51 protein-coding genes, 1 tRNA gene, 3 pseudogenes and 2 riboswitches (1 of these 57 only partly in view) are annotated in these 57,671 nt (G+C 49.7%); of the genes and pseudogenes, 13 read left to right on the forward strand and 42 right to left on the reverse strand.

What is annotated here, in order from left to right:
• The first annotated feature begins 8 nt into the window (after nt 1-8).
• Nucleotides 9-242 carry a DUF1657 domain-containing protein gene (locus tag BR83_RS0106185; RefSeq protein WP_027356345.1) on the forward strand — a complete coding sequence of 78 codons (234 nt, stop codon included), beginning with the start codon at nt 9-11 and terminating at the stop codon, nt 240-242.
• 95 nt (nt 243-337) lie between these two features.
• Nucleotides 338-784: a PPC domain-containing DNA-binding protein gene (locus BR83_RS0106190; protein ID WP_027356346.1), complete on the forward strand. Its 447-nt coding sequence runs from the start codon at nt 338-340 to the stop codon at nt 782-784.
• A gap of 49 nt (nt 785-833) precedes the next feature.
• Here the strand turns inward: BR83_RS0106190 and selB are convergent, their stop codons facing one another.
• The 15 genes from selB to BR83_RS0106265 form a co-directional block, all read right to left on the reverse strand.
• Nucleotides 834-2,762: a selenocysteine-specific translation elongation factor gene (gene selB, locus BR83_RS0106195; protein WP_027356347.1), complete on the reverse strand. Its 1,929-nt coding sequence runs from the start codon at nt 2,760-2,762 to the stop codon at nt 834-836.
• Nucleotides 2,759-4,186: an L-seryl-tRNA(Sec) selenium transferase gene (gene selA, locus BR83_RS0106200; protein ID WP_027356348.1), complete on the reverse strand. Its 1,428-nt coding sequence runs from the start codon at nt 4,184-4,186 to the stop codon at nt 2,759-2,761. Before selA ends, selB begins: the two co-directional genes overlap by 4 nt.
• Before the next feature lie 79 nt (nt 4,187-4,265).
• Nucleotides 4,266-5,315, reverse strand: a complete 1,050-nt coding sequence (gene mqnC, locus BR83_RS0106205) for a cyclic dehypoxanthinyl futalosine synthase (RefSeq protein ID WP_407637322.1) — start codon at nt 5,313-5,315, stop codon at nt 4,266-4,268.
• Nucleotides 5,316-5,320: 5 nt separating this feature from the next.
• A complete protein-coding gene (locus BR83_RS0106210; RefSeq protein WP_027356350.1) occupies nt 5,321-6,175 on the reverse strand; it encodes a menaquinone biosynthetic enzyme MqnA/MqnD family protein in 855 nt (284 codons plus the stop codon).
• Nucleotides 6,172-7,278, reverse strand: coding sequence for an aminofutalosine synthase MqnE (mqnE, locus tag BR83_RS0106215; RefSeq protein ID WP_027356351.1), 1,107 nt, complete (start codon nt 7,276-7,278; stop codon nt 6,172-6,174). Before mqnE ends, BR83_RS0106210 begins: the two co-directional genes overlap by 4 nt.
• Nucleotides 7,279-7,321: 43 nt before the next feature.
• On the reverse strand, nt 7,322-8,200 hold the full coding sequence (locus BR83_RS0106220; RefSeq protein ID WP_027356352.1) for a UbiA-like polyprenyltransferase: 879 nt from the start codon (nt 8,198-8,200) through the stop codon (nt 7,322-7,324).
• The gene (locus tag BR83_RS0106225) at nt 8,190-9,626 is read right to left on the reverse strand and encodes a menaquinone biosynthesis decarboxylase (protein WP_027356353.1); all 1,437 of its coding nucleotides are present in this window, start codon (nt 9,624-9,626) and stop codon (nt 8,190-8,192) included. The genes BR83_RS0106220 and BR83_RS0106225 overlap by 11 nt, the downstream gene beginning before the upstream one ends.
• Nucleotides 9,627-9,641: 15 nt before the next feature.
• A complete protein-coding gene (locus tag BR83_RS0106230) occupies nt 9,642-10,364 on the reverse strand; it encodes a demethylmenaquinone methyltransferase (RefSeq protein ID WP_034634632.1) in 723 nt (240 codons plus the stop codon).
• A gap of 20 nt (nt 10,365-10,384) precedes the next feature.
• A complete protein-coding gene (locus BR83_RS15210) occupies nt 10,385-11,137 on the reverse strand; it encodes a heptaprenyl diphosphate synthase component 1 (protein WP_051617967.1) in 753 nt (250 codons plus the stop codon).
• Between the two features lie 173 nt (nt 11,138-11,310).
• Entirely contained in the window at nt 11,311-11,706 is a 396-nt protein-coding gene (gene speD, locus BR83_RS0106240; RefSeq protein WP_027356355.1) for an adenosylmethionine decarboxylase, read from the reverse strand.
• Nucleotides 11,707-11,874: 168 nt separating this feature from the next.
• Nucleotides 11,875-13,968 carry an alkaline phosphatase family protein gene (locus tag BR83_RS15215; RefSeq protein ID WP_157832972.1) on the reverse strand — a complete coding sequence of 698 codons (2,094 nt, stop codon included), beginning with the start codon at nt 13,966-13,968 and terminating at the stop codon, nt 11,875-11,877.
• A gap of 228 nt (nt 13,969-14,196) precedes the next feature.
• Nucleotides 14,197-15,348, reverse strand: a complete 1,152-nt coding sequence (locus BR83_RS15220; protein WP_034634634.1) for a glycosyltransferase family 4 protein — start codon at nt 15,346-15,348, stop codon at nt 14,197-14,199.
• A 207-nt stretch (nt 15,349-15,555) separates the two neighbouring features.
• Nucleotides 15,556-15,744: a ferredoxin gene (locus BR83_RS0106255; RefSeq protein WP_027356356.1), complete on the reverse strand. Its 189-nt coding sequence runs from the start codon at nt 15,742-15,744 to the stop codon at nt 15,556-15,558.
• 89 nt (nt 15,745-15,833) lie between these two features.
• Complete coding sequence (locus tag BR83_RS16930) at nt 15,834-16,991, reverse strand: LysM peptidoglycan-binding domain-containing protein (RefSeq protein ID WP_034634636.1); 1,158 nt, start codon at nt 16,989-16,991, stop codon at nt 15,834-15,836.
• A gap of 289 nt (nt 16,992-17,280) precedes the next feature.
• Nucleotides 17,281-18,309 (reverse strand): uroporphyrinogen decarboxylase/cobalamine-independent methonine synthase family protein, encoded by a 1,029-nt coding sequence (locus BR83_RS0106265; RefSeq protein ID WP_027356358.1) that lies wholly within the window; start codon nt 18,307-18,309, stop codon nt 17,281-17,283.
• A 153-nt stretch (nt 18,310-18,462) separates the two neighbouring features.
• Between BR83_RS0106265 and BR83_RS15230 the strand changes: the two are divergent.
• Nucleotides 18,463-19,599: pseudogene (locus tag BR83_RS15230) on the forward strand (IS110 family RNA-guided transposase); the annotation flags it as partial.
• A gap of 361 nt (nt 19,600-19,960) precedes the next feature.
• Here BR83_RS15230 and BR83_RS0106280 read toward each other — a convergent pair.
• Nucleotides 19,961-20,038: transfer RNA gene (locus BR83_RS0106280), tRNA-Pro, on the reverse strand.
• Nucleotides 20,039-20,212: 174 nt separating this feature from the next.
• Here BR83_RS0106280 and BR83_RS0106285 point away from each other — a divergent pair.
• On the forward strand, nt 20,213-20,500 hold the full coding sequence (locus tag BR83_RS0106285; RefSeq protein WP_027356360.1) for a DUF3795 domain-containing protein: 288 nt from the start codon (nt 20,213-20,215) through the stop codon (nt 20,498-20,500).
• Nucleotides 20,501-20,550: 50 nt separating this feature from the next.
• Here the strand turns inward: BR83_RS0106285 and BR83_RS17855 are convergent.
• Both BR83_RS17855 and BR83_RS17860 read right to left on the reverse strand, forming a co-directional pair.
• Nucleotides 20,551-21,117: pseudogene (locus tag BR83_RS17855) on the reverse strand (anaerobic carbon-monoxide dehydrogenase catalytic subunit); the annotation flags it as partial.
• On the reverse strand, nt 21,060-21,503 hold the full coding sequence (locus BR83_RS17860; protein ID WP_027356362.1) for a hypothetical protein: 444 nt from the start codon (nt 21,501-21,503) through the stop codon (nt 21,060-21,062). The gene BR83_RS17860 and the pseudogene BR83_RS17855, both read right to left, overlap by 58 nt.
• Before the next feature lie 95 nt (nt 21,504-21,598).
• Here BR83_RS17860 and BR83_RS0106300 point away from each other — a divergent pair, with 95 nt between their 5' ends.
• The 5 genes from BR83_RS0106300 to BR83_RS16675 all read left to right on the forward strand — a co-directional run bounded on the left by BR83_RS0106300 (nt 21,599) and on the right by BR83_RS16675 (nt 25,395).
• Nucleotides 21,599-21,817 (forward strand): UxaA family hydrolase, encoded by a 219-nt coding sequence (locus BR83_RS0106300; protein ID WP_027356363.1) that lies wholly within the window; start codon nt 21,599-21,601, stop codon nt 21,815-21,817.
• Nucleotides 21,818-21,948: 131 nt separating this feature from the next.
• Nucleotides 21,949-22,656 (forward strand): RNA polymerase sporulation sigma factor SigK, encoded by a 708-nt coding sequence (sigK, locus tag BR83_RS0106305; RefSeq protein WP_034634637.1) that lies wholly within the window; start codon nt 21,949-21,951, stop codon nt 22,654-22,656.
• A gap of 87 nt (nt 22,657-22,743) precedes the next feature.
• Nucleotides 22,744-22,891: riboswitch (SAM riboswitch) on the forward strand.
• An 84-nt stretch (nt 22,892-22,975) separates the two neighbouring features.
• On the forward strand, nt 22,976-24,172 hold the full coding sequence (locus tag BR83_RS0106310) for a homocysteine biosynthesis protein (protein ID WP_027356365.1): 1,197 nt from the start codon (nt 22,976-22,978) through the stop codon (nt 24,170-24,172).
• A gap of 21 nt (nt 24,173-24,193) precedes the next feature.
• Nucleotides 24,194-24,595 carry an NIL domain-containing protein gene (locus tag BR83_RS0106315; RefSeq protein ID WP_027356366.1) on the forward strand — a complete coding sequence of 134 codons (402 nt, stop codon included), beginning with the start codon at nt 24,194-24,196 and terminating at the stop codon, nt 24,593-24,595.
• A 68-nt stretch (nt 24,596-24,663) separates the two neighbouring features.
• Nucleotides 24,664-25,395, forward strand: a complete 732-nt coding sequence (locus BR83_RS16675; RefSeq protein WP_084327083.1) for a UPF0280 family protein — start codon at nt 24,664-24,666, stop codon at nt 25,393-25,395.
• A 72-nt stretch (nt 25,396-25,467) separates the two neighbouring features.
• Here BR83_RS16675 and BR83_RS15235 read toward each other — a convergent pair.
• The 16 genes and pseudogenes from BR83_RS15235 to trmL form a co-directional block, all read right to left on the reverse strand.
• Nucleotides 25,468-27,003, reverse strand: a pseudogene (locus BR83_RS15235) (AMP-binding protein); the annotation flags it as partial.
• Between the two features lie 170 nt (nt 27,004-27,173).
• Nucleotides 27,174-28,289, reverse strand: a complete 1,116-nt coding sequence (locus BR83_RS0106330; RefSeq protein ID WP_027356368.1) for an HD-GYP domain-containing protein — start codon at nt 28,287-28,289, stop codon at nt 27,174-27,176.
• Nucleotides 28,290-28,387: 98 nt separating this feature from the next.
• Nucleotides 28,388-28,996: a DedA family protein gene (locus BR83_RS0106335; RefSeq protein ID WP_027356369.1), complete on the reverse strand. Its 609-nt coding sequence runs from the start codon at nt 28,994-28,996 to the stop codon at nt 28,388-28,390.
• A gap of 105 nt (nt 28,997-29,101) precedes the next feature.
• Nucleotides 29,102-30,853 (reverse strand): pyruvate kinase, encoded by a 1,752-nt coding sequence (pyk, locus tag BR83_RS0106340; RefSeq protein WP_027356370.1) that lies wholly within the window; start codon nt 30,851-30,853, stop codon nt 29,102-29,104.
• Between the two features lie 13 nt (nt 30,854-30,866).
• Nucleotides 30,867-31,829: a 6-phosphofructokinase gene (gene pfkA / locus BR83_RS0106345; protein ID WP_027356371.1), complete on the reverse strand. Its 963-nt coding sequence runs from the start codon at nt 31,827-31,829 to the stop codon at nt 30,867-30,869.
• Nucleotides 31,830-31,868: 39 nt separating this feature from the next.
• Nucleotides 31,869-32,834, reverse strand: a complete 966-nt coding sequence (locus tag BR83_RS0106350) for an acetyl-CoA carboxylase carboxyltransferase subunit alpha (RefSeq protein ID WP_027356372.1) — start codon at nt 32,832-32,834, stop codon at nt 31,869-31,871.
• Nucleotide 32,835: 1 nt separating this feature from the next.
• Nucleotides 32,836-33,675, reverse strand: coding sequence for an acetyl-CoA carboxylase, carboxyltransferase subunit beta (gene accD / locus BR83_RS0106355; RefSeq protein WP_456072964.1), 840 nt, complete (start codon nt 33,673-33,675; stop codon nt 32,836-32,838).
• Between the two features lie 23 nt (nt 33,676-33,698).
• Entirely contained in the window at nt 33,699-33,890 is a 192-nt protein-coding gene (locus tag BR83_RS0106360; protein WP_027356374.1) for a putative signal transducing protein, read from the reverse strand.
• Between the two features lie 92 nt (nt 33,891-33,982).
• Nucleotides 33,983-34,219, reverse strand: coding sequence for a trp RNA-binding attenuation protein MtrB (mtrB, locus tag BR83_RS0106365; RefSeq protein WP_027356375.1), 237 nt, complete (start codon nt 34,217-34,219; stop codon nt 33,983-33,985).
• Between the two features lie 74 nt (nt 34,220-34,293).
• Entirely contained in the window at nt 34,294-37,692 is a 3,399-nt protein-coding gene (locus BR83_RS0106370) for a DNA polymerase III subunit alpha (RefSeq protein ID WP_027356376.1), read from the reverse strand.
• Nucleotides 37,693-37,827: 135 nt separating this feature from the next.
• Nucleotides 37,828-38,253: a Fur family transcriptional regulator gene (locus BR83_RS0106375; protein WP_027356377.1), complete on the reverse strand. Its 426-nt coding sequence runs from the start codon at nt 38,251-38,253 to the stop codon at nt 37,828-37,830.
• Between the two features lie 71 nt (nt 38,254-38,324).
• Complete coding sequence (locus tag BR83_RS0106380) at nt 38,325-39,107, reverse strand: sulfide-dependent adenosine diphosphate thiazole synthase (RefSeq protein ID WP_242839637.1); 783 nt, start codon at nt 39,105-39,107, stop codon at nt 38,325-38,327.
• A 91-nt stretch (nt 39,108-39,198) separates the two neighbouring features.
• A riboswitch (TPP riboswitch) is annotated at nt 39,199-39,310 on the reverse strand.
• A gap of 74 nt (nt 39,311-39,384) precedes the next feature.
• Complete coding sequence (locus tag BR83_RS0106385) at nt 39,385-41,124, reverse strand: sigma-54-dependent Fis family transcriptional regulator (RefSeq protein ID WP_051617972.1); 1,740 nt, start codon at nt 41,122-41,124, stop codon at nt 39,385-39,387.
• A gap of 88 nt (nt 41,125-41,212) precedes the next feature.
• The gene (locus tag BR83_RS0106390) at nt 41,213-42,616 is read right to left on the reverse strand and encodes a vWA domain-containing protein (RefSeq protein WP_027356380.1); all 1,404 of its coding nucleotides are present in this window, start codon (nt 42,614-42,616) and stop codon (nt 41,213-41,215) included.
• A 13-nt stretch (nt 42,617-42,629) separates the two neighbouring features.
• Nucleotides 42,630-43,559 (reverse strand): AAA family ATPase, encoded by a 930-nt coding sequence (locus tag BR83_RS0106395; protein ID WP_027356381.1) that lies wholly within the window; start codon nt 43,557-43,559, stop codon nt 42,630-42,632.
• A gap of 119 nt (nt 43,560-43,678) precedes the next feature.
• Nucleotides 43,679-44,140 carry a tRNA (uridine(34)/cytosine(34)/5-carboxymethylaminomethyluridine(34)-2'-O)-methyltransferase TrmL gene (gene trmL / locus BR83_RS0106400; RefSeq protein WP_027356382.1) on the reverse strand — a complete coding sequence of 154 codons (462 nt, stop codon included), beginning with the start codon at nt 44,138-44,140 and terminating at the stop codon, nt 43,679-43,681.
• 382 nt (nt 44,141-44,522) lie between these two features.
• On the opposite strand from trmL, the gene BR83_RS0106410 reads away from it, so the two are divergent.
• Nucleotides 44,523-45,149, forward strand: a complete 627-nt coding sequence (locus BR83_RS0106410; RefSeq protein WP_027356383.1) for an acetate uptake transporter family protein — start codon at nt 44,523-44,525, stop codon at nt 45,147-45,149.
• 75 nt (nt 45,150-45,224) lie between these two features.
• Here the strand turns inward: BR83_RS0106410 and nth are convergent, their stop codons facing one another.
• Together nth and BR83_RS0106420 are read right to left on the reverse strand one after the other, a co-directional pair.
• Nucleotides 45,225-45,914, reverse strand: coding sequence for an endonuclease III (nth, locus tag BR83_RS0106415; protein ID WP_051617974.1), 690 nt, complete (start codon nt 45,912-45,914; stop codon nt 45,225-45,227).
• The gene (locus BR83_RS0106420) at nt 45,911-46,339 is read right to left on the reverse strand and encodes a CoA-binding protein (protein WP_027356385.1); all 429 of its coding nucleotides are present in this window, start codon (nt 46,337-46,339) and stop codon (nt 45,911-45,913) included. Before BR83_RS0106420 ends, nth begins: the two co-directional genes overlap by 4 nt.
• 249 nt (nt 46,340-46,588) lie before the next feature.
• Between BR83_RS0106420 and BR83_RS0106430 the strand changes: the two genes are divergently transcribed.
• Both BR83_RS0106430 and BR83_RS0106435 read left to right on the forward strand, forming a co-directional pair.
• Nucleotides 46,589-47,344 (forward strand): DUF4912 domain-containing protein, encoded by a 756-nt coding sequence (locus BR83_RS0106430; protein ID WP_027356386.1) that lies wholly within the window; start codon nt 46,589-46,591, stop codon nt 47,342-47,344.
• An 18-nt stretch (nt 47,345-47,362) separates the two neighbouring features.
• Nucleotides 47,363-48,970, forward strand: coding sequence for a glycoside hydrolase family 57 protein (locus BR83_RS0106435; protein ID WP_027356387.1), 1,608 nt, complete (start codon nt 47,363-47,365; stop codon nt 48,968-48,970).
• A gap of 29 nt (nt 48,971-48,999) precedes the next feature.
• Here BR83_RS0106435 and BR83_RS0106440 read toward each other — a convergent pair whose 3' ends face one another.
• The 5 genes from BR83_RS0106440 to nifV all read right to left on the reverse strand — a co-directional run bounded on the left by BR83_RS0106440 (nt 49,000) and on the right by nifV (nt 55,686).
• The gene (locus tag BR83_RS0106440; protein WP_027356388.1) at nt 49,000-51,465 is read right to left on the reverse strand and encodes a sugar phosphate nucleotidyltransferase; all 2,466 of its coding nucleotides are present in this window, start codon (nt 51,463-51,465) and stop codon (nt 49,000-49,002) included.
• Nucleotides 51,466-51,513: 48 nt separating this feature from the next.
• Nucleotides 51,514-52,761, reverse strand: coding sequence for a glycosyltransferase family 4 protein (locus tag BR83_RS0106445; RefSeq protein WP_027356389.1), 1,248 nt, complete (start codon nt 52,759-52,761; stop codon nt 51,514-51,516).
• Between the two features lie 126 nt (nt 52,762-52,887).
• Nucleotides 52,888-53,262, reverse strand: coding sequence for a carbohydrate-binding protein (locus BR83_RS0106450; RefSeq protein ID WP_027356390.1), 375 nt, complete (start codon nt 53,260-53,262; stop codon nt 52,888-52,890).
• Between the two features lie 146 nt (nt 53,263-53,408).
• Nucleotides 53,409-54,410, reverse strand: coding sequence for an isocitrate dehydrogenase (NAD(+)) (locus BR83_RS0106455; RefSeq protein ID WP_027356391.1), 1,002 nt, complete (start codon nt 54,408-54,410; stop codon nt 53,409-53,411).
• A gap of 109 nt (nt 54,411-54,519) precedes the next feature.
• Nucleotides 54,520-55,686 carry a homocitrate synthase gene (nifV, locus tag BR83_RS0106460; protein WP_051617977.1) on the reverse strand — a complete coding sequence of 389 codons (1,167 nt, stop codon included), beginning with the start codon at nt 55,684-55,686 and terminating at the stop codon, nt 54,520-54,522.
• A 412-nt stretch (nt 55,687-56,098) separates the two neighbouring features.
• Here nifV and BR83_RS0106470 point away from each other — a divergent pair, with 412 nt between their 5' ends.
• On the forward strand, nt 56,099-57,349 hold the full coding sequence (locus BR83_RS0106470) for an L-lactate MFS transporter (RefSeq protein WP_027356394.1): 1,251 nt from the start codon (nt 56,099-56,101) through the stop codon (nt 57,347-57,349).
• 29 nt (nt 57,350-57,378) lie between these two features.
• Here BR83_RS0106470 and gatB read toward each other — a convergent pair whose 3' ends face one another.
• Nucleotides 57,379-57,671, reverse strand: the 3' end of a protein-coding gene (gene gatB, locus BR83_RS0106475; protein WP_027356395.1) for an Asp-tRNA(Asn)/Glu-tRNA(Gln) amidotransferase subunit GatB. 1,156 nt of this gene lie beyond the right edge of the window; only the last 293 of its 1,449 coding nucleotides appear in the window; its start codon lies beyond the right edge, outside the window; it ends in the stop codon at nt 57,379-57,381.

The following is a 57,671-nucleotide window of genomic DNA, read 5'->3' on the forward strand; positions in this document are numbered from 1 at the left end:
GTAAAATTATGACTATTGGCGAAAAGATGCATCAAACCCTGGCCTCTTTGGAAAGTGCAGCTGCTAACTTAAAGTCCTTCTCCCTGGACACCCAGGATCAGACGGCCAAACAAATGTTTGCCAGTTATTCCCAGCAGCTGGAGGACATTTGTAAAGGCCTGCGCGGAAGGGTTAATTACATTGAACAGCAGGAGCCACAGTATAAAGTATTGCAACAACAGCAGCAACAAAACCAGCAATAGCCGTACAGCAAGTAAACTGGGTGGAGGACACGGGTTTTTCCGGGTCCTCCATGTTCTTTAAGTTAAATTAATTCAAGGTGGGAGGATAAGTACCTGTGCTTATACAACCGGTGGGCCGTGGACGCATGCTAATGGGAAGACTGAGTAAAGGAACAGATTTGCTGTTATCTCTAACCGAGCTTTGTGTACATGAAAATATCCGGCTGGGGGTGATACGGGCCATCGGGGCAGTTACCCGTGCCCGGCTGGGATTTTACAATCAAGAACAAAGAACTTATAAATATCTGGAGTTCAACAACCCACATGAAATAATCAGCCTGGAAGGTAATATTTCCCTAAAAGATGGGCAGCCTTTCGTTCATGCTCACATCGCGCTGATGTCCGCGGATGGGAGTATGATTGGGGGCCATCTGGCAGAAGGTACGGAGGTCTTCGCCTGTGAATATGTGATTACCGAACTCCTTCATGAACAGGAACGGGATTTTGAACGGGTCTTTGATGAAGCAACGGGGCTGTACCTGTGGCCTATGGACAACCAGTAAAATATTTTTTTCTGGAGGCCAGGGGGAATGGCCGGTTGTAACCATGTGGTTATAACCGGATTTTTTGTTTTTCCACTTTGGTAAGAACCCTCTTATCACCTACCCGTTTGGTGGTTTTTTCACGGTCGAAATACTCTAGAAGGGGTAAGGCATATTTTCTCGACGTTTGCAGCAAGTCCCGGGTTTCCCCCACCGTTATTTCCCCTTTTTCCCGCAAGTAATTAATCAGCTCTTGCCGGGCTTTATCCAAACACTCTGCATGAAAATAAAGATCATCGGCTACCCGTACCAGCAGGCCTTTCTTGAGCAGGTACTGTAGAATTTCTTGAGCCATCGGGCCATCTAACCCGGCCTGGCGGGTTGCTTCAATCCACGCAGGCGGCTGGTAATTCGCCTCTTTGTATATCTCAAGTAAATGCCTTATCTTTTGTTCCAGTTTACGTTCTGGTTGAGGGGTAAATTCAGGAAGGGCTATCTCCTGGGCATGTAGCTTCACCAGGTTATCTTCTTCCATGACCTGAAGAAGGGCTTGGAAATGCTTATTATTCATGCGGGTAAAGAACCGGGAGCGCATCTCTTCCCTGGGGAAGCCCTCCCGTAATGGAAATTCCCGGTGGTATTCCTGGACTACGGAGCGAATTTTTTCCGCCCACTGCCGGTAAACTTCCTCAGGAAGATAGGATACCTGGTTCTCCAATGGTATGGTACGAATCCGGTTTTGCTTTACCAGATTTTGCATGGTCTCCGTTACGACTTGCTCATCAAACCCGCTCGCCCTGGCCAGCTCTTCAGCCGTTAAAATATTCTGCTGGCTGTTAAGCTGCTGAAGTAAGATTTCTTCCGGTGTACCCTTTTCCCTGGTTAAAAGTTTTTCTATTACTTCCGTGCGCATCCGCCGGTGTTTAGGTGCTACCGGGTCAATAATTTTACCGCCACCAATGGTGCGTACCGGCGAGTAGGAACGGATTACAAACCGGTCTCCCTGTAAGGCCACCGCAGGTTCCTCCAGTTCCAGCTGAGCTGGAGCCGTATCCCCGGGAACCAGTTCCTCCCGATCCAGAAGAATTACCCGGCACATAATCTCTGCTGTACCCAGATGCAAGCGTACCCGTGCCCGGTTCTTCAATGGCCTGGCTGATTCCAGCAGGATCAGACGAACATCCATGCGGTAGGATGGGGTCAGGATGCCGGGAGTGGCTACAACGCTACCGCGGGGTACTGCTTCCACTTCCACACCGGTCAGGTTTATTGCTACCCGTTGCCCGGCACGGGCTTTTTCCACCTTTCGCCCATGCACCTGGAGCATGCGCGCCCGGGAAGCAATTCTGCGGGGCATGATTTCCAGGGCATCGCCGGTATGCAGAACGCCGCTCCATAAAGTACCGGTGACAACGGTACCAAAGCCAGTTACCGAAAAAACCCGGTCAACGGGCAGGCGTACGTGTCCGGTAGCCGGTTTTTCTTTAACTTTTTGTGCAACCAGATCAATGGCGCGTAGAAGTTCATCCAACCCCCGGCCGGTGATGCTGGAAACCTCTACCATAGGCGCATCTTCCAGAGTGGTACCCTTGAGAAAATCCTTAATTTCTTCCCGTACCAGATCCAGCCATTCCCGATCCACCAGATCCACCTTAGTTATTACCACTACCCCTCGTGGTATTTGCAGAAGCTGAATTATATCCATATGTTCTTTCGTCTGAGGCATAATCCCTTCATCGGCAGCGATTATCAAAAGCACCAGGTCAATTCCGCCTACACCGGCCAGCATATTCTTGATAAACCGCTCATGACCCGGAACATCCACAATACCTGCTTGCAGGCCACTGGGCAGGGTTAGGGAAGCAAAACCCAATTCAATAGAAATTCCCCGTTCCTTTTCCTCCTTCAAGCGATCCGTATCCACCCCGGTAAGAGCCTTGACCAGCATTGTTTTGCCGTGATCCACATGACCGGCGGTTCCAATAATTAAATGGGTCACTTTTCGACCTCCTCTACGGCTTGAAGTGCTGCCGTAATAGCTTGAATCAAGATTTCCTCTTCCCCGGGTAAAATGGTCCGGATATCCAGGAGTAACCGTTCATCCTGCACACGCCCCATAACTGCTGGTTCACCGTTCCGCAAGATACTGGCCAGATTTTCGCTATCAATTTGCCCCGGCCGTATACTCACAGCCATGGAGGGTAACTCAGCCGTGGGCATGGCTCCTCCTCCCACCCGGGATATTACAGGTAATAACTCGATAGAAGCTTTATCCCCCACCTTCTGGCGCATCTGTTCTGCCAGTTTTCTTGCCCGATCCTCCAGTTCGGCCACCCCTGCGGTGAGCATCCGCAGGGTGGGTATTTGTTCCAGGGCTTTTGCCGGTTCGAGGTACAGGCGAAGGGTAGCCTCAAGGCTCGCAGCAGTAAATTTATCGATACGTATGGCCCTGGTTAAAGGATTTTTCTTCATTTTTTCGATATACTGGCGCCGGCCAACAATAATACCTGCCTGGGGACCTCCTAAAAGTTTATCACCGGAAAAGGTAACTACGTCCACACCCGAGCTCACAATTTCCTGTACCGTTGGTTCTGCGGGGAGCCCCAGCTGACCAAGGTCTACCAAAAAGCCGCTGCCCAGGTCGCTCATCACCGGCAGCCCATATTCCTTACCCAGCGCAACCAGTTCTTTAACGGTAATTTCCCGGACAAATCCCACCAGACGATAATTGCTGGTGTGAACATGCAGGAGAAGAGCAGTCCGTTCAGTAATAGCCCGGCGATAATCATCGGGATAAGTCTTATTGGTTGCTCCAACTTCTACTAAACTGGCCCCGCTTTGAGCCATTACCTCAGGGATACGGAAGGAGCCACCGATTTCCACTAATTGACCGCGGGAGACAATAACCTCCCGGCCCCTGGCCAGCGTGCTCAAAGCCAGCAAAACGGCTGCAGCATTATTGTTCACCACCATCGCCGCTTCTGCACCGGTCAGATTGGTAAGCAGCGTTTCCAGGTGAGCATAACGGGAGCCCCGGCGACCGCTCTGGAGATCCAGTTCAAGGTTACAATAACCGGAAGCGACCATTTCCACTGCAGCCCGGGCAGCTTGGGCCAGTACAGCCCGGCCCAGGTTGGTGTGTAATACCACTCCGGTAGCATTGATCACCCGGCGTAGACTTGGCCGGGAGCGGCGAGCGGTTTCCCGGATTACTTCTTTTGCTACAAGCGAGGTAATTTCTGCACGCCCAATCTCCTCTTTTACTTCACCTGTCAGGAGAACCTGGCGCCAGCGATCCAAAACATCCCTGATTATTTCCACCACCAGGTTGCGCGGGTTCTCAACCAGCAGGTCTGCAATTTCCTGCCGGCGCAATATTTCGTCTACGGCCGGCAATTTGCGCAAAACTTCTTTATTTTCCATGGGCCTGTTTTCCTCCGCTCATGTTATCCCTAAAATTATAGGGTAAACGGTTCCTTTAAGGCAAGCCGGGAGTTATAACTCAGTATTCCCGTATAACCTCGTATAAAGTAGTCCGCTGGGCCGGGATAAAACCAGCTTCTTTGATACACCTGATTATTTCGTGCAGCGGCACGCGGTAATTTGCTCCCGCTGCCCGGACAACATTTTCTTCCAGCATGGTGCTCCCGAAATCATTGGCCCCAAAGAAAAGCGATATCTGAGCTATTTTAGCCCCCTGTGTGACCCAGGATGTCTGTATACTGGGTATATTATCCAGCATTAATCTGGCTGCAGCCAGGGTACGCAGGTATTCAACCCCTGTTACCGTTTCCCCTCCCAGTTCTGTATTCAGGGGCTGAAAACTCCAGGGGATAAAGGCAGTGAACCCGTGAGTTTCATCCTGAAGCTCGCGAATTCGTACCATATGGAGTACCCGCTCCTCAAGGGTTTCCACATGGCCAAACATCATGGTGGCGGTGCTTTTCATGCCCAGATTATGAGCGCAGCGCATCACTTCCATCCATTCGGCCCAGGAAATTTTATTTGGGCTTATAATCTGGCGAACACGGTCCACCAGTATTTCTGCCCCCCCACCAGGCAGGGAGTCCAGGCCTGAATCCCTTAATCTAACCAGCACTTCTTTCACCGGCAGACCGGACTTCCTGGCCATGTGCACTACTTCTGGCGGTGAAAAAGAGTGAATATGGATGTCGAAGCGTTCTTTAATTGAATGCAGCATGTCCAGGTAGTATTCCAGATCCAAATCGGGATGCAGACCTCCCTGGATGAGCAGCTCCGTACCTCCCACCTGGATGGTTTCTTCAATCTTTTGAAAAAGTTCCTCCTGAGTAATAACGTAAGCATCGGGGTCCTGTGGCCGGCGGTAGAATGCACAAAACCGGCACCGGCACTGGCATATATTGGTATAATTAATGTTCCGGTCAATAATGAAAGTCACCCGGTTATCCGGGTGCAACCTGCGGCGTACCTGATCTGCTGCCCTGGCCAGAGCCAGAAGGTCGGCCTTTTTAAGAATTTCTACCCCCTCTTCCAGGGAAAGCCTTTCTCCTGCAGCAGCTTTCTCCAGCAAATATGTTACACCTGGCACGTATCTTCACCCCAGATAAAAAGCTTTACCCGTTCCTCAATAATACCACTCTTATAGGCATAATCATAAAAAGTAAGCAATGCCCGGCGGTAGCTGTCATCAAAATTGTAACGAATGGTGTGGAAGTAATCTTCCAGCACCTGAGGAGGCAATCCCGTTCGCCGGTGGGCTTTTTTAATCAATACGGGTAAATTATTCATCCCTATCTTTAATGAGCTATACAATAATTCGGCCATAGCATTAGCTTCCTGAGGATAGGCTTCGGCAAATTCCCTTCTGATTACCCATAAAGCATAAACCATTTTTTCTCCTGTAAAGTCTTTCCAGGCCTGGCCCAGGTCGGTAACAAATACCGGTAAGCCTTCCCTGATCACCTGCTGGTGAGCCTGCATGGCGTTATCCCCTATGAGTAAAACACCTTCTCCCATCTCCAGCATGGTTTTAAGATCTGCTTTTACAGGGTGAAACTCCACTTCCACATGATAATAATGTTCAAAAAGAATCCTTAACAAAACTACTGAAGTGGCCGAAGCTGTGGTTACACATATTTTTTTTCCTTCCAGTTCTGTAACCGGGAGGTGGCTGAAAAAAAGTACGCTGGCCACTCTTCCATCGCTCGCTATGGACAGGTGGGGTAAAATGAAACAATCCCCTGCGTGTTTCGCATATTCAATGGAAGAAAGAGGGGTGCAGTGGAGAGCGCCCTCTAAAAACATGCGGTTTAGCCTGGTAGGAGGTCCTTTAACCAGTTCACCGTTTAACGGGATCAATCCTTCTTCCAGCGCATGATAGACAGGCAGGCAGTTCAGGTATTCTATCTGCCCCAGGCTTAACCACGTCACTGTAACCCCTCCCAGAGTACATTGTACAGGGTATCCCGTTCTACCGGAATCCGCCCCGCTGCCCGGATCATTTTAATGAGCTTTTCCCTGGGCATATGCTGTTCAGTTTCCGCACCTGCATCATGAGCAATCTTTTCCTCTACTACCGTGCCGTCCAAATCGTCCACCCCGAAAGAGAGGGCTACCTGTGCCAGTTTGGGACCGATCATGATCCAGAAGGCTTTGATATGATCAAAATTATCCAGTATGAGTCGTGAAACGGCCAGCACTTTTAAATCTTCATAGCCGGTGGTGCCGGTCAGTTCCAGGGATTCAAGGCCGGTATTTTTGGGATGAAACGCCAGTGGTATAAACGCCAAAAAACCACCGGTACGGTCCTGCAGTTCCCGGAGACGGATTAAGTGTTCTACCCGTTCTTCGACGGTCTCGATATGACCGTAAAGCATGGTAGCATTGGTCCGTATGCCCAGGTTGTGAGCCGTTTCATGCACTTCCAGCCAGCGCTCCCCGCTAATTTTACGCGGGCAAATCCGCTCCCGAACCCGGGGGGCAAAAATTTCAGCCCCCCCACCGGGTAGAGAATCCAGCCCGGCTTCTTTGAGCAGCTCCAGGGTTCTTTTAAGGGAAATACCGTTGCTGCGGGCCAGATAATCTACCTCCACAGCCGTAAAAGCCTGAATTAATACTCCCGGCAGAGCCCGCCGTGTCCGGCGTATCATTTCCAGATAATATTCAAGGTCCAGGGCTTCATTCAAACCACCTACAATGTGTATTTCCGAGACACCCTGCCCCCGACATTCCTTTGCCCGGCTTTCTATTTCGTCGAGGGTCATGGTGTAGGCTCCCCGATCACCCGGATCCTTGCCAAAGGCACACAGCGGACAACGGTTAATACAAATATTGGTATGATTAATATGCCTGTTAACAACGAAAAAAGCCCGGTCTCCATTTTTACGCCGGCGAACCAGATCTGCCAGGTAACCAATGGTTAAAAGGTCGTTCGATTTAAATAAGCGCACCCCATCCTCAAAGCTTAAACGCTCCCCGGCTTGTACTTTTTCGGCGATGTCTTTTAGTTCCTCAGAAACAATGAAATTATTCATAACCTCATTCTCCCTTTCCCTGATTTAAATTGGCTAACTCCGGCTAAAAAAGGTGCAAAGGAAAGAGCACATCTATAAGGGTAAAGATAAACATTACCATACTTAATGTTCCGTTAAGATTAAAGAACGCCACCCCGGCACGGGAAAGATCATGGGGGGATATCAGTTTATGCTGCTTGAATAATAGAACTACCGCAATCAGCACACCTATCAGGTAAAACAAACCCAGATGCAATACGAAAAATACGGCCACAAAAAACAAAGGAGCAATGATATGAAAGAAAGCAGAAATTAATAAGGCCCGCTCCAGACCAAAACGAGCTGGAATGGAGTAAATCCCATATTTCCTGTCGAAATCATAATCATCACAGGCGTAGATAATGTCAAAACCCGCCACCCAAAAAAGAACTCCCAGACCGAGCAGGATAGGGGCCAGATCAAAACGGTTGGCGATAGCAATCCAGGCACCTACCGGGGCCAGCCCCAGGGCCAGGCCCAGAAAAAGATGGCAGGTCCAGGAAAAACGCTTGGTATATGAATAAAAAGAAAGTACCGCCACAGCAACGGGAGAAAGCTTAAATGCCAGAGGGCTCAACTGGTAGGCCGAGAAAAGCAACAGGGCAAAGGACAAAATAACCAGCAACCATACTTCCTTTACCCTGACCAGCCCGCGGGGCAGCGCACGGTTGGCTGTACGGGGGTTCAGGGCATCTATATGACGGTCAATTAACCGGTTAAGAGACATGGCGGCGGTGCGGGCTCCCACCATGGCCAGGGTTATCCAGAGCAGGTTATGCAGGTCTGGTATTTGTTTTTGGACCAGCAGTGCGCCCACATAAGCGAAAGGAAGGGCAAATATGGTATGTTCAAACTTGATCATTTCCAGAATAATGCGTGTTTTATATACTACCCTATAAGCCATAACTTGCCCACTTCCTGTTTACCAGTTCCTTAATGCTTTCATCCATTTCTATATCCGGAGGCCATTCCCTCAAATGTCCCTCCCCGGGACCTTTACGCGTAGCGTCAATTCCCATTTTACTACCATAAAGAGGCAGGGGCGAAGCATGATCCAGAGCGTCGAGCGGGCCGTCTACCATCAGGACATCCCGCCGGGGATCGACATTGTTAAATACCCTCCACATTACTTCGGAAAGGTTTTGGACATCAACGTTTTCATCCACCACAATGATTAGCTTGGCCAGCATCATCAAGCCCATTCCCCACAGGGCACACATCACCTTTTTAGCCTGCCCGGGGTATTGTTTCCTGATGGAAACAATTACACAGTTGTGAAACACTCCCTCGAAGGGCATATTCATATCAACAATCTCCGGCAGCTGTAACCGGATGAGGGGCAAAAAGATACGTTCCGTAGCTTTCCCAAGGTAAGCGTCTTCCATTGGAGGCCTGCCCACTACGGTTGCGGTATAGATGGGATTTTTGCGCCTGGTGATACAGGTTAAATGGAAGACCGGATAGTGATCTGGCAGTGAATAGTAACCCGTATGGTCGCCAAAGGGACCTTCCAGGCGGGTCTCCCGTGGATCCACGTAACCTTCCAGTACTATTTCAGCATTTGCAGGGATCTCCAGATCTATAGTTTCGCAGCGTACCAGCTCCACCGGTTCTTTACGCAAGAAACCGGCAAAGAGCATTTCGTCTATACCAGAAGGCAGGGGAGCTGTAGCAGCGTAAATAACTGCTGGATCAGCACCTATAACCACCGCTACGGGCATGGGTCCTGAATACTTCCTGATATGTTCTGCTCCCCCCTTATGGATGTGCCAGTGCATACCGGTGGTACGTTCATCAAAAACCTGCATCCTGTACATACCTACATTGCGCTGACCTGTAACTGGATCCCTGGTAAAAACAAGGGGCAGGGTAATATATGGACCGCCATCCTGTGGCCAGCATTTGAGAATAGGGAGTTCCTTGAGAGAAGGATTTTCCCGCACAATTACCTCTTTACATGGGCCGGATTGAACTTTTCTGGGTAAATATGAAGACAAACGGGCAAGTTTTGGTATAGCTTTTAGCTTGTCCAGGAAAGTTACAGGCAGATCGCCAGGCTGCAGTATATCGACCAGTTCTTCGCCGATCTGATCTAAATTTTCTACCTCCAGGGCCAGGCACATACGCTCCAGCGAACCAAAGGCATTGGTTAGCACAGGTATGTTGTAGCCGCGAACATTTTCAAATAATAATGCCGGCCCGCCCGCTTTACATACCCGGTCGGTGATTTCTGTTATTTCCAGTTCCACATCAACTTCTGTAGTAATTCTTTTTAATAAACCTTTTTGTTCCAGCTTATTAATGAAGGCTCGCAAATCTTTATAAGCCATAATGTTACCTCCAGGTTAAGTTACGGTGCCTACGTGTACGGTAACTATTCCTCCTGTCAGTTCGTAATAACGGGCGTCAGCAAGGCCTGTTTCACGGAAGAGTTCTTTTATTTCTTGCTGGTGTGGAAAATCTTTTAAGGAATTGGGCAGGTAACTGTATGGACCATCAAAACCTACTCCCAGACGGCCGAGCAAAGGCACCAGGTGGTTGAAATAAAAATAATAAAGTTGCTTGAAAACAGGTAAGCTGGGCTTGGACAATTCCAGAGAAACCACCTTCCCCCCCGGCCGAACCACCCGCGCCATTTCACTGATAGTTTTTCGTATATCCGGTACATTGCGCAGGGCAAAGCCAATGGTGGCACAATCAAAAGTATTATCAGGAAAGGGAAGGTCAACAGCATTTCCCTGTACAAACTGGATCTGCCCGGAATAAGGAGTTTTGCTAACGTTTTCCCTGCCCTTAAGCAGCATTTTTTCACAGAAATCCAGCCCTATAACCCGGCCCCCGGGTCCGGCCAGGCGTGCCAGCTCGATGGTGAGCATTCCTGTTCCGCAGCATACATCCAGCCCACAACCACCTGGTTGCAATCCGGTTTGAGCAGCGGCAAAACGACGCCAGTATTTATCCCGGTTAAAACTAAGGGCAGTGTTTAACCAGTCGTAGCGATGTGCTATGGAAGAAAAAATTGCATGAACGTATTCTTCCTTACTACGGTAAGGTGGTGGGATGTGCATCAATCTAGCTCCTTCTAAAGTTATTTAAGCTGTAGAGCCAGCCCCATATTTTGCTCTAGAATAAAACAAATCAATTTTTCCAGGGCATCACGATTTTCCCCAGGTGGTAAGCTGGTTAAGGCTGTAAGAGCTTCCTTATAATAATTGCCGGTTTCCAGGGCGTATTCACTCAATCCAAGAGCCATGCCAAAACTTACTCCCAATTTTTCCAGTGCATCCTGTTCCTTTTTTGTGGCACCTGTCAGGTCACCGGCCAGGCGACAGCCTACACCAAAAAGGATAGCTGTTTCTTTAAAAACTATTTGCTTGAGCAAATCCGTATTTTGCAGCTCATCCTCATTTTTAATGCGCAGGATGCCGCCTTCATTTATTTCACAGATAATTTTTGAAAGGGGTTCTAAGTACTTAATTACACCGTGTTCGCATAAGCAAGTAAAAAAACAGCTGTAAAAATAATCTCCCACGAGTACCGGAAACTGGTAACCATCTCTGGGGCTCCCGGAAACGGTATTCTCCTGCACGTTGCGATGCAGGCATGTAGCCAGGTAAATAAGCTGGATTACAGCCGCCAGAGCTACAGCCTGCATATTTAAAGGGGCAAATAATCTGGCTGATAGAAGCACCAGAGCAGGGCGAATAAAATTATGAATGCTATCGGCTACCGGGCGGGTAAACCTGCTCAGGTATATATTCCGTATCTGGCATGACCTGGCCAGTATATTTTGAGCTTGCTGAAGTTCTGTTTTAATGGGGGCGAGTACCCGGTCGAACATAATAAACCTCCTTAATTACCTTACCATAGTATTGATTCGTTGCGGCTAAAAAATTTCCTTCCTGCTAAGAAATGCGGAAAAAGTATGCGAAAATGCAGTGAGCCCTGCAATCTTTTTCAGATCGCAAGGCTCACTAGCCCTTGGTTAGCCGGGTACTAATAAAAATCCCCCTCCTAAAGATTTACAGCTACCTGATGATCAGCCTCTTCTTCTTCCGTGACGGGAAAGATGCCACGTTTGGTTTCTCTGGCCGACATGTGCTTGGCACGAAATTGGCTGGTCAGGTAGTTGCAAGCGTCCCAGGGATTGACCCTATCGCCACAGGTAAAAACATCAACCGCAGCATAGCCCAGTTCCGGCCACGTGTGAATGGCCAGGTGAGATTCGGAGATAACCACCACGCCGCTGACTCCCTGCGGGCTGAACTTATGAAAAACACATTCCCGCACTTCTGCTCCTGCTTCCAGGGCTGCATTGACCATAATTTCTTCAACTTTTTCAATGTCGTTGAGAAGTTCAAACTCGCAGCCATAAATTTCAGCCAAGACATGGCGGCCCAAGTGTTTCATCGTAGTTATCTTCCCCCTTTGACAAAAATATTTTGGAATCCAACCACCTGACAAACTCGACATTTGTCAGGATTGGCCAATTCCAATCAAGTTCAATTGTAGCATAAGATTTGCTGTTGTCAAATAAAAATTTAGATGTCTTCATGAGGATATCTTTTACATAACTGGTTATTTTTCATCAATTTCTTTGAGTACCAGATAAACCATGGGTGGGGCACCAAAAACCATGGTGGTGGCAGCAGCCACTATACCTGAATCATTGAAAATCAGGGCCAGAATACTGGCTGTGGTAACACCTATAAAGCCGCGAAAGAGATCAGGATATTTGTTCCTGATAGCTGCCATCACCCCCACCGGACGATAGAAGAGCAACACCAGACTGCCCAGGCTGGCCAGGAAAATACGGCTCCAGATAGTATAGCGGACCAGTTTAATGTTAAGTTCCGACTTGCGTTGAATGATGTCCAGCACCACGGGCCAGCCACCATGTAAAACCAGGGCTGTGTTACGGCCAATATGAGATTGTAACCAGGAAGGACGGTTGAGGTCATAGGTCATAAACGCTACCAGTACAGCCACAACACCCAGAATAATCAGGATAACATTTTTAATCGATAAGGAGCGGCCGCTGAGTAAGATAAGAGTAGTAAGAAAAGCGCCAGTAGCTGCTATGGTCCCCCCCACATTGGTACCTAGCTGTGGAGCTGCAAGTATATAAATGGTAATAAGATAAAGCCCTCCAATGAAAATTATCAGGAACTTTCGCCAGCGGGGGAAACGGGTTAAAAGGGACGTGGAACCTATAATTATAGACCCTATAAGTATGCCCATATACTCATTGCCGATACCATAAAAGCGGGCACCCACGATGGGATCGTAACCCATAATAGATGTTTTTTGCAGGGGATTTCCCAGTATAGTGTCCAGTAATATAATCCCTGCATTGGTAAAACAAAGAAAAATAAATGGATCCAGCCGGCCATGGCGATGGATAAATATGGTGAACAGGGTTATAAGAACAGTTAATATTAATAGCTCCAGAATAACAACCCAACCTGCTGGTTGAGGAAACAGGGGTAATAAAAGATAAACCAGGGGTACCACCATTACCGAGAGCAGGAAAGGCTCCAAAACCCGCCCCAACTTTTTACGCCGCCAGAAAATACAATACAGAGAAACCAGTAGAAGGATAAGCTGGTAAAATATATAAGCTTTTTGTATACCCGGGCGGATATTGTAAGTAATGGTAAGCTGATTTAACATGCGGTCCAGGACACTGACTTCCACCTTTTCGCGGGCTGAAATATGCATGGGCTGGCCAGTCATTTCTCCAGGTATTTCTATATTCAGGAATTGTAAAACCGTCGGTGCAATATCAGTATTCATTACTATACCAGCCCTTTTGGTAGTAGGGGAGGACAACATGCCGGGAGTAACCCCTGCTCCATAAGCTATGATAGGTGTAAGGTATTGAGGATTTTCAGTATCGCTTTTTCCCGGTGTGGGTGAAATAATCAGTAATAGTTCCCGTTGGGGATCGAGACGGGATATAAGGTTACCCACCAGCTCGTTTAATCTTTTCAATGTAAGCTGGCGCTGCATGTTAAATACATCATCACGGGTATCAGTACGCATCTCCTCCAATCGAGAAAGATCTCCTGTTTCCAGAACAACCAGGGCAGTATCCTGTGGCAGGCGATCAAAAGCTTGTAGCAATTTTTCATATCCTGTTCGCATTCCACCCGGGAAAGAAGGATCGCTGACCAGCATGGTTGCTCCCACATTGCCGTAGTCCACTATACCGCGTTCGTCCATGGCAATACTTAATGCTTCACGCCGCAACCCCTGGGGAACATCAGCATTCCCCAGGACAGCAGTTTTCAGGCCTGCTCTATGCAAAGCAGAACCCAGAGCGCCAGCTGTAGCTTTATAAGGTAATCGTTGATTTTGTTTATGGATCCGTACAATACCCAGCTGCACCAGTGAGCCTGGTTCAACAACCAGGCCTGTACGACGGTAAAACTCTTCACCGGCTGTACCCTTCTCTAATTTTTCCCGGGCGTTAAATCCCCAAGATGCCGTCCCATTAGCAGTAATATGCACACCTGCCCCGATGGTGGCATAGCAATTTTCTGGAGTTTGAGCCCCCGCCGTATTGCCATTCATCAAACCCAGGGCACCCTGCTGCAGCAGCTTTTGCAAATAGGGCAGATCACTCAAGTTTTTTAAGTCGTCGAGATTTAATCGATCTACAATAACCATGATTACCCTCCTGCCCTGATCAGAGGGTAAAATTGGTTTAACCTGTTTATCATGGGCAGGAGCGGCAAGTTCCAGTGCCGGCATATTTCCGGCCTGCAGGGGCGGCTGGAAGGAAATTACTAATGAAATGGTAATAATAAAGATAAAAAATACAAAAATTGGCCTCTTTGCTTGCAATTTTTGTCACCTCGGATTCAATAACTGGTTATAACTCATTAATTTAAACTTTCAGCGGGCAGATAATAAACCCAGGTTTAAAAGGGCACTTTTATACTCCTCCTCAATTTTACGCACCATTGCTTCTACAGTAAAGAACCGGATAACCCTTTTTCTGCCACGCTGGCCCATTTCTTCTGCTTCTTTACGTTTCAAGAGCAGGTGTTCTATGGCCTGAGCAAGTGCCCGGGGATCTTGGGGCGGTACCAGCAGTCCCGTTTCTCCATCTAATACTATTTCTGGCAAGCCACCTACCCGGGTAGCCACTACAGGTTTTCCCGCCGCCATAGCTTCAAGGACGGTAAGAGGCAGTCCTTCGGTGATTGAAGGTAGAACAAAGACATCCATGGCAGCTAATATCCGGGGTATATCTTTCCGTTCTCCGGTGAAAAATAATCGTCCATTAAGCCCCAGGAAGTTTGCCTGCTGTTCCAGGGCTTTGCGCAAAGGGCCATCTCCGACAATCATAAAATTAACCTGATGTTTACTGCATAGAATAGCTGCAGCTTGAATGAAATTCGTTAGTCCTTTTTGTGGTGCCAGACGGGCAATGGTTCCTACCAGCGGGCCAGAAGGTGGAAGGCTTAAAGAACGCAATACTGCCAGCCTATCAACCTCATCACTATAAAGGGCCGGATCTATACCGTTATGTATGGTAATCACCTGTTCGGGTGGTAGCTTTTCTTTTATTAATAATTCTTCTCTTAGCGCTTCAGACACTGTTAAAATGCGATAGGTATAGCGGGCCAGGAACTTTTCTCCCAGGGCATAAATGGTCTTTTTCCAGGATGGCCAAAATTCATAGAAAATAGAATTATGAACGGTCATGAAAACAACAGGAGTACGGGCTATCCTGGCTGCTATCCGGGCAACCAACCCTGCTTTGGAGCTATGGGCATGTAAAATGGTAACCTTTTCAGCTGTCAGGATATCCACAAGCTGTCGCACGACACGCCAGTCAGAACGGGGCGAGATTTCTCCCACCAGGGGTATGGGAAAAACTTTTATCCCCAGTTCTTTAATTTCCCGGGCCATATTTCCTGGAGGACACGCTACCAGGGGTTCAAAAAAATTTTTATCCCCCAGGGATAAAAGGGAAATTAGATGATTTTTCATGCCCCCTTTAGCCGGGCGGATAACATGCAGTACCTTCCTTCTCCGCACGTATATTTCTCCTTTATAGTTTTTATTGTTTTTCCATTAAGCAATGTTGTTTCACATTTGCCCCGTTAATATTCGCTAAATAATGATTTAAACCTCCTTAAATTAAAAGCACGGTATTAAAACCGTGCTCCCAGTGGACTTGGGCTACGTGAAACCAGTGGAACGTAGCGGGATCATTTCCTGAGTAGGCTACCTGTCTCTCTCTACCTAATATTCTGAAATGGCATTGGTGGGGCAACTTTCTACCGCCTCATGGGCCTGATCTTCAAACTCGGGAGGTACTTCATCTACAATGGCATGGGCTTTATCCTCATCATTCCAATCAAACACTTCGGGACAGGTGTCCACGCAGGTACCACAGCTAATACATAAATCCTGGTCCACTTCAACACGCACGGACATCACCTCCATTGTGATTTTAAAGACACTATACTTTCTCCTATATTCTTTCTCCCAATAATGATGAATTATGCTTATGTAAGGGTTCAGTGTTTCCGTAATGGAATGTTTATGAATTCCCCGGGATAAATACGATCAGGATTGGTTAACCCGTTAAACTGTATAATTTCCTCTACCGCAACATTATACCGGCGGGCTAATAACCACAGGGTATCCCCAGGACGTACCCGGTATGTAAAAAAGGATAGCCCGTTATTCGTCCCGATTACTTTTATTCGTCCTTCCTGACTACCCACTACCAGCCGGCCGCTGGTAGTTATGGCCAGGGTATTTACGGGAATTTCTAATTTTATCATCCTTTCTGGCGATGGAGAAGTTACCGGCAAAGGATAGATAAAAACATATCCTTCAGGTGTTCCCGCCACCAGAACTTCTCGTTCGTTTAACCTCCCCACGGCCAGGGCTGATATAATACTTCCAAGGTTATCCGTGGTTAATACAGTAGAAAGGGTTTCTGCCACTTTTATTATTCTGATTCTCCCGTCATTACCGCCCCAGGAAATATCCTCCCCGGGGGTACCTGTTAACCTGCCGGATACCATGGCCGTTACCCCGGCAGGAAGACGTTCCAAGTATGGTCCGGCTTCAAACCCCCTTTCGGTGAAGAAGAAAGTTCCTATACCCCAGTTGTTTGCTTCCTGGAAGGCAACAGCAATTAAGGGTAAAGCCCTTTCTCGCCTGGTTATAGTTATCTTCTGTGGTACTCCGGGTACCAGGTGAATGGTAAGCAACTGCAAACTCATTCTTGCTTCTGGTATTTCTGGCTGCTCATAAACATAAAAAGCGCGTGCTCCTTCAGCAGCGGCCACAATTTCTGAACGCCCGTCCCCATTTACATCTCCAAGGGCCAAACTGACAAAACGGGCCCCCTGTTCCGGTGGAGTGCTCCAGAAAGGAATAATGACTTCTCCGCGGCCCGACCAGGTCAGGATCTTGTCCAGAGTGCCGACAACAATTTGATCCGGCATAAAATTCCCCATCCCTACTGCCAGGCTTAATACCTCCGCAGATACATTTACAGTACTTTGCGTACGATAAACGTTATTTTCGGGTACAAAAACAATTAAGCGACGTCCGGTAGCTGCTACCACGTTTTCCTGTTCTCTGATGATTCTCCCGCTTCCAACCAGCACCGGTGCCTGGTTAACCCTGGCTTCCCACTGCGGAGTATTATATCTTTCCATTTTCTCGCAGCCCCCTATTAAAAGTTTTAAAGGGTTCTACTCCTCCTACTTCAATTGCTATCTGGGACTGTATCTCATGTAAGATAAAATATGCGACTGGTATATTTTCTGATTAAGGGGGTGCTTATATTTATAAAACCCGGGTTATTACTCCTACCTTATACAAAAATAAAAAGGCCTGCATAACTGGCCTGGCAGGCCTAATTCTGGTCGAAGCGGCACGAGTCAAAAACCTCCAGATAGCCTTGATTTTAATGATTTTCCCGGTTTAGGCTGCCGGTTATCCTGCCTAGTTTAGCCCGTATTTTTCCCGTAAAATCCCGGAAATTTCTCGCAGGACAGTAAAAGCTCTCTCCACCGTTTCGTGCCCATCCGCGTTGACCAGGCAGCAGCGTGCCGGGGCAAGCCAGGCCCGGTCCAGGATGAGTTCCAGGGGAATACTTCTACCCGCCAGGTCCATCCAGAAACCCTCCAGCCTGGCCGTGAGTGAAAGGACATCTTCTGCTGATAGCTCTTCCGTTAGGGTCGGCACTATCCCCCAGCATAAGATTCCGCCCGCCTCCAGAAATTTCTTTATTTCCCTGGTGTAACGGGTAAAAATATAACCGTTGCTAAAAATATCGACCGATAAAATATCCAGGTCCAGGCCCTCGAGGAGGAAGGACCAGTCCGGGTTGCCGCACAGGTGGACGCCTTTAAGACCTTTGACCTGGGCCAGAAACTCCGCAAAATCCACCTTGGCCCGGTCGCTGGGATAGCCCGTAAAGGAACTGAACAGGATTTCCAATCCCGGCTCGTCAACCCAGACAAAGACAGCAGGGTGAACAGCTCGCAACTGTTCCACCTGAGCGTTCACCTTCCGGGCGATAAAATCAAACAAAAACATCCGCACTTCGTCGTTGTAGATAATTGGCTTTAAGTCTTCCGTAGTTATCTTGAGCCCAAAACTCAAGGGGCCGATGCATTGCCCCCGGACTGCGGGGTAAATGCTCAGATCCCTGGTCAAAAAAGCTCGCAGGGTGGCCGAATACATGGGAGAAAGGGTAAAAAGCGATTTATCCGAACTCCTTTCGGCGTACTCCGGCAATTCATCGTAAAAAGCGGCCAGGTTCAATTGGATCCTCTGCTTTTCTTCGTCTATCCTGATCCCCGGAAAGTGCTCACTTACCTGCACATACATGTCTTCGTAAAAACTGTATCGCGGCAACTGGGGCCAGAAAGGGATGTCCAGCGTAAGCGCCAGATCGATAGCGCGTTCAGGATCGGTATGAGGCATAATCCCCATGGCTGTTGTCAGGCAATTACTCTTCAAGGTCACATGTTTTACCTGCCTTTCTTAAAAATAAACTTGAATGCTTATCCGAGCCCTTTTTCAGAATACGGCGGTCGAAATTGAAAACCCCCGGTTTTCAATCCCCGGAGGCCTTAACTTTACCGGATTTGGTGTGGCAAGGGACCTAAACCTCCACCGTTCAGCAATGACCTGGCCGGGGCCGGCGAGCTGACCGCCTTCCTGCTGGATCTGGCTCAAAAACAGCAGGCTACCCGGCTGGAGATCGGTCTGGAGGCTACCTCGGTTTACGGGGTCCACTTGCGCAACTTCCTGGTGGCCGCACCATCCCTGGCCGGTTTGGAAACGAAAGTCTACGAGATCAATCCGGCCCTGGTGACGGGCTTTAAGAAGTCTTTCCCCAAACGGCCCAAAACGGATAGCCTGGACGCTTTCGCCATTGCCGAACGGGTACGCTTCGGCCATCTTACGCCGTTCTCCCAGGAACGGCTGGTGACCGAGCCCCTCCTGCAGTTGACCCGCCTGCGCCTGCACCTGGTGCAGACGCTGGCGGTGGAACAGAACCGTGCCTATAACTACATCTTCCTCAAGTTCTCCAACTACCGCCGGGAGAAGCCTTTTAGCTCGGTCTTCGGTCGCTCTTCCCTGGCCGTGCTACAGGACTATACCCCCGAGGAGCTACTGAACCTGGAACTGGAGGATCTGGCCGGCTTTATCCTGGAAAACGGTAATAACCGCCTGGGCGACCCGAAGGAATATGCCCGTTCCCTCAAGGCTACGGCCCGCCGCGCCTACCGCCTGCATCCCCGGATGGGTTCGGCGGTGGAGACCGCTCTGGCCATGACCATCAGTAATATCGATTTCCTGAAAGGTCAGGTCCGCAAGCTGGACAGGCTCATCGTCCGTGAACTGGAAGCTATCCCGCAGACTTTGACCACCGTCCCCGGCATCGGGCCGGTCCTGGCTTCCGGCATCGTGGCCGAGATCGGGGATATCAAGCGTTTCGCCAGCCAGGCGGCCCTGGCTCAGTACGCAGGCCTTACCTGGAGCAGGTACCAGTCGGGCAACTTCGATGCCGAGGACAGAAGCCTTACCAAGGCCGGTAACCGCTACCTTCGTTACTACCTGGTGGAGGCGGCCAACTCGTTGCGGGTGCACAACGAGGAGTACCGCACCTATTACCAGGCCAAATATGCCGAGGTTACCAAACACCAGCACAAGCGGGCTTTAGTCTTAACCGCACGGAAGTTTGTGCGCCTGGTCTATGCGCTGCTGAGCAAAGGCCAAATCTACGCGCCGGGGCAGGTGAACATTTAGCTTCTTACCTCACTCCTCTATACTGGCACTTATTACCAGCTACCAATTAACTTGTAGTTGGAGGAATTTTTATTGCCTTTTTGCCCTTGTACCCCTACTAAATCCCTTTAATTTCCTCTTGACATTACACCATGAGTCTGTGTTCAGGTGGCCTCCGCGGACATCCGGTCCGCGGCCCCGCCTCATCCCGTCGCCTCGGCCTGGCCCGGCGGCGCTCACTCCAGGTCGCTCCTCATTGTAAAACCGGGGCACATGGAGAGTTTTTCAACACTCTGAGGGTTCCTTATGGAACCCTATGCCGGCCTTTTCTCTATTAAAAAAATTAGAAAGCCTTGATTTTCAAGGCTTTCAGGGATTTTTCTGGTCGGAGCGACACGACTCGAACGTGCGACCTCTACCACCCCAAGGTAGCGCTCTAGCCAAACTGAGCTACGCCCCGACATTATCTTGCTGGCATTATTAATTTTACTGCACCCATAACCCAATGTCAAGGGGTTTAATGTTGCGGATAAAGCCAACCCATTGCAGGATCTCAAAAAGCATATCTATAAATAATATATTAACCAAAAATAAGACGTTTAACAATTCTATTTTGTAGTTGAGGAGGTTATTTATGGCTACCGGTCCCTGTGGTCTGGCCTGCGATGCCTGTGGCCTTTACAACCGGGGTAAATGTGCGTCCTGCGGTCCCGGCAATAGTATTGAAGCCCGCGCGAAGATCAATTTTCAAGAAAAACTGGGGTTTCGTTGTCCTGTTCTGGCCTGCGCTGTTTACCGGAGCATCGATTACTGTTCCCGGGATTGTCCCGAGTTTCCCTGTTCCCTATATGAGCGTGTTCCCTACCCGCTGAGCCTGAGTTTCCTGCAAATGTACAGGCGCCGCTCCGGTCTCCAGCAATAAAAACCCCCGGCCATGGGGCACGGCCAGGGGTGATGCGGTTTGGGTGCACTTTAAATTCCCAGGGCGGCGCGTTTTTTATTGATGTGCTCTTCAATACCATTGGCTGCCTGTACAGGGTCGTCTCCCAGGGCAACTTTGCCACCGGTAATACCTTCCAGATCTTCGGTCAGAAGCTTGACCAGGTCCGGACCTCCGGTTACCGGAGGAGTTGGTGAAAGATGGGTATATAATCCAAAGGCCAGGGCAAAAAGACCGTCAATGGTGGCTTTTTGTTCCAGGTATTGCGGGGCGGTAACGGCTACGGGCAGGGCACTGGTATCAACTCCCAGGTGATTGGCCACGGCAGTAACCAGCATGGAGATGCGCCCCGTGTCGGTACAGGTACCGAAGCTGAGCACCGGTGGGATATTCAAAGACCGACAGATTTCCCGTAATCCCTCACCGGCCTGTTCCGCCGCTTCCAGGTTGGCCAGGCCGGCTACTTCCAGGGCGTGATTACCGCAACCCCCGCTGACGATCAGGATATTACGCCGGATCAATTCTTTGGCCAACCCTACGGTCATGTAATCGTGGGGACCGGTGGAAATAGTGGTGCAGTTGACCAGGGCCACCACGCCATGGTAAAAGGCGTTTTTCCCTGCGCCGTAGCTTTTAGGGTGCGAAAGGCTTCGTAAGCGTGGTGGGTGTAGGTGGCCGTACCCATCACGTTGCGCAAAAGCATGTCCCGCATGGCCTTGGCGTTACGGTCGATACCGCATACCCCCAGGACGGCCCCCACATTATCCGAAATACGGCAGGGGCCGTTGGTGCAAAGCTGGCAGCTCACCCCGCCCAGGCAAAAATTACAGCGAATTTTCTCCTGGGGTTCAAAGCGGTCCCACACGTTGGTCAGACCGTCCCGGCGAATATGTTCGTACATTTCCTGGACCGAATCGTGCACGCTGACCCGGCCATTGAGCTGAAATCTTTCCCTTTTAGCCATTTTTCTTCCTTCCGGTAACATTTTTTTTAGTAATTCCCGGGAAAAGAAGGTGTATACGTGTTAGAGAAATAACTGGCGTCCAGGCCATTAGAGTATTAAACCCTAGGTTGTGTCCTGTGCCTACGGTTAAAATTTCTTCCAATTCAATCCTGTTCAACCGTAAAAGAAACTGGATTGACTTTGATGCCGGCCGCCTGTTGTCCGGCGCAACCCTGCCAGAACTGGCCCGGGAGCTGTGGCAGTACATCCTGGAAGTGGCCTCCGGACTCAAGACCAGGAACGAAATTAACGATTTCCGGGAGATTGCCATTTTCAAACAGGGAGTGACTCTGTAGATATCGTGACAAAATTTAAAAGAGCGGGCCTACCCGCTTTTTTTTACCCGGGAGAGTGAACTCAAGACCAGGAACCTTTTCTTGATTGCCCCCATAAAATATATTGCCTACTTTTTTGGGGGAGGGATACCATGGGGCCTGGTCTGATGGCAGTGGCAGTTTTGTCGTTAATTAACGGTCTGGTGATCCTTGTCTGCCACATAGCCGGGAATAGTTTTCCCAAACCGTTAAGTGAAGAGGAGGAAGCCCTGTATGTAGGAAAAATGTTAAGCGGGGATGAATCAGCCAGGCAGGTGTTGATCGAGCGCAACCTGCGGCTGGTAGCCCATATTATTAAAAAGTTTGATCATACGGGTGAAGACTTTGACGACCTGATTTCTATTGGTACCATTGGTTTAATTAAGGCCGTAGATACTTACAATCCAGAAAAATCTACGCGCCTGGCTACTTATGCTTCCCGCTGCATTGAAAATGAGATTCTCATGCATTTACGGGCCCGCAAGAGAATTCGGACGGAGCTCTCCCTTTATGATCCCATCGGCGTTGATAAAGAAGGTAACGAGATTAGCTTTATAGATGTGCTGGGAACCGATCCGGAAATTGTAAGCGATATCGTAGCCGGACAGATGGAACAGGATCGTCTCTGGAAACAACTCGAGCAATTATCGCCCCAGGAACGTAAGGTGCTGGTTCTGCGCTTCGGCTTGAAAGACGGTGCCCGCCGTACCCAGAGGGAAATCGCCCGGCGCCTGGGAATATCCCGTTCTTACGTTTCCCGTATAGAGAAACGAGCTCTCAGTCGTTTAACCCAGTACTTCGCCTGTGAAGCCGGACGTTAAAAAATTCAAGAATTAAAAATCGTTGACTTTTTCCTGGGTAGTTGTTAGAATATCTATCAGTTAAAAATAAAAAATAAATAGAGCGTGCTCTTATCCAGAGTGGTGGAGGGACTGGCCCAATGAAACCCGGCAACCGCCCTGGGTGAAGGTAAACCGCCAGGCCGCCAGCGGTATTTACCTTGGCCGAGGGAATGGTGCCAATTCCTGCAGAAGTTTATCTTCTGACAGATAAGAGGGTTCGTATTTATGAAGGCCTCTTCTGTTTAGAAGAGGCCTTCTAACGTCTGGAGTAGAGCACACAAGAAAGGGATGAGGTGGAATGAGCGAAAAAACTTATCAGGAAATCAATGCCCGCATAAAAAGTGGTAAGGCGGTGGTAGTAACAGCAGAAGAATTCATTGACATTGTCCGGGAGAAGGGGCTAACCAGAGCATCGCAGGAAGTGGATGTGGTAACCACCGGCACCTTTGCACCCATGTGCTCCTCCGGCGCTTTTCTTAATTTTGGCCACCCGGCCCCGCGTATCAAGATGTACCGGGTCTGGCTCAACAACGTACCGGCCTATACGGGCATTGCAGCAGTGGATGCTTATATTGGAGCTACTGAACTCCCTGAAGATGATCCCCTTAACAGTAATCATCCGGGAGAATTTCGCTATGGTGGCGGCCATGTGATTGAAGATCTGGTAGCAGGGAGGCCTGTACGCTTAAAAGCAATAGGTTACGGCACCGACTGTTACCCCCGGCGGGAGATTGAAACCACCATTACCATTCATGATATTAATGAAGCTATTTTATTTAATCCCCGTAATGCCTATCAAAATTATAATTGTGCAGTGAACCTGTCCAACCGCACCATATATACTTATATGGGGATTTTAAAACCCAATTTGGGCAACGCTCACTATTCCACATCCGGCCAGTTAAGCCCTTTACTCAAAGATCCTCATTTTAAAACTATTGGAATTGGTACACGTATTTTCCTGGGTGGCGGGATTGGATATGTGGCCTGGCACGGCACCCAGCACTTCCCGGCCATACAGACTGATCCCGACAGCGGCAGAGAACTGGGACCTGCCGGTGGCACCCTGGCGGTTATCGGGGATCTAAAGCAGATGAGCCCACGCTGGCTCATGGGCACCAGTTACCTGGGCTACGGAGCTACTTTAAGCGTGGGAATTGGCGTGCCCATCCCGATTTTAAACGAGGAAATTGCCCGTTATGCTGCTGCATCCGATGCTGAATTATATGCCCCCATTGTTGATTACGGCGAGGCTTATCCCAACCGGAAGCCGGGTAATCTGGGTTATGTCAGTTATGCCCAGCTCAAGTCGGGGAAGATTGTAGTGCAGGGCAAGGAAGTACCTACAGCACCGTTATCAAGTTATCCACGGGCCCGGGAAATAGCCGGTATTTTAAAGAAATGGATTCAAAATGGAGAATTTTATCTTGCCGAACCCGTACAATTACTACCTTCTCCTGCCGATGGTTTGACGGGAAAGGTTTTGAAAGGCTAAATATTGAGGAGGATAAAAGCCATGTCGCCCAGGAAAATAGTTTTACGCTTCGGTCCCGAGATCTCCGATAAGCCCATCATTTACCGGCTGGTTAAGGACTACGATCTGGTAATGAATATCTTAAAAGCCAATGTTAACCCTCAGAAGGAAGGTATTATGGTTCTGGAGTTAAGTGGGGACAATTATGAGCAGGGTCTGAATTATCTACGGGAACAAGGTGTAACTGTTCAGGCACTGACCCATGAGGTGGTGCGTAATGAACAGCGCTGCACCATGTGCGGTGCCTGTACCGCCATCTGCCCCACCGGTGCCCTGCACCTGCGAAGGCCGGAAATGGAAGTAGTTTTTGATGGAGATAGCTGTGTGGTCTGCCAGCTCTGCGTGAAAGCCTGTCCGGTCAGGGCCATGGAAGTTAAACTTTAAGGCTTAAGGAGAGTAAGTAAAGAACAGGTTATTGCGCTGCTACCTTTTTGAGGGAGGTAAAGGTGTACTTGGAACGCACCTATCGCTATCGCCACCGGCAGGAAGACCTGATCTATTTTCAGGTGGTGGTAGGAGAAACGGATCTGGATATAGGGGTGCGCAGGGAGCGCTTTTCTCCCGAACTGGTGGAAAAGGTAACGCAAATAGTACGGCAATGCCGGGTTCCCCTGGAAGAATACATAAAGAGGGACCCGGCATTCCTTAAAGCTCACAGTCCTTATGATATATTGCCCGATGCCCCTCCTATTGTAAAGGAAATGGCTGAAGCGGCCAGGATAGCCGGCGTTGGTCCTATGGCCGCTGTGGCAGGAGCCATTGCTGGAAGAGTGGGCAGAGTTCTAACTCGCTTCAGCCGCGATGTTATAGTAGAAAACGGAGGGGACATTTACCTGCGCAGTACCCGGCTCCGGCGGATTGGCATTTACGCCGGAGATTCACCTTTCTCTCACCGCCTGGCGTTAGAAGTACGCCCTCCGGATACGCCCCTGGGTATATGCACTTCCTCTGGAACGGTAGGGCACTCTTTGAGTTATGGTATTGCCGATGCGGTAGTTATCCTTTCTCCCAGCCCGGCTCTCGCTGATGCTGTAGCCACGGCAGCAGGAAACCTGGTTAAAGATCCAGGTATGGTCGAACAGGCGGTAAATTTTGCAGCCAGCATCCCTGGGGTTACCGGAGCTCTGGTTATTTGCCGGGACAGAATGGCCGCGTGGGGCCGCCTGAAGCTGGTACCATCCTGAATTATACGTGCTTAAAAGGCGGTTTTGATATTCTTTTTCCCTTAACCGGTTCTTCATAATTTTGCCAGTGGGAGTTCGAGGTAACTCGCCAAATTCGATAACCCTGGGCAACTTAAAATGGGCAATGCGTTCCCGGCAGAAGTTTAAGATTTCCTCAGCAGTCAGGTTGCTACCCGGTTTGGGAACGATAAAAGCCTTGGGTACTTCTCCCCACTCGGGGTCAGGAACGCCTATGACGGCTACCTCCAGTACATCCGGATGCTCATAAATGCAGTTCTCCACTTCCACCGTGGAAATATTTTCACCGCCACTGACTATGATGTCCTTCAAGCGATCTTTTATTTCAATAAAGCCATTGGGATGCATCACAGCCAGGTCTCCACTATGAAACCAGCCGCCGCGGAAGGCTTTCTGGGTTTCTTCCGGTTGCTTATAGTAACCCAGCATGACGTTATTGCCGCGCATAATTAACTCTCCCATCGTCTTTCCATCAGCAGGTACATCGATCATCTGTCCGGGTTCAACGACACGCACAAAACCGGAATGGATGCAGGCTACTCCCTGGTGAACATTAACCGCTTTTTCACTTGCACCCGGTTGTTCCCAGGATGCTAACCATTGAGAAATGGAATGATGACCGTATACTTCCGCCAGCCCGTAGATAGTGGTTACCTTCGCTCCAATTTCCTCTAAACTTTTTATAGCAGATGGAGGCAAAGGAGCTCTGGCTATGATGTTGAGATCTGCCTTTTTTAATTTATAATCTTTTCCCTTGAGATAACCGGCCAGGGAGTACATCAATACCGGGGTGACACAAAGATGAGTGACCCCCTCCCTTTCAATAATGTGGTATATGTTACCGGGATCTGCCCGGCGCAGGCATATGTGGGTCCCACCCACTGCCGTAACACTCCAGGTAAAACACCAACCGTTACACTGGAACATGGGCAATGTCCACAGGTATACTGAATCGGAACTCATTTTGTGTTCCAAAGCTTCCCCGAGGGCAGTCAAGTATGCCCCCCGGTGGTGGTACATAGCACCCCGGGGTAGGCCAGCAGGACCGCTGGTGTAGTTAATGGCAATGACCTCCATTTCATCCTCAATGGCATTGGGAAAAGGTTCCGGGGAGCCAGTGGCCAGGAATTCTTCGTACTCGGGCCCGTCCAGGGGACGATGACTGCTGGCATCACAGATATTAACAAATAATCTGATACCGGACAGCTCTTTAAGGATAGCGGCAATTAGAGGTGCATATTCATTATCTACAAAAAGAGCCTTGCTATCGGAATGATTGATAATGTAGCCGATTTCCCGGGGAGATAGCTGTGTATTTATGTTAACCAGGGCTGCCCCCAGCATAGGGACCCCAAAATGGGCTTCCAGCATGGGTGGAATATTGGGACATAAAAAGGCTACTTTATCTCCCCTTTTAATACCGGCCTTTTTTAACGCACTGGCCAGGCGGTTAATGCGGCGGCAAAATTCACTGTAGGTATATCGCCTTTCATTATAAATCACCGCTGTTTTATTCCGGTAAACAAGGGCATTGCGCCTTAGAAAACTTAATGGAGTAAGTGGCTCGTAAAAAACTGAACGCAGTGACATAACGCGCTCCCCCCTTAGCGGATTAACCGGAAAACGGGATTAATTTTGCACGAAGTTTTAATCTTGCGTATTATTATTGAATTTTTTGAATTAATATTTTATTAATTCTCCCTTTCCTCCCTCTTCCCTGCTGTGACCCTGAGCGTTCGCTGCCCGCCGAAAGATTTACGTTAACTCATACTCTTAACAGCTTCAGGAAACGCCTCCCAGTAATCCTGAATCACTTCTACTATCGTAAGCTGGCGTTGTTCGGCCAGCTTTATTTCGTAAGGTCTGGCCAGAGGCTGCCTGGAAGGAGAAAATAAAACCAGAACGCGGGGATATAGGGAAAAACCCCGCTCGGTTTCCAGTACCACACCAATTTCACCGCTGGATAACCGCACCAGGCTGCCCGCTGGATAGGCAGCTACATTACTCAGAAAAGCCTGTACGATATCAAAATCAAATAGATAATTACCGGAGCCGGCAATCATTTCATAAACTTCATGTACTGGATAGGCCGGACGGTAAACCCGGTCAGCAGTCAGAGCGTCATACATATCTACAAGGCCGGTAATCTGGGCAAATTCATGAATTTCCGCCCCCTTGAGCCCCAGGGGATAACCCTGACCGTTATGGCGTTCATGGTGCTGCATGGCTACGATCTGGCACAGGAGGTTGGCTCCGGGGTCCTGCTGCAGGATTTCGGCACCGTAAATACAGTGTTTTTTGATGAGCTGGAATTCTTCACTGGTCAGTGGCCCGGGTTTGTTTAAAATTTCAAGGGGAATGCGCGTTTTGCCAATGTCGTGCAGCAAAGCCGCCATGCCAAGGTGAAACAGCTTGGTGCGGCTGTAGCCGAGGGTTATGCCCGTAATTACTGCCAGGACACAGACGTTAACCGAATGACCGAATGTATACTCATCAAGGCTCCGGATATCCACCAGGTTGACCATCAATGAGCGCCGGCTGAGCAATTCGTCAATGATCTCGTTTACGGTGCTGATCATATCCTTTACACCAATTAACGCCCGGCTCGGACCGGTGCTCTGTTGAGTCTTGGAAAGGAGCAGGGCCTTGACTTTGGCTATGGCCTGAGCCCGCGTCTCTTCGGAAATAACGTCCTCAACTTCCACACCTGGAAAATCATCTATGTATACAGCCGGAATGCCCAGCATTTTTAACCTGGCAATAAATCTCTCGGTAAGTATAGTTCCCGCCTGGAGCAATACCTGCCCCGATGCATTATAAACTGCCCGGCCGACCCTTGAACCCGGACGCAGTAAAGCTGTAGGGACTTTGCGCATATCTTACATCCTTTATTATTACTGAATACTTTTGATCTATAAAATTTTAATTTCGACGAAAACTAAGATTTTTCCTATGGCAGCATGTAATAAATTTTTTATATTTTGCGCGGTGCCTTTTGTTTGATCTTTTGTTTGATAATGATATAAAGCAGGCAGATAACCAGAGCTCCTGCGGCCAGTAGAGGTAGTCGGGATTGGATTAGAGAAAATATTGATTCCCAGTGGTGTCCAAAGAAGATACCGATGCCCAGGTTAAACGAAACCCAGCTCAAAGCAAAGAGGAAGTTGTAAAATAAAAATTGCAGAAAAGGTAAGCGGCTGATACCGGCCAGGTAGGGAGTTAGATTGCTGATCATGGGTACAAAGCGACCGAAAATGATGAAAGCAGGCGCCGAACGATATACCCAGTTGCGCGCCTGATCAAATTTATCCGGGGTAACCAGCAAATACTTACCATACCGGAGAAAAAAGGGCTCACCAATACAACGGCCAATGGTGTAAGCCACCGTGGCACCCACGTTAAAACCCAGTACGGCCGCTGCCAGTATATGAAAAAGGTCAAGCTTGCCCTGGTTTACCAGAATACCGGCCAGGAGAGTCATCAGGCCTCCGGGAAAGGGAATACCCAGTGCTTCCACAATTAACCCCAGGAACAACCCGCCTGCCCCCAGAGCGCCCAGATAATCCAGGACCCAGTCTTTCATTAAATTCACCCTCCCGGGCTTTAACATTCCCGAAAAGGGTGCGTTATATAGTAGGCAGAGCAGCCCCAGATTTGCCCTGCGCATCATCTAAACGGACCTGATAACTCATAACACCCTGGCAGTACCCCGGTATACCAGACCGCGTTGACCATCCACCGTTACCGTTTCTCCATCAGTAAGGATGGAGGTAGCCGCATCTACCCCTACAATTACCGGAATACCAAATTCCATGCCGACAATGGCCCCATGGGAAGTCAGGCCACCTGTTTCGGTAATCAGGGCAGCCGCCTTTTCTATGGCCGGAACAAAATCCTTATCTGTAAAGGGAGTAACCAGAATATCACCCGGTTCAACCTTTTCCAGGGCATCTTTTAAAGTGCGGCAGATGCGCACACGCCCGGTTACCGCCCGTGTACCGATACCCTGACCCCGGGCCAGGATATCGCCAACGGTATGTACCTTTAACAGGTTGGTGGTACCGTGGACACCTGCAGGAACACCGGCGGTAATAACCACCAGGTCCCCCGGTTTAATGAGATTTGCCGCCAGGGATGCTTCAATGGCTGATGCAATCATGCTGTCGGTATCCTGGGTACGTCCTACCAGCAGGGGTTGCACGCCCCAGACCAGAGCCAGCTTGCGCAATACCCGGGCTACCGGCGTCACGGCTATGATTGGTGAGCGGGGGCGGTATTTGCTTACCATTTTAGCCGTATAGCCCGTTTCTGTGGAAGTAATAATAGCAGCGGCTCCCAGATCCTGGGCAGTGGTACAGGTGGCATGACTGATGGCATCGGTAACAGTGTGAGCCAGCGCCCGGGCCCGCCTTTGAAGAATATCTTCATAGGGCAGGGATTGTTCCACCCGGCTGGCAATGCGGGCCATTGTTTTTACCGCTTCTACTGGATAATGCCCTGCAGCTGTTTCTCCCGAGAGCATAATGGCATCGGTACCATCCAGAATGGCGTTGGCCACATCGCTGGCTTCTGCCCGGGTGGGGCGGGGATTGTGGATCATGGATTCGAGCATCTGGGTGGCAGTAATAACCGGTTTCCCGGCCAGGTTACATTTTTCAATTATGGCTTTTTGTATTAGCGGTACTTCCTCCACAGGAAGGCCAACTCCCAGATCGCCCCGGGCTACCATAATACCATCGGCCACCCTTATAATCTCGTCCAGGTTTTCCACGCCTTCCCTGGTTTCTATTTTGGCAATAACATCCACATCCGCCCCCTGTTCCTCAAGGATACGGCGGATGGCCAGTACATCTTGAGCCCGGCGGATAAAAGAAGCGGCAATAAAGTCCACTTCCTGCTCAATGCCGAATTTGATATCGCGGATATCCTGTTCGGTAATGGCAGGCAGGTTTACCGGAACTCCAGGAAGGTTCACGCCCTTCTGGCTGGTCAACTCACCCCCATGAACCACTTCACACTCCACTTCGTGGTCATTGACTCCAGTTACCCGTAATTCTATTAAACCATCGGCAATCAAAACGGTATTTCCCGGAACCAGATCACGGGGTAATCCAGGGTAGTTGACAGGCAATCGCTCCGGAGTTCCTTTCACATCCTCGGTGGTAAGAATTACCCGCTGCCCGGCCTTTAGCACTACGGGTTCCTTTTCAAGGTAGCCGAGGCGAATTTCTGGTCCCTTTGTATCCAGCAAAATGGCGATATTCTTACCCACTCTGCCGGCAGCTTCCCGTATGTTGGCGATGCGCCGGGCATGGTCCTCGTGGGTCCCGTGGGAGAAATTAAGCCGGGCAATATTCATGCCTGCCCTCATCATTTCCATGAGGGTTTCAACCTGTTCGCAGGCCGGACCGATGGTACAAATAATTTTGGTTTTTCTCAAGGGCTGTTCCTCCTTAAATGGCTAAAATGCCTGCCAGCCGGTAAACATCCAGGTCAACGGTTTTTCTCTGGCCCAGCACCCGGTCCAAATCGGTTTCCACAATTTTCCCTGCGGCCATACCGACCATTTTACAGGTCGCCCCCTGCATGAGTAATTCCACAGCCCGGGCACCTAGCTGGCTGGCCAGAATCCGGTCAAAAGCAGTAGGGGTCCCCCCCCGCTGCAGGTGGCCCAGAATGGTGACTTTGGTATCAAAACCGGTACGTTCTTTAATCTGTTTACCTATCTCCAGACCGCTGCCAGCTCCTTCAGCTACGACAATAATGCTGTGCAGTTTTCCTCGCCGGTAACCTTTGTACAATTTGTGACAAATTTCCTCGATGCTGAAAGGATACTCGGGGATGAGAATGGATTCGGCTCCCCCGGCCAGGCCGGCGGCAATGGCCAGAAAACCGGTATCACGTCCCATAACTTCCACAATAAAGGTACGTTCATGGGATGTGGCCGTATCGCGGATTTTGTTAATGGCATCAACCGCAGTATTTACGGCAGTATCAAAACCTATAGAGTAATCCGTACCGCTGATATCGTTATCAATGGTTCCAGGAATGGCTACTACCGGGAGCCCGTACTCCCGGTGGAAAATACTTGCTCCTGTAAAGGATCCATCACCACCAATGACCACCAAACCCTCCAGACCAAAGCGCTCAACATTTTCCCATGCCTTAGCTCGACCCGCGGGTGTTTTAAATTGCTCGGAACGGGCGGTATGTAAAATAGTTCCTCCCCGGTGAATGATATCGGCTACCGATCCCAGCCGCATGGGTTCCATATCGCCCTCAATGAAACCGTTAAAACCCCTTTTAATACCGATTACTTCCAGCCCGTGATAAATTGCTTTGCGGACCACCGCCCGGATGGCCGCATTCATTCCCGGCGAATCACCGCCGCTGGTCAAAATGCCTATTCTTTGCAAATAAAATTCCTCCCTGGCTTATCGGGTGAAGTATCATTATTAAGTTACGTCATTGCCAGGTAAATATTCAGGACCAATACGCCTGAATCGTTCAAAACGCCTTCTTAAAAGCTCCTCCACCGAGTATCCCACCAGCTCTTCCAGATGATGGGCAATAGCTTCACCAACCAGCCGGGCAGCTTCATTTTTATCCCGGTGAGCACCACCCAGGGGTTCTGGAATAACCCCATCTATAAGCTGGTAAGCATAAAGTTCCTGGGCGGTAATTTTCATAATTCCGGCAGCATCCTGGCAGCGGGTTGCATCTTTCCACAAAATAGATGCATAAGCTTCCGGGGAAATAACGGAAAAAACAGCATATTCCTGCATCAGGATCCGGTCACCTGAAGCCAGAGCCAGGGCTCCGCCACTGCCTCCTTCTCCAAGAATCACCGAGATCACCGGCACGCGCAGGGTGAGCATACCGGTAATACAGCAGGATATGGCATGAGCCTGTCCCCTTTCTTCCGCTCCCATACCGGGATAAGCGCCCGGGGTATCGATAAAAGCCAGCACAGGGCGCTTGAATTTTTCTGCCTGTCGCATAAGCCGCAGGGCTTTACGGTAACCTTCGGGGTGAGCCATGCCGAAATTGCGGGCCAGGTTTTCCTTCGTATCATGACCTTTCATATGACCAATTACAGTTACCGCTCTTCCACGAAACCGGGCTATACCTCCTACTATGGCCGGATCATCGCCGAAGTACCTGTCCCCGTGAAATTCAATAAAATCGGTACACAGCAGCTTGATATAATCCAGAGTGTTGGGGCGCCCTGGATGGCGGGCAATAAGCACCTTTTGCCAGGGGGAAAGCTGACTGAAAATGGCCTCTTTCAACTCTTTAGATTTTTTTTTCAGATTCTCAATTTCTTTACTCAGGTCAATGCCTTTTTCACCGGCAAAGCGCTGAAGCTCTGCTATTTTTTCTTCCAGTTCAACTATGGGACGTTCAAAATCGTAAACCATCTTAATCGCTCCGGTGTAAATCTAAAATCTGGGCCAGAGTTTTTTTCAATTGCGCCCGGGGAATAACCGCATCAACGAAACCATGCTGCCGCAGGAATTCTGCACTTTGAAATCCCTCGGGCAATTTCTGGCGGATTGTTTGTTCAATTACCCTGGGGCCCGCAAACCCAATCAGCGCCCCCGGTTCAGCCAGTATGATATCCCCGGCAAAGGCAAAGCTGGCGCTAACCCCTCCCGTTGTCGGGTCAGTTAGTACGGATATATACAGCAATCCTGCAGAGGAAAAAAAGGATAGTGCCGCGCATGTTCTGGTCATCTGCATTAACGAGAGAATTCCCTCCTGCATGCGTGCACCACCGGATGCTGAAAAAATGATAAGGGGCAGTCGCTTTTCCCGGGCGCGTTCAATGGCCCGGGTAATCTTTTCCCCCACCACCGTACCCATACTGGCCATCATAAAGCGGGTATCCATTACAGCTATAGCCACGCGATGCCCGGCAATATCACCCTCCCCGGTTACTACTGCTTCTTTCAGCCCGCTCTCCTGTTGTGCCCTGGCCAGTTTTTCACCGTATTCAGGGTTTTGGAAAGGATTTACCGGCCCCATATCCCCGTCCCATTCAATAAAGGTACCTTCATCAATGGTAATTTTCAATCTTTCCCGGGCGGAGAGGCGAAAGTGGTAGCCACACCTGGCACAGACTTTTAATTGCTTTGCCAGCTCCCCTGAATACTGGATTTCATGACAGCGGGGACATTTAACCCACAGGCCATCGGGTATATCCCGGGTTACGGGATTAACCGTTGCATAACGCTGCCGCTGCTTTTTAAAAATATCCAGCATCTCGACTCCCCTGTTATTTTTTAAATTGAATTTATTACTTCCAGTGCTTCATCAACTTCGGCTTCCGGTACCAGGATTTCCACCGAACAATTACACCCACAATGGGATGGCGAAAGTTCCCGCAGTTTTACCAGTATACCTTCACTGGTAAGAATTTCTTTAATCCTGGTTGCTTCTTTTTTATTTGGAGCAATATACACTACCGTCCACAAGGTTCCCACCCCCGGGGCCCGGTTTTATTTTTTAAAATTAACTATAACAATAAGTATATCCAGAGTAATAACCCTGGATACTGTTTTTAGCTTTAAAGCAAATCATCATTGCGCATAACACCATACTTGGTTAGCAATTCGACCTTGCCGCGGATTTTAATCGCCGAAGTATGTTCAGTAAACTGGGCAATCATGATTTCGCCCTTATCCAGCTTCTCTGAATGGTGAAAACGGGTATCCTTGCCACGGGTAAGGCCAATAATAGTTACCCCGTTCTCCAGTGCTTTTACTGCTACATAATCGGCGTTAATTTCCCAGCTTTCAGGCATGGAGGTACCTCCTTTTCAGGCAAAATGCCGCTTTCAGCAGTTACATCATAGCATACCGCCGGAGCTTTGACAAGCTACCTGCCAGGCGTTTCCTTTACTCTCACGTTCTCCGGGCCCAACAGGGCGGCCAGTTCAGTGACCACAGGTGATGACAGGTCAGTCCAGTAGTTCTGTGATGCCCTGGCCAGCTTTTTTTCCAGGGGGAAGTACAGGTAAACCGGTGCGGAACCCGGGTAGCTGCGCAGGATCATCTGCACCCGCTTAATCAGCTGGGGTGTGGTTTCCCTGAACTGTAAATACAGGCTCGACCCGGATTTTTTCTGAAGCGGTAAAACTTCCTCGGCAATGATTTTCAGCGCCTCACCGTTAGAACTCAGTTGACCCTTAATCAACAAAACCTTATCGGGGCTGATGAGTTTGGCGTACTGCTGGTAGACACGCGGGAAGAAGACCACTTCTATATTTCCGGTAAGATCCTCCAGAGTACCAAAAGCCATCGGTTCTCCCCGTCGGGTATTGATGCGTTTTAAGGCTGTAAGCATGCCGCCAACCGTAACCCCGGCAGGTTCACCTTCTTTAAGTTCTGCCACCGTGGCCGTAGTTTCTTCCACCAGCGCCTGGCGGTATTCTTCCAGCGGGTGGCCACTAATATAAAGTCCCAGAGCTTCCTTTTCCAGGGCCAGCATTTCAGCACGGGAGTATTTTTGTACCCGGGGAAGGGGAAGCTCTTCTTCTGTTTCCTGCCAGAACTGCTCAAAAGTTAACTGCCCGTTCTGCCGTTGCTGCTGTGATTGCTGGGCCAGAGAAAGCCCCAGCTCAATACCTGCCATCAACTGTGCCCGGTGGTGGCCCAGGGAATCTAGAGCACCGCTTTTAATAAGATTTTCCAGTACCCGCCGGTTGATGACCCGTGTATCCAGGCGCCGGCAGAAATCGGCAAAGCTTTTAAAAGGTCCCTTTTCTTCCCGGGATTTAATAATAGCCTGTACAGCTCCCTCGCCCACGTTTTTAATGGCTGCCAGTCCGAAACGGATTTTACCTTCGATAACAGTGAAGCTTTCCCGGCTTTCATTAACATCCGGGGGCAGCACCTCCAGCCCCATGCGCCGGCATTCCTCTACATAAGCCGCCACTTTATCCGTGTTATCCCGCACCGAGGTCAACAGTGCCGCCATATACTGGGCCGGATAATTAGCCTTCAGGTAAGCAGTCTGGTAGGCTACCAGGGCATAAGCAGCGCTATGGCTTTTATTAAAACCATAGCCAGCAAAATATTCCATTAGATCAAAAATTTGCCCTGCAATCTGGGGATCAACACCGTTTTTTACGGCTCCCTCAATAAACTGGTTCCTCAATCCGGCAATAATCTCCGGTTTCTTTTTACCCATAGCCCTGCGTAAAAGATCGGCTTCACCCAGGGTAAAGCCTGCCAGGTCGCTGGCTATACGCATAACCTGTTCTTGATAGAGAATAACCCCGTAAGTATCTTTCAGTATGGGTTCCAGCCTGGGGTCCAGGTAAGTAACTTTCTTTTCTCCATGTTTACTTTTGATGAAATCCTCTACCATGCCGCTGCCTAAAGGGCCGGGCCGGTAGAGGGCTACCAGGGCCACAATATCTTCAAAGACTTCCGGGCGCAGTTCTTTTAACAGGGCCCGCATACCGCTGGATTCCAGCTGAAAAACACCGCTCCCTTCACCCCTGCACAGGAGAGCGAAAGTTTTCGGGTCATCCAGAGGTATTTCATCAATATTAATTTCCGGTCCACCGCTTTCCCGGATAAGCCTTATAGTATCGGCAATAACGGTAAGGGTCCGCAAACCCAGGAGATCCATTTTCAGCAGGCCCAATTCTTCAACCTGGTCTTTGGCAAATTGTGTGGTTAACGGACCGTCGGCTGCTTTATAAAGGGGCAGGTAATGAATTAATGGTTCCCTGGTAATTACCACTCCGGCGGCATGGGTGGAAGCATGCCTGGGCATACCTTCAAGAAGGGCAGCAGTATCAATAAGTTTTTTTACCTGTGGATCCCGGTCGTAGAGTTCCTTCAGCTCGCTGGATTCATTTAAGGCCCGCTCGATGGTTATGTGTAGCTCTGCAGGTACCAGTTTGGCTATTTTATCAACTTCTCCATAGGGCATGTTCAGTGCACGGCCAACGTCCCTGATGGCTGCCCGGGCGGCCATGGTACCAAAGGTGGCTATTTGAGCTACTTTATCAGCCCCATATTTCCTGATCAGGTAATTAATTACTTCTCCCCTGCGTTCAAAACATAAGTCAACATCCACGTCAGGCATGGAAACGCGTTCCGGGTTTAAAAAACGTTCAAAAAGCAGGCCATATTTTAAGGGATCGAGGTTGGTAATTCCCAGCACATAGGCTACCAGGCTGCCGGCTGCAGAACCCCGGCCCGGACCCACCGGAATACCGTTCTGCCGGGCATAATGAATAAAATCCCATACAATAAGAAAATAGGCGGAATAGCCCATCTGCCGGATAACTTTCAGTTCGTATTCCAGGCGCTGTTTTACGGGTTCGGTGACTTCCCCATAACGGCGGCGTACTCCCTCCCAGCAGAGCTGTTCCAGGTAACTGTCCACAGTATGACCCGGGGGAACTTCGTAATAGGGCAGGTGTATCTGTCCGAAACTCAGCTCTACATTGCAGCGTTCAGCAATAAAATTGGTATTTTCCATGGCCTCTTTCAGCTCTCCAAATAAAAAGGCCATTTCTTCTTCACTTTTCAAATACAGCTCCTGGGAGTCAAACTTCATCCTGCCGGGATCGTCCACACTTTTGCCAGTTTGAATACAGAGCAGGATGTCCTGCATTTCAGCGTGCTCTTTTTTCACATAATGCACGTCATTGGTTACTACCAGAGGTATATTCATTTCCCTGTGCAGGCGAAGCAGTTCCTGGTTGACCCTGCGCTGTTCAGGAAGACCGTGATCCTGCAACTCTAAAAAGAAGTTTCCGCGCCCGAAAATATCCTGGTAAGTGGCAGCGGCTTCTACAGCTTTTTCTTTTTTTCCGGCCAGGAGGTTTTCAGTAACCTCACCGGCAAGGCATCCACTTAAAGCTATTAATCCCTTGCTGTAACGGGACAGTGTATCTTTATCTATCCTTGGCTTATAATAAAACCCTTCCGTAAAAGCCAGGGACACCACTTGCAGAAGGTTGCGGTATCCGTCCTGGTTTTCGGCCAGCAACACCAGGTGGTAGAGATGGTCGTCCACCCTGGGTGTACGATCCTTCATGGTGCGGGGTGCCACATAAACTTCACAGCCCAGAATAGGCTTAACCCCATGTTCTTGGCAGGCCTTATAAAAATCGACCACCCCAAACATGACACCATGATCTGTAATGGCCAGGGAACTCATGCCCAGCTCCCGGGCACGCGTCACGACTTCTTTTATCCGGGCAGCACCATCCAGCAGGCTGTATTCGGTATGCACATGCAGGTGTGTGAACATATTTTTAACACCCCTGAATCCTGGCTTTATCTTTTTCATTCGTTTAAATTTATAATAAATCCTGCCCCAAAGAGACAGAAAAAGGGGGTAGCCCGCTCAGGCCCCCCTCTGGTTGCCAGACATGATGGTTTCGGTTTATACCTCATCCGGCTGCTGTTTTTCTTCTTCAGATTGCTTTGCCTGGCATTCACGGCAATACCCGTAAAATTCCAGCCGGTGGCGCGTAACCTGCATACCCGTAAGGCTGCTCACTTTCTCCTCCAGATTATTCATCAGTGGGAGATCAAGATCGAAAATACGCCCGCACCCATCACAGACAAAATGGTAATGATTTTGAGGATTACCATCGAAACGGCTGAATGTACTGCCATAATTAAGTTCCATAATTTCTCCAGCCTGTTTGAGGTTATTTAAATTGCGATAAATCGTACCCAGACTGATGTCCGGGATCTGCTTGCGGGCCTGTTCATAAATCCAATCGGCTGTGGGGTGAGTGTTGGTGTTACGCAGGATTTCCAGGATCAACTTTTTTTGCTTGGTCATACGCCTGGGCTTAATCACAACAGCTCACCCCCTCTATTTAATAACAGCTACTTTTATAGCTTTAATATATATCCTTTTCTTTTTTTATGTCAAGTTTTATCTCCCTCGAGAATAATCCTGGCCGCTCGCTGTCCGGACAGGAGCATTCCACCAAACACGGGTCCCATACGGTGGCCACCGCAAACCGCGTTGGCTGCCATGCCTGCAACTATCAGCCCGGGGTAAATTTCACGGGTATTGGCAACGGTAGCCATTTCACCACGTGCAGCCCACATGGGTTTCTCTCCTTCCAGCGTACCGGTTGTGGTTTTTAAAACCGCTCCCATTTTTTTAACTACCATGCCGGCCACCTGAGCATCGTGCCCGGTGCAGTCGATAACATAGGAAGATTGTACCGTCAGAGGATCCACATGCAGGCGACCCAGGTCAACAGGGGTCCAGTTAACGACCAGCCCGGCAACGCGGTTATCCCTTACCATAATGTCTTCTACAGAAATTAAATTAAAGATTTTTGCACCGGCCCGTACTGCACCCAGGGTCAGGGCGGCAACTGCTTCTACGGAACTGGCCGTATAATATCCTTCTTCAAATACCCTGTAAGAGATTTTAAATTCCTCGAGCAGGGGCAGAGCTTCATCCTGAATCACAATCTGATTGAACATCATTCCTCCACCCCACATGCCGCCACCGATACTCAGCTTACGCTCAAAAAGAACTACTTTCTTGTTGGCCCGGGCCAGGTAATAAGCAGCCACCAGCCCTGAGGGACCTCCACCCACCACCGCAACATCAGACTCCAGGGCTTCCAGCAATTCCTCCTGGTATCTCGAAATTATAGCTTTGGAAATAACCACATCTTCAAGGTGCATCATAAACACAACACTCCTTAAACCTGGTCTCATCTGCCATTATATAGCCCGATTAAATAAAACAGCGCACCCACGGAAAGGATGCGCCATTACAGGAATACCAACAGGCTTTTTCCCTTCGCGGGCATTACCCCGAGCAGGTTTAGCGGGTCAGGTGCTCACTAGCCCTTTCTCAGCCCCTAACAGGAGCTCCCCGTTGTCAAATATACATTTTCATGGCAGCTGCCAGAACTATAGCCATATAATTCGACAACTTAAAGGAATTTCCTTCTCCAGTTTTTCATTTAATCCCGTACTGTTTCATCTTTTTGTATAACCAGGCCCTGGATATACCGAGATTCCTGGCTGCCTGCATTTTATTACCGCCAGCTGCAGCCAGGGCCTCCAGGAGGGCCTCTTTTTCTACTTCACGCAATAATGTAGCCAGCGTGTGGTTGAACAGGTTTCTCTTTTTGCCCTGGCTTGCCTGCTGAAGGTAAGGCGGCAAATGTTTAAGTTCTATAGTATTTCCGTCCACGAGGTTAAAGGCCCTCTCCAGTACGTTTTCCAGTTCCCGTACATTACCCGGCCAGTGGTAATTGCAGAATACCTCCAGAACTTCCGGCGATACATCCTGCACAATAACACCAAACTCACAATTAAATTTTTGGATAAAATGATTAACCAGCAGGGGAATATCATCAATCCTTTCCCGCAGGGGTGGAATATAAATGGAAACCACGTTCAAACGGTAGTAAAGGTCTTCCCGGAAGCGTCCCTGCCTGATGAGTTCCTCCAGATCGCGGTTGGTAGCTGCCACCACCCTCACATCCACGGGGCGGGGACGGCTGTCTCCCAGGCGTTCTATCTCCTTCTCCTGCAGGACACGCAATATTTTGGCCTGCATGGGCAGGGGCATATCTCCAATCTCATCCAGGAAAATAGTTCCCCCGTTGGCCAGTTCGAACTTGCCGACCTGCCCGCCTTTCCGGGCTCCAGTAAAAGCGCCTTCCTGATAACCAAAAAGTTCCGATTCCAGAAGGTTTTCAGGTACAGCCGCACAGTTAACTTTAATAAAGGGTCCTTTATGACGGGGAGAATTGGCATGAAGGGCATGGGCCACCAGTTCTTTACCCGTGCCACTTTCTCCACGAATTAATACAGTAGAAGGTCCTTGAGCCACCCGGCTTACGGTTTCCCTGAGCCGGGTAATAACTTTACTATTACCAATCAAGCTATCCACAGTATAACGTACGCTGTGACTGTCGCCAAACGTTGTGGTATGGCAGGGGAAAGTTCGTCTCTGGGAACTGATATTTTCTGCCAGGGCCAGCAGCTGTTCCACATCCTGAAAAATAACTTTGCTCACCGCACCCACCAGCCTGCCCTGGTTATAAAGGGGCATACGCATGACCACCGTTTCCCTGCCCTGGATACGAACCAGTTCCCCGTACTGGAATCTACCGGTCCAGAGAATTTGGGGCAGGCGTTTATCGTGGACTATATCACGAATATGCCGTCCGACAGCTGAATCGATGCTAACGCCCAGCAGCTCAGCCATGGGCTGGTTGAGCATTAATATACGGCCCTCATTGGTGATGGCGAGATAGCCCTCCCGGGTGCTGTGGAAGATACTTTCCAATAAGTCATTTATTTCTTTGACCTCTTTGAGCTCCTGGGCAAGATGTTGTAATTCCGTGATTTCCTGGGCCACGCCAATGGCACCAACTATGGTATTATTGCGAATAATAGGCGTACGGTTAACTACGTAAAGGGCATTACCGACTACAAATTTACGCCCGATGTGCGGCTTTCCCGTTTGCAGCACCTTGGGGAGCCCGGTAAAAGGAATAACCTCCCTGATGTGACGTCCCAGGGCTTTTTCGGCTGGATAATTGAAAACCCGTTCACTGGTGGGGTTGAAAATAATCACCCGCCCCTGATAATCTACAGCAACCACCAGGTTATATACGGAATTAAAAATTGATAATTCATCAGCTAAAAAACTCCTCTCCAGCTTATTAATTTTATTAAGTGCCAAAATCCTGCACCTCCCCCACCTGTAACCGGGATTATATTATAAATATAAATTTTTAACTGTTCTATAAACAAATTCAATCTACCGGTTCTTACTTTAATAACTGCTGGTGCAGAATTGACTCCAGCTGATGCAGGGAATAACACTCAAACATACGTACATGGGGCATAAAAACTTCTACACCCGGCAGGTTGGACCATTGCCTGGCAGGGACGGGATTTAACCACAGGATATCCCGTACTTTTTCCCGTAAAGCAGCCAGTTCACGGGCTGCTTCCCGGGGGGTAATGGTCTTGGTATCACTAACGATAATTACCAGGGTGTCAGCAGTCAGCAGGTGGTGCCACTGAATATGAAAAGTTTTTAAAGCTGTATTAAAATCCGTTGTCTTCCCCCACTGCTGGCTGGCATTTATAAGGTCCGTCATTACCGTCACAAAATCCTCATTTTTCCGGAAATGAGGGGTAATTCGTTCCATGTCTTCGGAAAAAACAAAACTTTCTATATATTGTACTGCATTACTTAAACCGTAAATGAACTGGAGTATGAACCGGGCGTAACGGGCCATGGAAGCAGATACGTCACAAATCAGTATTAACCTGAGCTTATGCCGTCGCCGGGACCTGTAACATAATTTAAGAGGAGAACCACCGTAGGCGATATTACGACGTATCGTCCTCCGCATATCCAGCTTTTGCCTGCGGTTGCTCTGCCGGTAACGGCGGGAAAGCCGGTTGGCCAGCTGCCTGGACAAGCGTTCCAGGGTTAAGGTATACTTTTCCACCTCAGCAAGGCCTATATGTTGCATGTCCTGGTAAAGCAACTGATCATCAGGGTCCCGGTAAAAATCGGCGGCTACTCCGGAAATGACATCATCCAATTCCGTTTCCCCGGTAAGCTCTGCCTCCAGCTGCCTCCTGGCTTCTTCCCCCTGTGTTTTCAGCAGGTAATAGCGCCAGTAATTAAGTGCTGACTGCATGACCCGGGCGATCAGCTCTCCCGGGTTATTCACAGGATTACCCCGCATCCGGCTGATAAATTCCGTTAAACGCTTTTGTTCTTGAAGGGGCATCCGTACAAAAGTTTGAATATCCTCCTGGTTAAATTTAATTTCCATGGACCAGGGAGAAAGAACCTGCTCCAGTTTTTCCCTGGCCTCTGCCAGGCGTTGCCTCTCCATTTCTTCCTGTTGTCTTCTCAACAGGTATTGTTGCTCTTTATCTTCCGGAGGAACAAAGAAACGCTCAAAAGCCAGGTCAAAAATCTGGCGGTCAGGAGCTTTTTTAACCATCACCGCTCGCAGGGCGGCTTTTACCTTTTCCCTGGATTTTATGTCAACCAGCGTTAAAGCACGGTAGGCATCCAGTGTCTCGGCCATACTCACCCGCATTCCCAGATGGCGCAAAATATGAGTAAAGCGCGCCAGGTTATGGTGCAGGGTGTTCTCGCCCTTTTCTTCACGGCCTGCCACCCCGGTAACCGGATTGATACCCATCCTGTTCCCTCCGCTAACGGTGATGGTGAATGCACTGACAGCAGGTTCCTTCATCACCCTTTGTACCCAGGCTTTTTTCCACCAGCCCCCTTAACCCTATCTCTCTCTTTAACATCTCCTGATCATCACGATTCTTCAGGAGCAGATTTAAAGTCTGCCCAACAATTTCGGGGGTCAGGGCGTCAGCATGCATGGCCACCAGGGCACGGGTCCAGTCCAGGGTTTCAGCAATGGATGGTTTCTTTTTTAAATTCAACTGCGAGCGAATGAAATTCACCGCCTGGACCACCTGGTACACCAGTTCCTTACGGGCCTGGGGTACTTTAACCTGTAAAATGCGTGCTTCCTTTTCCACTGTGGGATAATCAATGTACAGGTAAATACACCGCCGCTTCAACCCGTCGGATAATTCTCTTTCACCATTGCTGGTTAAAACTACCGCCGGTATCTGCCTGGCTTTGATAGTACCCAGTTCCGGTATGGATACCTGAAAATCGGACAGGAGTTCAAATAGAAAGGCTTCAAATTCCGGGTCGGTTTTATCAATTTCGTCAATTAATAAAACAACTCGCTTGTCTGCCCGGATGGCTTTTAAAAGCGGCCTTTCCAGAAGGTATTCCATATCAAAAAGATCCTTTTCCAGGGCAGAGGGTTCACAGGTACCCCGGGCAATTTCAATTTTCAGCAACTGCCGCTGGTAGTTCCACTCGTAAAGGGCACGGTTTTCGTCTAACCCTTCGTAACACTGCAGCCGGATTAAGTCCGTATTCAAAGCTCCAGCAAGGGCTTTGGCCACCTCAGTTTTTCCCACGCCGGGAGCCCCCTCAACCAGCAGGGGCTTGGCCAGTTTTAAAGACAGGTAAAGGGTGATCACCAGATCTTGATCGCATATATAACCCTGGGTTTCCAGCCTTTCTTGAAGGCTTTCTATGGTTAAATCCATAAGCTTCTCCCTTCTTCAAATCGTTAAACCAGGTGTAAACAATAGTATTCGTTCCGGGGAAAATAAAATCCTTCAGAAATTTTTTAGAAATTACATAATTTTCGCGAATGGAGCACCGTTTACCTGAGGCCGGGAAATCCTTGCTGGCGCAAGGCCTCATACAGGACCAGGGCTACAGAATTGGCCAGATTTAAAGAACGGGTAGAACCTTCCCGCATGGGAATACGCAGGGTAAATTCCCGGTTGGCAGAAATTAAATCAGCAGGCAATCCCCTGGTTTCCTTACCGAACACCAGAAAATCATCCGGTCCATATTTTACTTCATTATAAAAGCGTATGCCGCGGGTAGTCAAAAAATAAAAGCGATTCCGGGGGTATATGCGGCGAACTTCTTCGAAAGAATCGTGATAATGTATCTCCACCAGGTACCAGTAGTCCAACCCGGCCCTTTTGAGATGCCTGTCATCAGTGGAAAAGCCCAGCGGACGAACCAGGTGGAGGATGGTACCGGTGGCTGCGCAGGTACGGGCAATGTTACCGGTATTGGCAGGAATTTCGGGTTCAACCAGAACAACATGCACTGGAATCGGCTCCTTCAAATTTAAGTATTCAATTTAAATATACTTCTTATAGTTTACCTTTCCCCGGTGTTTCTGAAAAACTCCAGTTGTGTTTATAAAACTTGACATGTGCCGTTCTATAGCCATCATTTCCGGAAAACATTAAATCCCTCCCTGCCACTTGTGTTTTTATTTAAGCCATTCCCGTCAAAATATAACCATTTATCTGAATGCAAAGAATTTTGCCATCATTATTGCAATAATCTCTGGCAGTAGCATTTTTATTGCAGAAACGTGGGAGGAGGTGAAATTAGAGTTTTAAGAAAAAGAAATCGCAAGGTATTTAGAACATTATTTCTGTTGCTTTGTACCCCAACACAAATTACCCGGAGGAGGAAGGTAAATGTCGGCAAAAGGACACGATTGGGCCAATCCTGGCCCTGCCGGGCTGGTTGCCCTGGCCATGGCCTGTTTCACTTTCTATGCGGTTTTTACCGGTAAAGTTGACCACAGCGCAACCCCCCTGCTGGGAATCTGGCTTTTGGGAGGATTTGTCATTCAACTCTGTGTGGGATTAATCGAGTTAAAGGAAGGTAATACCACCGGTGGCAACGTTTTCACCTTTTTCTCTGCCTTTTTCATGCTGGTTACCGGCCTGGAACTAATTTTTAAGTTCTTCGCTGCTGTTAACGGCTGGAAAATTGATGCCCGCATCGATGGCTGGGCCTGGCTTGCCCTGGGTATTGCCTTACTCACCTGGACACCCGCATACTTTAAATCGCCTCTTACTTTGATGGCAGTGGTACTGGCTCTAGATCCTGCCATATTCATCATTGCCCTGGCTGACATGGGCGTCATTTCCAGAACTTTACTGCCCCTTGCAGGTAATTTATTGTTGCTGGCAGGTATATTTGGTCTTTATACAGCTATGGCTGTAATTTTAAATACCGCTTATGGACGCGCAGTGGTTCCTTTCCCCGGGCCAATTATAAAACCCGTACAACTGCCGGCATCAAGCCAGCAACATTAAACGAGTTATGCCCTATAAGACTCCCGCTTTTTGAGCGGGAGTTTTTGTCTGGCCATGCACCATGACAAAGCTTGTTCAGGTGGTAACCCTCTTTTCCTGTATACTCCTGCTTGGGCATAAATAGGCCAGGGGGCAGTTGCCGCACCGGGGGCGGCGGGCGGTGCAGATAACCCGTCCATGGGCGATAAGCTGGTGGTGAAACGCCCGGCGGGCATTTTCCGGAATAATGGCCAGCAATTCTTCCTCGGTTTTTTCGGGAGTTCTGGCCCGGGCCAGGCCTAGACGGTGACTGACTCTAAAGACGTGGGTATCCACCGGAAGGGTGGGCTGACCAAAGGCCACATTCAGCACCACATTGGCGGTTTTACGGCCTACTCCAGGAAGAAGTTCCAGCTCTGCCAGATTTTGAGGAACCCGGGAGTTATATTTTTCCACCAGTATGCGACTGGCAGCTATGATGTGCTTGCTTTTACTCCTGTATAACCCACACCCTTTAATTTCCCGGGCCAGTTCTTCAGGAGTTAATAAGGCGAAATCCCGGGGTTCACGATAACGTTTAAAAAGTTTTTCCGTAATTTTATTAACCTGCCGGTCCGTAGTTTGAGCAGAAAGCATGGCTGCCACCAGTAGTTGAAAGGGCGTTTCAAAACGAAGAGCTGTTCCCGCATCGGGGTAAGTCCGGGATAATACAGCCAGAATTTCTTCCACCCGGGCCGCCCCGTTTGTTTTTTCTTCCCGCAGGTTTTTTAAAAAAGAACCTGTCAACGGCTGTTATCCCCCAGCAGGCGACGGTGCTCAACCATCAAGCAGCGGTCCATGACCACCGTCAGTCCATGGGCACGTGCTTTCCGGGCAGCCTCCAGGTGTACTACACCCAGTTGCAGCCAGATTACCGGCTGGAAGTTAAGTTCCAGTACGGCTTCAATAACCTGCGGGACCTCTTCTGGCCGCCGGAAGACATTAACTATGTCTACGGGATATGGTATGGCCCGGAGTTCCGGGTAAGCTTTTTCACCCAGGGTTTCACTGATTCCGGGGTTAACCGGTATAATTTCGTATCCATGCTCCTTCATATAACTGGCCACCCGGTAGCTGTCTTTTTCCGGCTTGCTGGACAGGCCAACCACAGCTATTCGCCGGCTCTTTGCCAGTATCTCCCTGATAACGGTATCACCGGGGTTTTCAAACACAAAAGCCACCTCACTTTTATGCACTGATCTAATTATTAATTATATCTTAAGTTTGGCCTTCTTTTGAAATAAGTTTAAACAAGCAAAAGGAATAAAGAAAAAACTTAAGATGAAAATTTATGCAGATCATACTCATTTTAAGTTCATAAATCCCGGCATCAGGGCAATAATAAAAAAAGCTTTTATACGCTCCTTTCTTTTTCACCCACTCCTGCACCGGTGTTATCTACGCTAAAAGGAGGTTCTTCCATGAGCGCTGTAGCTCCGCTCTTTTTCGGGATCGCCCTGGTGGTCCTGTTGCTGGTTATTTTTTTATGGATTCCCCGGCGCAAAGCGGTCCAAAAGGCGGAACCCGCGGAAAAATTCATCCCCCCCCTTTTTACCGAAGAGGTTGCTGAAGAACTGGCTTTACCTGTCCCTTCAGCAGCCGAACCGTCACCACCGCCGGTCCCTGAATTACCCGCCCGCTACGGGGTGGATCGCCTGGTACTTATGGTCCGGGACCCGTACTGGCTCTACGCCTACTGGGAGATAACTGCCACCCGTCAGGAAGAATTTAATGCTACTTACGGACCCCGGGCATGGAATATTACCCGTCCAGTTTTAAGGGTTTATGATGTTACGGGGGTTGCTTTTAACGGATCCAATGCCAACAGTTTCGTGGATATTAACGTCCCGGAAGAAGTGGACAACTGGCATATACCCGTAGGTCAACCCAACCGTTCCTTCTGCGTGGACCTGGGCCGCATGTTTCCCGATGGGCGTTTTGTAACTCTTCTGCGCTCCAATGTGGTAACCACCCCCAGGTCAACCCTTTCAGAATGCCTGGATGAAGAATGGATGTGGATCGAAGAAGTATACAGGTCCTATCGATTCCAGTTTGGTGTCAGCTCACCCATGCTGTTCCATGAAGCAGCAGGCCGGGCAGCAGCGGTTCCCCTGGGGATAAGTTCTCCCGGATTTGGACCTCCGGTGCCGGAACCAGAAGCGGAAATTAAGGATTAAAGGAGGTACCGGCTAAAGATGGCCAAAGGATACCTGGCCCTGGTCTTGCATGCCCATTTACCCTTTGTGCGCCACCCGGAACATGAACATTTCCTGGAAGAGCGGTGGCTGTATGAAGCCATTACCGAAACCTATGTACCCCTCCTGCACGTATTCGAACGTCTGGTGAGGGATGGTATACCCTTTCGCCTTACCATCTCCCTTTCGCCCACGCTGGTTTCCATGTTAACCGATCCTTTACTGCAGGAGCGTTATTCACGCCATCTGGGGCAATTAATGGAACTGGCAGATAAGGAAGTAGAACGCACACGAAACACTCCCTTTCATGAAACCGCGTTAATGTACCAGAAAATGTTCCGGGAAATTGCCCATACCTATCATCATGTTTATGGCCGCAACCTGGTTCAGGGATTCCGGCGCTTTCAGGAGTTGGGCCGTCTGGAGGTTATTACCTGCGCGGCCACCCATGGTTACCTGCCCCTGCTCATGATTAATCCAGAAGCAGTAAGGGCACAAATTGCCGTAGCCGTGGACCTGCACCGCCGGCATTTTGGTGCACCTCCCCGGGGACTCTGGCTACCCGAGTGTGCCTATGGACCGGGCATTGATCGTTTTCTTAAAGAATTCGGTATCCGTTATTTCTTTACCGACACCCATGGTGTTTTATTTGCTTCCCATCGTCCCCGTTACGGTGTTTTTGCGCCCATCTACTGCCCTTCGGGAGTGGCCGCCTTCGGCCGGGATGTGGAGTCTTCCAAGCAGGTCTGGAGCGCCCAGGAAGGTTACCCCGGTGATTTTGATTACCGGGAATTTTACCGTGATATTGGCTTCGACCTGGATTATGATTATATCAAGCCCTATATTCATCCTGACGGTATAAGGGTACATACCGGTATCAAATACTACCGCATTACCGGACGGACAAACCATAAAGAACCCTATGTACCGGACTGGGCACGGGAAAAAGCCGCTATTCACGCGGGAAATTTTATGTTCAACCGGGAACTGCAGATTAAATATCTCAGCCAGCATATGGACAGACCACCCATAATTGTAGCGCCATATGATGCGGAACTTTTTGGCCACTGGTGGTTTGAAGGTCCCCTGTGGCTTGAATTTCTCATCCGAAAAATCCATTTTGATCAGGATACGGTGGAGTTGATTACTCCCGGCGACTACCTGCAGCGTTTCCCCTGTAACCAGGTGGCCAGGCCCTGCCCATCCAGCTGGGGGAATAAGGGATACAATGAAGTCTGGCTGTGTCAGGCCAACGACTGGATTTACCGTCATTTACACATGGCCGCTTCCAGGATGGTTGAGCTGGCCAATATGTATCACAATGCACAGGGGGTCCTGCGCAGGGCTTTAAATCAGGCGGCCCGGGAACTGCTTCTGGCACAGGGAAGTGACTGGGCTTTTATAATGAGTACGGGCACGATGGTTGATTATGCGGTAAGGCGAACCAAAACCCACCTGTCCAATTTCCTGCGCCTGTATGAAGAAATTAAGGGACAGCGTATAGATGAGGGCTGGTTATCCTGGCTGGAATACGCCAACAATATTTTCCCCGACATCGATTACGCCTGGTACCGTACCAGAAAGGAAGACATGATGGTTGCCGGATAAAAAATCCCCGCTAAAAAGCGGGAATTTTTTTATCCGGTAGCTTCAACGGAACCTGCAATTTTACTAATTTTATCAATATAAAAATCGCTTAAGGAGCGGGCAATTTCCATGGTCGCCCCTTCAGTGAATATCCGGCAAACCGGTTCATCGGGGTCGGGGAGCACCAGCGCCCATCCCTGGGGATGAAAGACCTTCACCCCATCCAGCAATTCCATCTGTGCCGCAGGGGGATCTTCTATGAGGCGACGGATAACCCTGCCTTTTGCCTCCCAGGGTACCGGTACTTCCTTCTGGTCCATAAAAAAGACCGGGATCTCATCAACCAGCTCGCCCAGGGTTTTTCTCTTCTTAGCAGTAAACTCCAGAATACGGGTCAGGGCTCCCAGGGCATCAAAATTAAGTAAAAATTGAAATTCGCCCTGCCCCAGGACTTTTTCTACAAAATCACAAATTGCTGTTTTGGTCCGAATGACCTGTCCCCGATACTTTTCAGCCAGCGCATCAACCGCCCGGGGTGCTGTAACCGGGACCACCACCGGCCCTCCCCGTGCCTTGAGAGTTATCAGTGCTAACAGGGCGGTGAGCAGGTTATCCTGGATCACCCGGCCCCGTTCGTCTACCAGTACCAACCGGTCGCCGTTGGCATCCAGGAATGCTCCAGCGGCAGCACCAATTTCCGGTACCCGCCGGCCTAAAATGGACAGAATTTCCTGGTAGTTGTTTTTATGGAAAGTCATGCCCCCCGGCAGGTCCAGGTTCTCCACATAAACGCCCAGTCTCCCCGTTAAATCCTTTAGATACTGGCCCAGATTATTCTGGTCGCAGGCTACTACCAGCCGGAATTGCGCCTTCTCCAGCGCTACCCGGTCAAGATCCCGTACCAGGGCTTCAAGATAACTTTCGCCAATGGTGCAGGCGAACTCGGGAGGAAGTATGGCCTGTGGTTCAGCCCGGTAAAAGTCTTCCCGCATAAGCAGGTTTTCTACCTTTCGCTCCATACTGCGGGAAATATTTCCTCCTTTGTCGTTAAGAAAAACGAGAGTTACTTGTTCAGGACGATAGGAGGAAAGTTTAACATGTACCCCTCCAGCCAGATCCAGCTGGCGCACTGCAAAGCGGTGCATGGGGGTAATTCCGGTACCCAGCTCCACCACCTGTGCACCGGCCGACTGTAAACCACAGATCAGGGCATTTTTAATCATTTGTGAAGCTGGAGAAGCATCGCTACTGACAGCCAGCCGTACCCCCCGTCTCCCCATGGCCGAGGCAAAGGCCGCCCCCACCCGGCAGGCAAATTCCGGTGTCAGTTCCACATTTACCAGCCCGCTAATGCCTTCAAGGCCGAAGATTTTCTTCGGGCAGCGCGTACCCCATACCAGACTGTTCTGAACCACGGTACCGCTTTCCACCAGTTTGCTGGGCCATAATTTTACGTCCGGCTTTATGACACTGCGTTCCTGAATTATCGAATCACTACCTATTACTGCTCCTTCATAGACCGCAGCGCCAGCCCGTACCTGCACCCGGCTGGCCAGGATAGCCCCCCGGAGAGCAGATCCCGCTCCTATATAAACGTTATTCCATAGAACGCTGCGCTTTATAGAAGCCCTTTCCTGGATCAGGCAGCCATTTCCCAGGACACTGAAAGGCTCAATTACCGCCCCGGGTCCAACATAACAACCGTCCCCAATCAGGACAGGACCTTGAATACGGGCGCTGGTGCTGATATCAACCCCGTCGCCTGCCCAGACCCCCGGCTGCAGTTCCCTGCCCGGCATGGTAATTTTAACGCGACCCGAAAGAACATCCTGGTGAGCCTGCAAATACTGTTGCAGATTGCCTATATCACACCAGTAGCCGGGAAGTACTACCCCAAATAAGGGTTTCTTTTCCCCTAACAGTAAGGGAAAAAGATCCTTGCTGAAGTCAACCATACGCCCGGCTTCTATGTACTCCAAAACCTCAGGCTCCAGGATATAAATTCCTGTATTGACTGTATCACTGAAGACCTCCCCCCAGGCAGGTTTTTCAAGGAACTGGACAATGCGCCCCTCCGGCGTGGTAATAACCACACCGTATTCCAGGGGACAGCTGACCCGGGTGAGCACAATGGTAGCCATGGCCCCCCGCTGGCGGTGAAATTCGACAGCCCGGGACAAATCCAGATCGGTGAGGGCATCCCCGCTAATTACCAGGAAGGTTTCATCCAGAAAATCCTGGGCATTCTTTACACTGCCAGCAGTACCCAGGGGTGAATCTTCAATAAAATACTGCATATTAATTCCATACCGCGCGCCACTGCCGAAGTAATCTCGGATGGCTTCCGGCATGTACTGCAGGGTTACTGCCACCTCGGTGAAACCATGGGCTTTTAGCAGGTTTACTATATGCCACATCATGGGCCGGTTGGCCAGTGGAACCATTGGTTTGGGCCGGTTACAGGTAAGAGGACGAAGGCGAGAACCTTCTCCCCCGGCCATAATGACTGCTTTCATTAAATCCCTCCTAATTCTAAAGATTTTATAAACCGCTCTTTTACCCGGTTAGGCCCGGGCAAAAAGCCTGGACATGCGAGAAAATAAACGATTACCGCGCGAATAGGGACCATACCAGGGAACGCGGCGGTATTCATTCCAGACCTGCTGGTATACCCGCCTGGTGGCCTGGGCGATATCGTGCCAGTTGAATTTTTCCAGAACCTTGCGGTAAGCTCGCTGGCGCAGATTTTGGGCCAGCTGGCGGTCCTTTAACAACCAGACGATCATATCAGCCAGGGAACGGCTGTTACCGGGATAAAATTTCAGCCCGTCCACTCCATGTTCCACTATTTCGCTCAAACCACCGGTATCTGCCACCACCACCGGGGTTTTGGCGGCCATACCCTCCAGGGCGACAATGCCAAAGGGCTCATAAAGGCTCGGGAAAACAGCCACGTCGGCCCAGCTGTAAAGAGTATTGCGCACTTCATCATCAATATATCCGGTAAAATAAACCCGCTGGGCTATTCCCAGGTTAACGGCCTGCCGGTGCAGCTCCTCTGCGTAAGGGCCTTTACCCGCGATAATGAATTTGGTTTGCGGGTGCCGGCTTAAAATTTGCGGAGCAGCATCCAGAAGGACCTGTACACCTTTTTCCCGTACCAGGCGTCCCACATAAAAAACAATGCTCTCGTCGGGAGCAGCAAATTGATCCCTGGTTACCCTTATGGTCCGGGTGCTGAAATTGGCCGGATTAACCCCATTTACGATAACCTGGATCTTATCTTCCGGCACCTGAAAAACATGGCGCACTTCATTTTTCATGTACTGGCTGCAGCAGATTACCTTCCAGGCCTCGTAAGTCAGCCACCATTCTATATCACTGATATGTCGCTGGATGTCGTTATGCAGGCCGCAATTGCGGCCATATTCGGTGGCATGAATGGTGGCCACCAGGGGCAGCCGCCAGGCATGTTTTAAAGCCCGGGCTGCATATGCCACCAGCCAGTCATGGGCATGAATGATATGCACTCCTCCCAGTTCGGAAAAAAGCGGTATGGCCCGTTCCAGCATGGCTATGTTCAACTGAGCAACCCAGGTAACAAAATGGGGGGCAGATATCTGGTAGTTTTGAAAGCGATGCACGTGTACACCGTTAACCTGCTCGTAATCGGGAACACCCGGAGCACCACAGGTGAGCACATGCACCTCTTCCCCGATTCCCGCAAGGGCACTGGACAGGTCGTAAACATGCTGGGCCAGCCCCCCCACAGATCGGGGCGGGTATTCCCATGAAAGCATCAGGATACGCAAAAAGCTTTTCCCTCCCCGGTTTGTTATTTGCTTTTTAATTAAAATGAAATCCCTACCGGGCTCCGGCGGTAGGGATTCAGGGCATGGTTAAAATCGGCGGGAACCTTTAAGCTTTTCTCCTGGAGGTCAAATATTGCGCTGGCCGTTATGGATTTCAAAGCTCCAGTTGAGCCCGTTATTGTTATCCCAGTTATAGGCATTGTCCCGGAAACAAAAATTGAAACGGCTTTCATCGGGCATTTCCAGCGTTTTTACAAAACCCCAGCCGGTGCGGGACATACGTAAATCCTGAACGTTGTGCCAGTTACGGGGGTCCCCGAATCCTACATGCAGGTAAACCTGTTCGGCGCCGCTTTTGGCCAGCAGCCCATTGTAAAATACCGTAATCTCATCGTAAGCTGTTATCGGAGTGGGATCCACCACAACCCCATCGGGAAAGTCAGCATCATGCATGGCTTTCAGTCGCCCTTCACCTTCACCGAAATTGCTCGGGTGTGCCAAAAACATCACCTCCTGGCTGTAACGGTAAACGCGGAATCAGGCCACAGGCTTATTATTATGCCGGCCGAAAATTTTTATGCATTGGCCATAAAAAAAGCCGGAAACCAGCGATAGCTGGCTTCCGGCACCTTTAATATGGTAATTTATTACTGCATCTTGCTTATAATAGCGTCGGCCATTTCACTGGTGCTGGCGCTGCCCCCCAGATCATAAGTCAGTGTTTTCCCTTCACGCAGTACGGCCAGCACGGCCGAGTATATGCGCTCAGCGGGTTCATTTTCACCCAGGTGCTGCAGCATCATAACTCCGGATAAAATCATGGCCAGGGGATTAATGCGATTCTTGCCGGCATGCTTGGGAGCACTGCCGTGGACGGGTTCAAATACAGCTACATCCCGGCCGATATTTGCCCCCGGGGCGATACCAAGCCCGCCCACCAGGCCGGCACAGAGATCGCTGACAATATCACCATAAAGGTTAGGTAACACAAGAACGTCGTAGTTTTCAGGGGACTGGACCAGTTTCATACACATGGCGTCCACGATCATATCTTCAAAAACGATATCCGGGTACTCGCCGGCCACCTTTCTAGCGCATTCCAGGAAAAGGCCGTCCGTTAACTTCATTATATTGGCCTTATGAACAGCAGTAACTTTTTTGCGCCCCTGTTTGCGTGCCAGATCAAAGGCAAAGCGTGCAATGCGCTCTGATGCCCGGCGGGTAATGATTTTAATACTTTCTGCCGCATCGTCGCCCACCCGGTGTTCAATGCCCGCATAAAGATCTTCCGTGTTTTCCCTTACCACCACCAGGTCCACATTCTGGTAACGGGTATTAATCCCCGGCATGGTGCGGGCAGGGCGCACGTTGGCGTAAAGGTTTAGTTCCTGGCGCAGAGTGACATTGACACTCCGGAAACCGCCGCCCACAGGGGTGGTAATTGGACCCTTAAGAGCCACCCGGTTCCGGCGGATGGACTCCAGCACATATTCCGGTAAAGGAGTACCATACCGGGGAATTAAAGCTTCCCCGGCTTCAACCACTTCCCATTCGATATTTACCCCGCTGGCGTCGATAACCCGGCGTGCGGCCCGGGCTATTTCAGGACCCACGCCATCACCGGGAATTAAGGTTACTTTATGTGCCACTGCTTGGTAACCTCCCAGGTATAGTCCCTCTACTTTTTCGTCAATCCTGCCGGATAATCCACCAGTTACTAACCGGAGATAGGATGGACCCGTTTCATGATCGGATCCATCAATTCTTTCCAAAATAATCTTCATAAATATACATGAGCTCCTTGTCAAAAAGAGGCCGCTTTAAAGCCACACAGTAGGAGCGAACCTTGGCCAGAAGTTCCTGGGCGCGAAACTCACTTAAATGAATACCATACTCGGCAAACTTGGCCTTTAAAGCTGCCGTGCCGGAGTGTTTGCCGATAACTATCTGGCGCTCCAGACCCACCTCTTCCGGCTGGAAAGCCTCATAAGTTTTCGGGTTCTTCAAAGCGCCATCGGCGTGAATACCCGATTCATGGGCAAACATGTTGGAACCTACAATGGCCTTCCAGGCCGGCAGCTCCCGCCCGGAAGCCCGCGATACATATTCAGCAATTTCCCGGAACATTTCAGTTTTAAACCCAAGATCGATACCCATCAGGTGTTTTAGCGCCATGACCACTTCCTCGAGGGCAGCATTTCCTGCCCGCTCACCCAGGCCGATCACAGTAACCCCCACATGGGTAGCACCGGCCCTCACGCCGGCCAGGGCATTGGCGGTGGCCATACCAAAGTCATTGTGTGTATGCATCTCTATATCTATATCTACATTCTTAAGTATGGTCTGGATCCGTTCATAAGTGGTAAAGGGATCCAGGATCCCCACGGTATCACAGTAACGCAGCCGGTCGGCACCGGCCTCCTTGGCTGCCCTGGCGAACTGGATCAGGAAGTCCATATCGCTGCGGGATGCATCTTCAGCATTGACGGAAATATACATCCCTTCTTTTTTAGCAAATTCCACGGCTTTCACCATTTGCTCCAGCACCCATTCCCGGCTGGTTTGCAGTTTATATTTGATGTGGATATCCGAAGTAGAAATAGAAATGGCCACGGCGTCTACCCCGCAGGCCAGGGAGGCTTCGATATCTTTGATTACCGGGCGGTTCCAGCCCATTATGCTGGCTTTAAGGCCCGCCCTGCAAATCTCCTTAATGGCTTCCATCTCGTCGCCGCCCATTACGGGGATACCCGCTTCAATCTGGTGGACGCCAATCTCATCCAATAATTTGGCTATACGTACTTTCTCCCGGTTGGCAAAGACCACTCCTGCCGTTTGCTCGCCGTCCCGCAGGGTAGTATCAACAATGATTATTTTTTTCTGTTCACTTTTCCCGGTCGCATTTTCTGCCAATTTTTCATTCATTTTCCTCACCCCTGTTCTAGCGTAGCACATTGCGACACAAAATTATACAGATTTAATCATATCATGAAATCAGCCAGCTGAAAAGCATTTCTTTATAATGTTCATTAAATCTGGCGAAGCAATTCCTCCCGGCGGCAATTCTGTGACACCCAGCGGTCAAAATCCGGCCGCGGTTAGAAAGCCATAACCTGTCAAAGTCATTCTTATTTATCTGAACATAAAGAAAACCATTCAATCTATGGTTTTGTCTGTTGCCGGAAAATTTATGTTCTCTAACGGTCAAAGAAAGTAAAATAAAGAGAAAGGCGGAGGTATGCCGCAGGGGGGATGCTATGGCCGGCAAAAGAGCAAAAGGTTTAGTGAAAAGCAGTAATTGAAAATTTAGAAATTTGAAATAATGGAGGTGCATACTATGAATCAGCCCAATCAACCCAGTGTAGCACGGGCCTGGGCAGTCACCTTTGCCGGTATGGGCATAAACCTGGCCCTGGGTGTCTTATACACGTGGAGCGTTTTTGCCGCTGCATTGATAGACCAGTTGAACTGGACCAAAACCCAGTCCCAGTTCCCTTACACCCTGGCCTGCGTCATGTTCGCCCTGTTCATGGTCCCGGCAGGCCGGATGGTGGATAAGTTCGGCCCCCGGCTGGTTGCTACAATTGGTGGCATCCTGGCGGGAGCAGGTATGATCATCTCGGGAGTTACCCAGTCCCTGGTGGGTATAACCATTGGTTTCGGGCTTATCGTCGGTGCCGCCCTGGGGTTTGGATACGGCGCTCCCACCCCGGCAGCGGTAAAATGGTTCCAGCCCCATAAAAAAGGATTGATCTCCGGGCTGGTAGTGGCCGGTTTCGGCCTGGCTTCAGTTTACACCGCCCCTCTAACCAAATATTTCCTTACCAATTATGGAATATCCAGGACCTTTATTTACGAAGGAATTATCTTCTTTGCCGTAATCATTATTCTGGCTCAGGTGCTTACTTTTCCACCCCCGGGTTATGTACCTTACGGCGGCCCGCCTCCTGCTACCAGGGCAGCTTCAGCAGCCAGCTCCAAGTACGATTTCAGCCCCCGCGAAATGCTGGCCACACCCCAGTTTTACCTGCTCTGGTTAATGTTCTGCTTTGCAGCATCGGCGGGACTGCTCATCATTGGACACCTGGCCAAGATTGCCCAGATCCAGGGGGGAATTGACTGGGGCTTCCTGCTGGTAGCCGTCCTGGCCGTTGCCAATGCCGGTGGTCGTATCCTGGCGGGGTGGTTAAGCGACCGCCTGGGCCGGACCAACACCATGCTCCTGGTTTTTGCCATCCAGGCGGCCAACATGCTGCTCTTTGCCTCTTATAAGAGTGCGGTTACCCTGTTTATAGGTTCAATTCTCACCGGAATTGCTTATGGAGCCAACCTTTCCCTCTTCCCGTCAGCTACTTATGACTATTTCGGGTTGAAGAATGCGGGCATTAACTATGGCCTGGTCTTTACCGCCTGGGGCGCCGGCGCCCTGATTGGACCGATCATTGCAGGACGGGCGGCAGACCTGACCGGTGGCTATAATGCCAGCTACCTGATCTCCGCTGCCCTGCTGGTGGTAGCCGCCATCCTCAGCTTTGTCACCAAACCCCCTGTAAAACCGGTATCCGATGGGCAGGCAGTAAAAGCATGAACCGGGGCGGGTTTCCACCCGCCCCTTGCTCACGACTGGGAGTGAATTTTTTCCCTGAGCAGGCGGTTGACCAGCTCCGGGTTGGCCTTGCCCCGGGTGGCCTTCATTACCTGGCCCACCAAAAAGCCAAAGGCCCGATCCTTTCCTTTCAGGTAGTCCTCCACCACCTTGGCGTTGCTGGCCAGTACTTCATCCACCACAGCAGCAATGGTCCCCTCGTCGGTAATCTGCACGAGCCCCTTCTCCTGTACAATCTGTTCCGGGTCCTTGCCGGTGGCAAACATCTCTTCAAAAACCGTTTTGGCTATCTTCCCGCTGATGG

The organism is Desulfofundulus thermocisternus DSM 10259, from assembly GCF_000686645.1.
GTDB classification, from domain to species: Bacteria; Bacillota; Desulfotomaculia; order Desulfotomaculales; family Desulfovirgulaceae; genus Desulfofundulus; species Desulfofundulus australicus.

Bases quoted from the DNA above. Each gene is read 5' to 3' on its own strand.
- BR83_RS0106185 (WP_027356345.1), top strand. From the start codon at position 9: ATGACTATTGGCGAAAAGATGCATCAAACCCTGGCCTCTTTGGAAAGT.
- selA (WP_027356348.1), bottom strand. From the start codon at position 4,186: ATGGAAAATAAAGAAGTTTTGCGCAAATTGCCGGCCGTAGACGAAATA.
- mqnE (WP_027356351.1), bottom strand. From the start codon at position 7,278: ATGAATAATTTCATTGTTTCTGAGGAACTAAAAGACATCGCCGAAAAA.
- BR83_RS0106220 (WP_027356352.1), bottom strand. From the start codon at position 8,200: ATGGCTTATAGGGTAGTATATAAAACACGCATTATTCTGGAAATGATC.
- BR83_RS0106225 (WP_027356353.1), bottom strand. From the start codon at position 9,626: ATGGCTTATAAAGATTTGCGAGCCTTCATTAATAAGCTGGAACAAAAA.
- BR83_RS0106230 (WP_034634632.1), bottom strand. From the start codon at position 10,364: ATGCACATCCCACCACCTTACCGTAGTAAGGAAGAATACGTTCATGCA.
- BR83_RS15210 (WP_051617967.1), bottom strand. From the start codon at position 11,137: ATGTTCGACCGGGTACTCGCCCCCATTAAAACAGAACTTCAGCAAGCT.
- speD (WP_027356355.1), bottom strand. From the start codon at position 11,706: ATGAAACACTTGGGCCGCCATGTCTTGGCTGAAATTTATGGCTGCGAG.
- BR83_RS15215 (WP_157832972.1), bottom strand. From the start codon at position 13,968: ATGGTTATTGTAGATCGATTAAATCTCGACGACTTAAAAAACTTGAGT.
- BR83_RS16930 (WP_034634636.1), bottom strand. From the start codon at position 16,991: ATGGAAAGATATAATACTCCGCAGTGGGAAGCCAGGGTTAACCAGGCA.
- BR83_RS0106285 (WP_027356360.1), top strand. From the start codon at position 20,213: ATGGCTACCGGTCCCTGTGGTCTGGCCTGCGATGCCTGTGGCCTTTAC.
- BR83_RS17860 (WP_027356362.1), bottom strand. From the start codon at position 21,503: ATGTTACCGGAAGGAAGAAAAATGGCTAAAAGGGAAAGATTTCAGCTC.
- sigK (WP_034634637.1), top strand. From the start codon at position 21,949: ATGGGGCCTGGTCTGATGGCAGTGGCAGTTTTGTCGTTAATTAACGGT.
- BR83_RS0106310 (WP_027356365.1), top strand. From the start codon at position 22,976: ATGAGCGAAAAAACTTATCAGGAAATCAATGCCCGCATAAAAAGTGGT.
- BR83_RS0106315 (WP_027356366.1), top strand. From the start codon at position 24,194: ATGTCGCCCAGGAAAATAGTTTTACGCTTCGGTCCCGAGATCTCCGAT.
- BR83_RS0106330 (WP_027356368.1), bottom strand. From the start codon at position 28,289: ATGCGCAAAGTCCCTACAGCTTTACTGCGTCCGGGTTCAAGGGTCGGC.
- BR83_RS0106335 (WP_027356369.1), bottom strand. From the start codon at position 28,996: ATGAAAGACTGGGTCCTGGATTATCTGGGCGCTCTGGGGGCAGGCGGG.
- BR83_RS0106350 (WP_027356372.1), bottom strand. From the start codon at position 32,834: ATGGTTTACGATTTTGAACGTCCCATAGTTGAACTGGAAGAAAAAATA.
- mtrB (WP_027356375.1), bottom strand. From the start codon at position 34,219: ATGCCTGAAAGCTGGGAAATTAACGCCGATTATGTAGCAGTAAAAGCA.
- BR83_RS0106370 (WP_027356376.1), bottom strand. From the start codon at position 37,692: ATGTTCACACACCTGCATGTGCATACCGAATACAGCCTGCTGGATGGT.
- BR83_RS0106380 (WP_242839637.1), bottom strand. From the start codon at position 39,107: ATGATGCACCTTGAAGATGTGGTTATTTCCAAAGCTATAATTTCGAGA.
- BR83_RS0106390 (WP_027356380.1), bottom strand. From the start codon at position 42,616: ATGGGTATCAATCCGGTTACCGGGGTGGCAGGCCGTGAAGAAAAGGGC.
- BR83_RS0106395 (WP_027356381.1), bottom strand. From the start codon at position 43,559: ATGGATTTAACCATAGAAAGCCTTCAAGAAAGGCTGGAAACCCAGGGT.
- BR83_RS0106410 (WP_027356383.1), top strand. From the start codon at position 44,523: ATGTCGGCAAAAGGACACGATTGGGCCAATCCTGGCCCTGCCGGGCTG.
- BR83_RS0106430 (WP_027356386.1), top strand. From the start codon at position 46,589: ATGAGCGCTGTAGCTCCGCTCTTTTTCGGGATCGCCCTGGTGGTCCTG.
- BR83_RS0106435 (WP_027356387.1), top strand. From the start codon at position 47,363: ATGGCCAAAGGATACCTGGCCCTGGTCTTGCATGCCCATTTACCCTTT.
- BR83_RS0106440 (WP_027356388.1), bottom strand. From the start codon at position 51,465: ATGAAAGCAGTCATTATGGCCGGGGGAGAAGGTTCTCGCCTTCGTCCT.
- nifV (WP_051617977.1), bottom strand. From the start codon at position 55,686: ATGAATGAAAAATTGGCAGAAAATGCGACCGGGAAAAGTGAACAGAAA.
- BR83_RS0106470 (WP_027356394.1), top strand. From the start codon at position 56,099: ATGAATCAGCCCAATCAACCCAGTGTAGCACGGGCCTGGGCAGTCACC.